Source organism: Nitritalea sp., assembly GCF_054166705.1.
Window position 1 is genome coordinate 1 of the sequence record NZ_JBSZCV010000017.1, and the last position, 55,798, is coordinate 55,798.

The window sequence follows — 55,798 nt, forward strand, 5'->3', positions numbered from 1 at the left end:
AGAGTCGTGATAATGATTTCATTTTTGTTTTCCAAGCCAACTAATCCCCTTTCCCCGCCTTCTTCAATTGCCTAATTTCTCTTCTGCTCCAGCTTCTCCAAATATCATCCTCCGATACGGCAAAGCCCATGTCATCCGGCATCCTGACCTCCCGCTCTACCTGCTTGATTTCGGTGACGAGTGTTCTATATCCTGAATCTAAAGTATAAGATATTTCTAAAATTAAACCAGGTAAACCTGTATATCGATTAGGACCAAGCGGCGCCTCAATTTCTGGTGTGAACCAAGCAATGATGTCTCCACTATCCTGGTCTGTAAATCCAAACTCATTAGGTAAAATAGCCTTTTGACAAGAATACCCTAAAATTTCTTTTGTTTCTTTGGTTAGCTGCCAAGGTAAGGGTTCGGGGTTTTGAGGGGTGTGAATGCGCGTACCATCCTCTAATGTTCTGATGATATGTCGAGAATCGTCAGCTTTGAAAAAAATAGAGTAGTAGTTATGGGATAACTCAGCTTGAAATCCTTGAGGTGTCACCCAAGTTCGCGCTTCTATCGGACATAAATACTCGGAGATATTGTCGGAGATGAAGAGATATACCTCATTTTGTAGATTTAAATGAGGAGCTCCCGTCGTATACGTAACCTGTAACGTTTTCTGTGCCTGCACGAAGGAAATCAAGAAGCAAAGCACGGTAGTGAGTAGTGTTTTCATCCTATTTACTCTTTTTGTAGAAATGAATTTTAAACTACCACCCTGAATGGGGGTAATAGAGGTTTTGATTAGGTAGGTTTACTTACCTTTTTTTATTCAAGGATTGCTGTGCTGCTGTTAATCCACCTAAACTAGCATTCACCTGAGCTACCTATTAGGTAACCGCAAAAGATTCCGGACTCCTTTCCAGTAATTTCACATCTGCGAGACTAGCTAATGAAAATGAAGCAGCCTGAACGCGAGATAGGCTTTATACTGGAACGAGCACCAGCGAAAACAAAGATATTTTCACATAATATTATTGTTTAGATAATATATAGAATTTTTAATCCTATTTATTGACCAAATGATTATGCTTTAAAATTAAAAAATAAAACAAACGAAACAATACTTCGAGCAAAAAAAACAGGTCACTACGTGACCTGTTTACCTTTAGAAGGAAGATGTCTAGGATTAGATTCCCATGTCTCTAGCTACCATTTCCGCTAAATCGTACACCTGAACAGAATCTTCTTTTTCCTTATTTTTAATGCCATCCGTCATCATCGTCAAACAAAATGGGCATCCCACGGCCACCGCTGAAGCGCCTGTCTGAAGTGCCTCTTCTGTTCGCTCGATATTAATGTCCTTTTTACCAGGCTCCGGCTCCTTAAACATTTGGGCACCACCCGCACCACAGCAAAGCCCTTTCGTGCGGCAGCGCTTCATTTCTACTAGCTCTACATCCAGTGCCTTTATTACCTCGCGAGGTGCTTCGTACACATCATTCGCACGCCCGAGGTAGCAACTGTCATGAAAGGTAATTTTTTTGCCTTTAAAACTACCACCGCCCTTTAGCACGACACGGCCCTCCTGAATTAACTGCTGCAAAAACTGCGAGTGATGGATGACCTCATAGTTTCCGCCGAGCTCGGGATATTCATTTTTAATCGTGTTAAAGCAGTGGGGACAAGCCGTCACCACCTTTTTAATATTGTACCCGTTAAGCACCTGAATATTAGCTACCGCCTGCATCTGAAAGAGAAACTCATTTCCGGCACGGCGGGCAGGATCTCCGGTGCAGGTCTCCTCGTTTCCGAGTACAGCAAAATTTACCCCTACCTTATTCAAAATCTTTACGAAGGCCTGCGTTACAGCTTTGTAGCGATCATCAAAGGATCCCGCACAGCCCACCCAAAAAAGCACTTCAGGTTCATGTCCATTAGCGGCCATCTCGGCCATAGTAGGTACTTTATACGTTGTCATTATTTTCCGGCTTAAATCTAAATTATTTTTCCATTTGTTCTTCCTTCACCTTATCGGCCCAGTTAAAGCGATCTGTAGGAGCGAATTTCCATGGTGAAAAAGAGGTCTCCATATTTTGGAAAACCGCATTCCACTGCGCTGGGGTGCCCGACTCCTCCATAGCCACATAACGACGCAGCTGCAGTATAATCGATAAGGGGTCTATGTTGACAGGACAAGCTTCTGTACAGGCGTTACAGGTGGTGCAAGCATTGATCTCTTCTTTCGTGATATAATCACCCAGCAGTGATTTACCATCTTCTAGACCTTTACCGCCGGCGTCCAAACTTTTCCCTACTTCTTCCGCACGATCACGTACATCCATCATAATCTTGCGTGGCGAAAGTTTTTTCCCTGTCAAATTCGCCGGGCATTCTGCTGTACAGCGCCCACACTCGGTACAACTATACGCATTCATCACGTTTACCCAGGAAAGGTCATTGACATCTTTGGCGCCAAAGCGCCCTATCTCCGCAGGGGCAGACTCGCTAGCACCTCCCTCCGGCTGAATGCCGAGCATCATATTGACTTCATTCGTCACCTCTGGCATATTTCCAATCTCTCCCTTCGGCTTCAAGTTAGAATACCAAGTGTTCGGAAATGCCAAGAAAATGTGTAAGTGCTTGGAATAGGTTACATAAATGGCAAAACCCAGGATTCCCACAATGTGGAACCACCAAGCGAAACGCTCCGTGAAGAGAAGCGCACTATCCGACATGCCTTGGAAAAGCGGTTGAATCAAGCCACTAAAGAACAATCCATCTAGAAGCACATATTTCTCCACACCCCGCTCTGCCAGAATCTGATCGGTAGCATTCATGGTAAGAATCGCAAACATCAAGATGATTTCGATGATCAAAATTAAATTGGCATCCAGAGCTGGCCAGCCTTTAAGCTCCCCCATTCGAAAGCGCTTGATGTGCATCACATTTCTTCGAACCAGAAATGCTACACAAGAAACCAGTACAGCGATCGCTAGAAATTCGAACATGTTCATGGCCACAGTGTAAAGCCCACCCAGTACCGGCGCAAAGACCCTGTGTGCTCCTGAAAGACCGTCGATAATAAATTCCAGCACCTCTAAGTTGATGATGATGAATGCGACATAAATGAGTAAGTGAAGAAAGGCTGGAATAAAGCGCTTAAACATCTTCTTTTGACCTAAGGCCACCAGCAGCATCGTCTTCCAGCGTTCTTCCGGTTGGTCATTCCGCTGCTCGCGCTTGCCTAAAAAGATGTTCCTACGTAAGAAGGAGACCCTCTTGTATAAAACCACCCCTGCGATGGCAAAAATGACCAAAAAAGCAATTTGAGGTAACACACTCATACTGTTTGATTTATTGTTTATTGATGTTTTTTTTGATAATTATTTTGTTCAGAGTATTTGCAAGTATCGATCTTATGCCTACCTTTGCATCACAATAACGGTCAAACGGTGATGTAGCTCAGTTGGTAGAGCATCGGACTGAAAATCCGTGAGTCGGTGGTTCGAGTCCACTCATCACCACATAAAGCCCTCTCAGAGGGCTTTTTCTTTTATACACCCGGGATACCTTTTGGGCTTCGTACATGAACGGCATCTTAGCCTCCGCACGCATGATGCTACGCCACGCGAATGGACAACGGGTATACACTTTCCTTTTTTTCTTGTCCTCCTGGCAGGCAGTTATTTCTTTGGTGCTCTGATTCATAGTGGATGGCTTACACACATTTAACAAGATGCAAAATACAAAATAGTAGGCATGCATACTATTTATCTTATTAATTTAAAATCGGTCTAAGTTGTTTGGATTTTACCGCACCTTCTCTTATTCCTCTTTAAATATCTTTATTTTTTACCGAATAGGCATAAAAAAAGGCCGTACTTTCTGAAAGAAAAGCACGGCCCCTGCTGTTTGTCAAGGATCAACTACTAAACCGAAGGATTCTCGCTCTAGTAGCGTATTACACAAAGTACTTTAAGTTGACCACCTCTTTCTCACTCAAGAAACGATAATCTCCTCTTTTGATATCTTTTTTCGTTAGTCCGGCATACATGACCCGATCCAGCGCTGTTACCTCATACCCAAAATGGGCAAAGATACGACGTACGATACGGTTTCTGCCGATATGAATTTCCAAGCCTAGAATGCGGCGATCTTTAGAAAGCACCTGCATATCATCGACTTGCACGGCACCATCTTCCAGTTCAAAACCCGCTAAAATCGTCTCCTCATCATTTCGCGTTAGTGGCTTATCTAAGGTCACCTGATAGATTTTTTTAATTTTATTACTTGGATGGGACAGTTTCGCTGCCAGCTCACCATCATTCGTAAAGAGCAGCAGGCCCGTGGTGTTCCGATCTAAACGACCTACAGGAAACATGCGCTCTTTTCCCGCATTTTTTACCAGGTTCATGACTGTTTTACGCTCCAGTGGATCTTCTGTGGTCGTGATAAAGTCTTTTGGCTTGTTTAGAAGCACATAGACGGGCTTCTCCGGATAGATACGCTTCCCTTTAAAAGTTACCACATCCGTAGCAGCTACCTGAGCCCCTAAGGCGGTCACCACCTCACCATTTACTTTCACTTCTCCTTCAGCGATCAGCGTATCCGCCTCCCTTCGCGAGCAAATACCCGCATTGGCAATAAATTTATTTAGACGCAGCAAAGCTTTAGGCGTCTTGTTGCGTTTCTCTTCGATTCTGGAGAAATCGTAAGTAGGACGCTCCTGCTCTTCTGTGGCTCTGGCTTTCCCTTTAAATTCTTTAAACGGCTTTCTCTTTCCTTTTCCTTCTTTGGCTTCGCCAAAAACCGGACGCTCCTGTTTGTCTCTACCAACATAAGCACGAGGACTAGTTTCCTTTTCGGCACCTTGGACCACTCCCTTTTGGCCTGCCTTTCCCGCGCGCTCGCCTTTGGATTTAAACCCTTGTGGACCTTTGCCAAAACGCTCTTGGTCCCGCACTTCAGATTTTTTATACTGCTGAACAGCTTTTGCGACATCGGTCTCTTCGATTTGGCCTGTGGCCAACATGCGCTTCACCTTCGCTGCAAAGTCCCCTTCCTGGGCGGGCTTCCCTGAATACAGTCCCCCTTTTCCTTTAGCGGCATAGCGCTGAGCACTTGACGTATTCGACTTGGTGGGCTTAGACGACGTTCTACGCTCGCCAGAAGCACCTTTGAACGAATTACTTTTGTTGTTCTTATTGTTGTTTTTCATAATCGTTGCAACATCCCTGCTGTAAAAGAATAAACCCCGAGCATAGCGCTACGGGGCTGCAAATATACAACAAATAATCTGTTAATGTGAAGAAATAAATTAAAGTGCATCAGCACGTTAGGACTGAGACTTGTAGAAGTCTTCTACTGCAGCCCTGACAGAGCCTTTGGCTAGGAGCAGTTGTTTTGCCTCTGCTTCAGCAAGGCCCGTGGACTCCATAATCATACGCGTACCCCGAAGCACCAGCTTTTCATTGGAAAGCTGCATATCCACCATTTTATTCCCTTTCACTCTTCCTAGTTTGATCATGACACTTGTGGAGATCATGTTTAGCAAAAGCTTTTGGGCTGTGCCCGCCTTCATACGGGTACTTCCTGTGACAAACTCAGGACCTACGATCGCTGCGATCGGGTGCTCAGAGACAGCCGCGAGTGGAGTGTCGGCATTACATGTGATGCAGGCGGTGAGAAGTCCTTTTTCGCGGGCGGTGCGGATGGCTCCGATCACGTAAGGGGTAGTTCCTGAGGCGGCAATGCCGATGATACTGTCCTGAGGATGGAAGCCATGCTGCTGGATATCGAGCCAGCCCTGTTCTTCATCGTCTTCGGCATTTTCGACGGCCTTTCGGATGGCTTGATCACCCCCAGCGATCAGCCCGATTACCCGATCATCAGGCACTCCATAGGTGGGTGGACATTCGGAGGCATCCAATATCCCGAGCCGACCACTCGTTCCAGCACCGATGTAGAAGAGCCGACCTCCTGCCTGCATCCGAGGGATAAGAGCTAGAATAAATTGTTCGGCATTCGGAATTACCTTGGCCACCGCTTCGGGCACTTTGCGGTCTTCTTCATTCATGTGGCGGAGTAGATCTCCGACCTCCATAAGTTCGAGGTTATCGTATAAAGAGGGGCTTTCAGTCGTTTTCATCGGCAGAATGATATAGGGTGAGACCAGCGATAGGGGTTTCCAGAATCGTCGCCACCGGCATATGGTACCGCGCAGCCACACGACGCAGGATATCACTATTGTAAAAAGCAATAGACCCTACAAAGCTAACAGTTTTCTCCGTATAATTCTCGTATTTGACAATGTGCTTTTCGAAGAATTTTACAAAAGCCTGTTCTATTAATAAAAAACAATAGGGATCTGACTTATTTTCCGTTATAAATTCACAGAAGCTCGCAAGGTATTTACCTGGGAAAGGCGCTTGATAGACATTTTGAATAATCGTGGCATAATCTAGGGCCTGCTTTTTTAGGAGCTTTTCACGCACGCGGGCTGGCATTTCATCATGGATAAAGTCGAGGATAAACTGCTTGCCGATGGCAGAACCGCTACCTTCGTCGCCTAAAATAAAGCCTGGAGCAGGACGTTTTGCGATAATTTGTACGCCATCATAGTCACAACTGTTACTTCCGGTACCTAATATACAGGAAATGCCAGCTTTTCGACCTAGTGTGGCCCTTGCTGCGGCCATCATATCATGCTGGACGTCGATGACAGCACTTGGAAAGACCTCTCGCAGACAGTGCGCCACGCGCAATTTATTTTCGGGAAGTGTACAACCCGCACCGTAGAAAAAAACCTTTTGTGTATGTTTGCCTAAGTCTTGAAGAAACCCCTGTGCGAGGGCCTCCCGAATCTCTGCATCTTTTTGATAGTTCGGATTAAAACCTGGGCTTCGAAACTGTGAAATTTTCCCTTTATCGATGACTCTCCAGTCTGTTTTACTGGCACCGCTATCTGCTAGTACGATCATTTTTTAAGCGTTCCTATAACTTGAAATTTTAAAAAAACCTGCTCTGTATGGGGCGCTTGTGCCAGCTCCTCTGTCAGATCTTGACCGGCCCAGTGTTCATAATGTTTACCGTTTTTCCAAAGCCTAGAGCTGGTAACATCGTATATTTTACCTGCATAGGCGACCCAAACCTCTGGTTTATCTTGACCATTTCGTAGGGCCAGCTGACTTTTTGTGTATTCTTTACCCATTTTTAAGCTGTGCTTGAATCCAGCGATCTGGAATTTCACCTGATAAAGCCAGCGCATAGTCTTCCCGTGTACAGGGGATAATACTTGCCCGTTTGTGCCGCAAGGGGAAAAACCCATCGAGCTGGGCGGGAGGAATTTCCATCCACCACTTGTTCGTCCGCTTACTTTTATAAAAGGTAAGCACACCCTCTTTTGTATCCAAGGAAACCGTGTACTTCATGTAATCTACAGAATCGAATGATAAGTTGCGCTCACGCTCATAAAAACCATCGATAAAATACCAGAGCATAACAGCAGCTACTTGAGCAGTGCGGTTATGCGCATCGTCATAATAGGGCTGATAGCCATACAAGCCAAAGGAAGAAAGCTTTTCACTATTGCCCGCAAATCGAGCCAGCTGACAGGCCTCCGTAGCCGAAAGACCAAAAGCCTGTGCATCGTTTACTCCAGGCGCATCGGCAGCCTGAATGGCACAAAGGTCAAAGGAGACCAGGTCCGTTTGCCGCATCAGCGGCTCCACCTCACTAATATCAGCACGCAACTCTCCTAGTCGTAAAAGATCAAAGTTCAGTTTCTCTATCGCCAGCAGCAGATCCGGGTCATTTAAATAGCGCTGATAAGCAATATGCGCAGAAGAGAACAAGAAATTAGGCTCATGCAGAATAATCTGTTGCGTATGTGCTGCGCAGGGGGCTCCTGAGAGTTCCTCCATGTCCACTTTAGCATCCACAGTTAAGAGAGAAACCATCTTATTCATCCCCTCATAAGCCCTGTACTGCCCGATGTCTAGGTCATGGCTTCCGCCAAAAAAAATGGGTAACAATTGCCTTTCCAGACAACGCTGTCCTACTTCTGCTATGCGTGCATAGGTCTCTTCTAAGGTTTCTCCAGGGATAAGATCGCCTAAATCGGCTACTTTGATACGAGCATCATGCTTCATTAAGCGGTAGAGCTTTTCACGAATCTCATAGCTACCACGCTCCATACTTTGCCTGTCGTGGACACCACGTGCCTCTGTTAACCCAATGAGCACGATATCAATATGCGACAGATCAGGAAAAAAGCCTGTATGCGCATAAATATGGGCATAAAATGACCGAGGATGATAATTTACTTGTGCGAGTTCTTCCGAGATAGGATAGAAAAAATTTTCCAAGGGCTAGGGGATTAAGACTTTTCCAAAAATACGGATTTTTTTTTGGCTTGAAAAGCAGAAAACCCCGACAAGCGGGGTTTCCTTACAGGGTAGCTGGTGTCTTTTAGCCACCGAAATCATCAAAACGGATATTCTCGTCAGGAATGCCTAAGTCTTCAAGCATTTTAAGGACTGCTGAGTTCATCAATGGGGGTCCACAGAGATAAAACTCGATTTCATCTGGATCAGGATGATCCTTTAGATAATTATCATATAACACCTGATGGATAAATCCTACATAACCATCACCTTCTTTATCCTCTAATGAAGTTTTTAATTTCCAGTTATCCTCTGGGAATGGCTCAGAAAGACCGATATGGAAGGAGAAGTTCGGGAAATCTTTCTCGATATCTCGGAAATGAGGTACATAGAAGAGCTCTTTTTTCGAACGTCCCCCATACCAGTAGGAAACTTTTCGATCCGACTTTTCTGTATGGAAAAGATGGAAGATGTGCGAACGAAGTGGCGCCATACCTGCACCCCCTCCGATATAAATCATTTCTCTTTGGGTAGGATTGATATGGAATTCACCATATGGTCCTGAGATCGTCACTTTGTCACCGCTTTTCTGTGCGAAAACATAAGAGGAACAGATCCCTGGATTTACATCCATCCATTTATTATTCGCTCTATCCCACGGTGGCGTAGCGATACGAATGGTCAGCATGACGATGTTACCTTCTGCTGGGTGGTTCGCCATGGAGTAAGCGCGGAAAATTTCCTCGTCATTTTTCATGACAAGGTCCCACATGCCGAACTTGTCCCATTCCGATTTATACACATCTGGCTTATGACCTAACTCAGGATGAGGCGTAATGTCGATATCTTTAAAGTTTACCGTCACTGGCGGAACGTCCACCTGAATATATCCTCCTGGCTCGAAATCTAGGGTCTCGCCTTCAGGTAGTTTAACTTTGAATTCTTTAATGAACGTAGAAACGTTATAGTTGGAAACTACTTCGCATTCCCACTTCTTGATACCGAAAATCTCTTCCGGAATACGAATACGCATGTCTTGCTTTACTTTTACTTGGCAAGAAAGGCGCACTTTCTCTTGTTTTTCAGCACGTGACAGGTGACCTTCTTCCGTAGGCAGTACTTCACCACCTCCATCTTCGATCACACATTTACACATGGCACAAGTTCCACCGCCTCCACAGGCGGAAGGAAGGAATATCTTTTTATTCGACAGGGTGTTTAACAAGGTCGTTCCGGCGGAAGCCACAATAGGGTTTTTTTCATCCCCATTAATGATAATCTTCACATCTCCAGAGTTCACAAGTTTCGACTGGGCGAACAATAAGATAAACACGAGTAGCAAGATAATGAAAGTAAATGCTACAATCGATGTAATAATTACAGAACCCATTTAACTATGATTTACATTTATTTACGGTACGCGGTATGCTATTCCCTACAAATATATTATATAAAAGAAGAAAAAGCAGGCTTTTTACTGAAGAATTCTTCTTTCTTTCTTCCGAAGAACACGCCAAAGAAGCGTTTAGTTCTTTAGTAATTGAAGGAGTGTACTAATTCTGCTTTTCAACTGTCTTCTATCGATTATGAAATCCAAAAATCCGTGTTCTAGTACGAATTCGGAACTTTGAAAGCCTTTTGGCAAGTCTTTACCTATCGTTTCCCGGATCACACGGGGACCTGCGAAACCAATTAATGCCCCTGGTTCTGCGATATTAAAATCACCTAACATGGCATAGGAGGCCGTAACTCCACCTGTAGTCGGATCGGTAAGTAATGAAATATACGGGATACCTGCCTCATCGAGACGGGCCAGCTTGGCGGAAGTCTTGGCCATCTGCATCAAGCTAAAGCCAGCCTCCATCATACGTGCTCCACCGGACTTAGAAATCATCATAAAAGGAATTTGATGAGCTAAAGCATAATCGATAGCACGTGCGATCTTCTCCCCTACGACAGATCCCATAGATCCACCGATAAAGTTAAAGTCCATACAGGCCACGACTAAGTCATGCCCATCACACTTGCCTACAGCGGCACGCACTGCATCGTTAAGTTCTGCCTTTTTAATCGAACTCTCTATCCGAGCAGTATATGGCTTCGTATCCACAAAATTAAGCGGGTCTGCTGAGCGCATATCCGCGTCTAACTCTTCAAATTTATTATGGTCGAATAGAATCGCGAAGTATTCTTTAGAGCCAATTTTGACATGGTAATCATCATCTGGACATACATACGCATTATTTTTTAATTCACGCGTATGAATGATATTCCCCTTCGGTGTCTTAAACCAAAGCCCATCCGGGGTGTCCTTTTTCTCCTCTGTGGAGGTCTTGATACCTTTGTCTGTACGTTTAAACCAAGCCATATTAACTTTTTTGGTGAAGAAAACATATTCAGGAAATGCAAATTTAGCCGCTTTCTCCATTAAATAAAATGAAAAGGCTATCTTACTATGCTTTACACGCATCTCCACCCGATAAGTTATGTCGATCCGTCGACAGCAAATTAGCGCATTTAAACCCTATCCCTAAACCGAATGCGCCTGATTCAGCGTTAAAACACAACATTAAACCCTGTATACCATGCAACTTATTTATCTGTTACTCGCTTCCGCAGTGCTTTTATTTTTCGCGTACCGCTTTTACGGAAAATACGTGTTCGCTAAGTTCAACTTACACGATCGGGAGCCTGCACCCGCGCACACCTTTAAAGATGGGGTGGATTATGTCCCAAGTAAACCTGGTGTTGTACTCGGACATCATTTTGCATCGATCGCTGGAGCAGGACCCATCGTCGGGCCTATTATCGCAGTAACTTTTGGCTGGATTCCTGCCGTCCTCTGGATTCTGCTGGGAGGTATTTTTTTCGGAGCCGTCCACGACTTGGGGAGCATCGCCGCCTCACTCAAGCATCAGGGCAAGTCCATAGGCGTCATTATAGAAAAAAATATCGGTCTTCAGGGCAAAAGACTGTTTATCCTTTTTTCCTTTTCCACACTCATTTTGGTCATCGCCGTTTTCGCTGACATCATCGCTAAAACCTTCGTGAATAATCCTGGTGTAGCCTCTGCATCCGCCCTTTTCATCGTGCTAGCGATGGTATTTGGACAGTTCAACCGCTTTTTCGGGGATACAAAAATGGGCTTCGCCTTGCTCACGATCATAGGTGTGAGCATCATGTATTACTTTGTATATCTTGGTATGCAGCTACCGTTAGCACTGTCCTATGACTTTTGGATCTACCTGCTCATGGCCTATGCTTTTTTTGCTTCAGTGGCACCGGTTTCCTTTCTGTTACAGCCCAGGGATTACTTGAATAGCTTTTTACTCTATGGGCTAATGTTAGCCGCTGTGGCAGGTATTCTGGTGGCGAACCCTACCATTACCATGGACAATGAAGTTCATATAAGTAGCGATAGTCTCGGCTACATATTCCCTGTCTTATTTGTCACCGTAGCCTGTGGTGCCATTAGTGGCTTTCATAGCTTGGTAGCTTCTGGGACTACCTCCAAGCAACTCGATAAGCCTAGTGATGCCAAGATTGTGGGTTTCGGCGGAATGCTTATTGAATCGTTTCTCGCAATTATTGCCGTAGGCTCCGTCTTGATTTTAAGTCGAGGTGAATACATCGAGCGGCTTAGCGCGGAAGGGCCGGTCCCCCTATTTGCTTCTGGCCTGGGCCAAATGATTAGTAGCCTCGGTCTCGAAGAAAGTTTTGCTACAGCCTTCGTCGCCCTCACCGTATCCGCCTTTGCGATGACCACCCTTGACACCTGTACCCGGCTCGCACGCTTTACCGTTCAGGAATATTTCGATAATGTACCTGAAAAACGTTTACGTGCCACAGGCCAAAACCGCTTTATCGCCACTGGATTTGTAGTAGTAGTCTCCATGCTCCTACTTACTTCGGGAGAATTCAGCACCTTATGGCCTATATTTGGTTCTGCGAACCAATTGCTCGCCGCATTGGCCCTCTTGGCAGTAGCTGTCTGGCTGATACGTCAAAAAGTAAAGGCGCACTTTGTTACCCTCCCCATGTTTTTTATGTTCGGAGTCACACTCAGCTCGCTCGCCCTATTTGCGATAAATAATTTTAAAAAAGAAGTTTATATCCTGTCGGCTATTGCTGCTGTCTTATTTGTTATGGCTCTTGCCCTCATTCTCCTTGCGCGGCAGCGCTTAAAAAGGGAAATCGCCTTAGAAAAGGAGGAGAAGTTATCGATCTGATGCTTTCCTGAATGCTTTTACCCCCTGCAGGAGACTAAAAAAAGAGGTACAAAACCCCAAAAAGGGCGGCGCCAAAGAGTGCCATGCCACCATAAACACGCAGGACCTTTAGGCGGTTAAAGCGATCCATAAACCATAGGACCAAAACAGGCCGAATAAATCCTACTAGCATATTTAAACAGCCCCAAAAGACAATAAAGAGTGCAAGGCCCTTGAGTAAATTCATCATCTATAGTTCCATTAACGAAAGAAAAGGCTGTCGACAAATCCGACAGCCTTTTTACTTCTATGATTTGCGCGGAAGCGCATACTACTTTACTTCTTACGCTTGATCTCCTGCATGGTATATCCTTCGATCGTATCGTCGATTTGAATATTATTATAATTCTTAATCGAGATACCGCATTCGTAGCCTGCTTTCACCTCAGCCACATCGTCTTTAAAGCGTTTCAGCTGATCGATATCACCATCGTGAATAACGATACCGTCACGAATCACGCGGATTTTGTTTTTACGTGTGATGAAACCATCGGTCACATAACAACCTGCCACGGTGCCGATTTTGGAAATTTTAAATACCTCGCGTACTTGGATATTACCCGTGATGACTTCTTCAAACTCCGGTTCCAACATGCCCTCGATGGCATCTTTTATTTGATTGATGGCATCATAGATAATGGAATAGTGACGGATTTCGATTTCTTCCTGCTCTGCAAGACGCTTTGCATTCGTAGAAGGTCGTACTTGGAAGCCGAGGATAATCGCATCAGAAGCGGAGGCGAGGAGCACATCAGATTCTGAGATTTGGCCCACACCTTTATGAATGATGTTGACACTTACCTCATCCTTACTTAATTTCAATAAAGAATCAGAAAGCGCCTCTACAGAGCCATCCACATCTCCTTTGATGATGATGTTTAACTCTTTAAAGCTACCGATAGCGAGACGGCGGCCGATTTCATCGAGCGTAATATGCTTCTTGGTACGCATGCTTTGCTCACGCAGAATCTGCTCACGAGAATTCGCGATTTCACGCGCTTCACGCTCATTATCGTAGACTTTAAAGGTGTCACCTGCCTGTGGAGCTCCGCTTAGACCTAGCACCTGAACGGGAGTGGACGGGCCAGCTTCTTTTAGCTTTTTCCCCGTATGATCGAACATCGCTTTCACGCGTCCGTAATGCTGTCCCGCTAAAATGACGTCTTGGACGCGCAGTGTTCCTGCCTGTACCATTACCGTAGCTACATATCCACGTCCTTTATCTAAGGAAGCTTCTACGACTGTTCCCACAGCATTTTTATCTGGATTAGCGGTCAGTTCTAATATTTCAGCTTCAAGAAGTACTTTCTCCAGTAATTCTTCCACACCAGCACCTGTTTTCGCCGAGATATCCTGAGACTGGTATTTACCGCCCCACTCTTCGACGAGTAAGTTCATGTTCGCAAGTGCTTCTTTTATCTTGTGTGGATTCGCATTAGGCTTATCTACCTTATTAATCGCAAAGATCATCGGTACTCCAGCCACCTGTGCGTGATTGATGGCCTCTTTCGTTTGCGGCATAATATCATCATCAGCAGCGATCACGATAATCGCCACATCGGTGATTTTAGCGCCACGTGCACGCATGGCCGTAAAGGCTTCGTGTCCAGGAGTATCTAGGAAAGCAATTTTATTTCCTTGCGCGGTTTTTACATCATATGCACCGATATGCTGAGTAATACCACCAGCCTCATCGGCCGTTACTTTAGATCGACGGATGTAATCCAGCAAGGAAGTCTTTCCGTGATCCACGTGTCCCATGATCGTGACGATAGGAGCGCGCGGAATTAAATCTTCTTCAGCATCTACATCTTCGATAATTTCTTCCTCTTCATCTGCCTTGGTGAAAGAAACTTCATACCCGAATTCATCGGCGATAACGGTGATGGCTTCTGCGTCTAAACGCTGATTAATGGACACGAACATGCCCAAGCTCATGCATGTAGAGATAATTTCGTTAACAGAAACATCCAAGAGTGAGGCCAGATCATTCGCTGAGATAAACTCGGTCACACGGAGTAATTTTGTTTCTTCCATGCCCGAATCGGAATCCCGACGGCTATCTTGGCGCTTATCTCTGCGGTTTTTACCTTTACCGCCACCGGATTTTCCGCCTCCTTGGAGACGTGCCAGTGTTTGTTTGATTTGATCTTGGATTTCCTTTTGTGTAGGCTCGGCTTTAACGGTGCGTTTGTCACCGCCACGTGGCTGATTACCTCCTCGTGGGTTTCGATTACCAGCAGGTCGATTATTTCCTGGCCCGCCCTGATTCGGACGGTTACCCCCTTGCCCCTGCGGACGAGGTCCCGTTTGATTTCCGGTAGCTCCAGGGGTACCGGGTGCACCTGGTTTATCAATGCGCTTACGCGGACGCTTTTTCTTATTGCCTCTTTCGTCCGAGCTGGCCACCGGTTTATTTCCGCCGCCTTTTTTCTTCGGACGCTCCACGGGAAGTTCGATTTTACCGAGGACCGTAAGTCCTTTTAGTGATTCTGCCTTCGCTGATATCACTTGTCCTTCTTGCGTATCGGATGCTTTGGCGTCTTCTTTCGGAGCAGGCACCTGCGCGGCGGCTTCTTTCTTGGGAGCCGGAGCGGTGGGCTCCTTGCCTTTCTCCTGCGCCTTTGGAGAAGTGTTGTCTTGTGCTTTTATCACCTTTTTACTATCGGCTGCCGGAGCAGACTCTTTATGGATTGCTGTTGATTTGGAGTCAGGCGTAGCTGCCGACACCGTAGTTTCTTTGGGTGGTTTAGATTCAGCGCGTGTAGAAGGATTCACTTCCGGCTGAGTGGGAGCAGCAGGAGGTGTAACAGGAGGTTTTTCTGCCTGCGGCTTCACAGCCTGAGGAGCTTTACTCTCAGCCGCTTTCGCTGGCTGTGGTGCTTCTTTCGGTTCTGGTGCTTTTTCGGCAGCTGGTTTCGGCGCAGGGGTTCCCTTACTACCTAGATCAATTTTACCTAACACCTTTATCCCCTGAAGTTTTGGCGCTTCCGCCTTCACTTTATCTTCCGCCTTCACTTCGGGCTTTTCAGCTGGCTTCGCTGCTGCCTGCGGTTTCGGCTCAGGTTTCTTATGCTCTGTTTTTTTCACTTCTTTCGCATCAGAAGCAGCTTCGATCGTGAAGTTTTCATGATGCCTTTTGCCTATAGAAAGATGGGAAGCTTCTTCCTTCTCTTTCGCAGAGGACTTGAATTCTTTTGCAAGCAGACTATACTGCTCACCACTAATTTTTGAGTTAGGGTTCAGCTCCACCTCATAGCCCTTTTTCCCTAGTGTCTCCACTATGGTGGCTAAGCCCACATTTAATTTTCGGGCGGCCTGACCTAATCTCATCATTTTTTCTTCTGACATACGCTAAAACCTCTTTCTAATTCTTTAGCAAATATAAGCGGTATAATCGTTAAAATTGTTATTATCGTTATAAGCCTTTTGCTACTGTTCAAACTCTTGTTTTAAAATTCTGAAGATCTCGACGATAGTTTCTTCTTCTAGTTCAGTCCTTCTAACCAGATCTTCTACGCTTAGACTCAGTACTGACTTAGCAGTATCTAGCCCTGTTTTCTTTAATTCTTCTATAATCCAAGCATCGATTTCATCGGAAAACTCCAATAAATCGACGTCTTCGTCATCCTCATACTCAGGGGTATCGCGAAATACATCGATCTCCATTCCTACCAAGCGGCTAGCCAAGCGGATGTTATATCCTCCTTTTCCGATAGCCAAAGATACTTGATCTGGTTTAAGAAATACTGAAATACGCATGTTTTCCTTGTCTAAAGTAATGGAAGTTACCTTAGCAGGGCTCAAGGCGCGGGCTACATAGAGTTCTAAATTCTCTGTGAAGTTGATCACATCGATATTCTCATTCTGCAATTCACGTACTACCGCATGGATACGACTTCCCTTCATTCCTACACAGGCTCCTACTGGATCGATGCGGTCATCATAGGATTCTACCGCCACTTTAGCTCGTTCACCTGGCTCTCGGACGACTTTTTTAATCGTAATGAGGCCGTCATAAATTTCTGGAACCTCATTTTCAAATAAGCGCTCTAGGAAAATCGGACTCGTACGAGAAAGGATAATCTTCGGATTTCCATTAATCATTTCCACCTTATGCACGATCGCTCGAATCATGTCTCCTTTGCGGAAGCGATCCTTCGGTATCTGCTCGCCCTTAGGCAAAGACAGCTCGTTGTTCTCAGCATCTACCAAAATAAGTTCTCTACCTAAAATCTGATAAAGCTCGGCTGTTATGATCTCGCCTACTAACTCCTCGTAATGCGCATATAAGTTATCCTTTTCTAAATCACGCACCTTCTGAATGAGCGTCTGCCGCGCCATCTGTACCGATCTTCTGCCGAATGATTCCAGCTCTATCTTTTCGTACACTTCCTCCCCGATTTCGAAATCAGGTTCGATGGCACGCGCTTCCGTAAGCGATATTTTATCGAAATCCCAGATATCCTCTGAATCATCGTCTACAATCTCTCGAATACGAAGGATTTCTAAGTCCCCCTTATCTGCATTTATCGTTACATCAAAATTCTCGTCTGTCTCATATTTCCTACGGATCATGGCTCTAAAAACATCCTCTAAAATACGGATCATCGTAGGTCTGTCCACATTTTTCTTGCCAGCAAATTCGGCAAAGGAGTCGATAAGTTCTTTTGCGTTCATGTAATTATTTGAAAGAGACTAACACAATTGATTTTTTTATTTCTTCGAAAGGTAAAACGATAGACTTTTCTTCCGCCTTTTTACCTTTTACTTTTTCTTTTACAAGCAGCTGTATTCCGCCCTCTTGGACTTCGGTCAGTTTACCTTCCAGCGCCAAGCCTGTCGTGATATTTACCTGCAGCTGTCTACCAATATTTTTTGTATACTGACGCGGGGTTTGTAGTGGAAAGTCCACACCTGGAGAGCTGCATTCGAGCACATAAGCATCCTCAAAAACAGCCTGCTCCTCTAATTCAGCACCCACTGCACGACTTACTGCCGCACAAACATCTATTTCTAATCCATGATCGGCATCGATCAAGACCTCTACTCGCATTCTCCCAGAAACTGGCTTTATGCGCACATCTACTAAGTAGTAGCGCTCATCCGGTAGATGCCGCTGCACCAGATCGGATACCACTTGCACTTTATCCATCATTCGAATCGATATAATGAAAGAGGGGACTTCTGTCCCCTCTACTGTTTTCTGATTTAACTAACCGCTACAAAGGTAAATAAAAAATATCAATATAAAAAAAGCGGAAACCAAGTGAAATAAAAGGCCTTTCAGGCATCTTCTTTGCTCCCAGCAGAAACAGGCGCTGCCCAGACCACTTTAAGACAGCCGATGAATAAGCCGAAGCCTGTACCTAAAAGGTCTGCCGGCCAACCGTTAACAGCACAAAAAAAATGTAGAGGAAAACACATATAATCAGATCAAAGTAATAATTTTGTAATCCGCTTGCCTCAACCTTAAGGCACCTGAACGTTCTCACCCTTTTCTTTTACGCCGGAATAACTGTCCGAAATTTGGGAAAAACAGCTCAAAATCATTTATACACGCTTACATACACTTCACGCTACATATGGGATTATTTGATTTTTTTTCTAGCGATATCGCGATCGACTTAGGAACTGCGAATACATTAATTATTCATAAAGAAAAAATAGTCGTGGATGAACCGTCCATTATCGCGATAGATCGTAGCAACAATAAAGTGCTTGCTATCGGAAAGGATGCGATGAACATGCATGAAAAAACGCATAAAAACATAGAAACCATCCGCCCGCTAAAAGACGGGGTGATCGCCGATTTCTATGCCGCCGAACAAATGATCCGAGGCCTTATCAAGATGATCCCTGGACATGGCTCCAGCTTTTTTCCGAAATCCCATCGCATGGTCATCTGCATTCCTTCTGGCATCACGGAGGTAGAAAAGCGTGCCGTACGCGATAGCGCCGAACATGCTGGCGCTAAAGAAGTCTACATGATTTATGAGCCCATAGCAGCTGCCATCGGGATCGGGATCGATATCGAAAAGCCGCTCGGCTCCATGATCGTGGATATCGGAGGCGGTACCACGGAAATCGCACTCATCGCGCTATCAGGTATCGTGGCAGATCAGTCCATCCGCGTGGCCGGAGATTCCTTCACGAAGGATATTCTCGACTACATGCGTCGTCAGCATAACCTGCTCATCGGAGAGCGCTCGGCCGAAAAAGTGAAAATCGCCATCGGATCCGCACTTACAGAGCTAGACGATGCACCCGAGGATTATGAAATCCGCGGGCGCGACCTCATGACCGGTATTCCTAAAGTCATCAAAGTCTCCTACTCTGAAGTGGCCTTTGCACTCGATAAGTCTGTCTCCAAAATCGAGGATGCCGTCCTGCGCGCTCTGGAAATCGCCCCACCAGAACTTTCCGCAGACATTTATGATAACGGCATTCACCTTACCGGAGGAGGAGCCCTGCTCAAAGGTCTCGACAAAAGACTCCACCAAAAAACAAAACTACCCATCCACATCGCCGAAGATCCGCTGCGCGCAGTGGTTAGAGGTACTGGAACAGCCCTTAAAAATCTGAACAGCTTTAAGTCTGTTTTGATGACCTAAATACGCATGCGAAAAATATTTCTGTTTCTCTATAAAACACGTGCCTTCCTACTTTTCGTTTTCCTTCAGGTGATCGCCCTGTCGCTGCTGTTCTCTAAACAGCCGCAGCAGGGTAGCACAGCCTTAAATAGCGCAAATAAGTGGGTAGGCGGAATTCTAGATACACAGAACACGATCCGAGAGTATTTTGCACTTCGCCAAATTAATGCGGGCCTTCTAGAAAAAAACACGAAACTGCTCCGTGAACTGGCCCTGTACCAGCAGGGCGTAGATAGCGTCTACATACCGCTGGACAGTATACAGCAGGAATACGCCTACTTCGGAGCCAAAATCATTCGAAACAGCATCCACCTGAACCGCAACTATTTCACTTTAAATAAAGGAAGTAAGGACGGGATTCAAGAAGGTATGGGGGTTTTTAATGAAGAAGGTGCCATCGGCAGAATTCGCTCCGTTAGCACAAATTATGCAGTAGGTTTCTCTATCCTGCATACAGAAACCAAGCTTTCCGCCGTTATAGCCTCTAGTGGAGTGCTCGGTTCTGTCAACTGGGACGGACAAAACCCGAAACAAGCGAAATTAGACTTTGTGCCCCGGCACGTAGAGGTAGAAGTCGGTGACCGAATCCTCACCTCGGGCTTTAACACCATTTTTCCACCCGGAATACCGGTAGGAAAAGTGAGTAAGGTGGAAACGGCCTCCGGTAATAGCAACTACCTCGATATCACTATCGACTTGGAAGTTAATTTTTCCAGCCTTAATTATGTCTACGTAGTGAACCATACCAACAAGGAAGAATTAAACGAATTACACGAAGCTGCCCAAATCGACGATGCCTTTTAACTCATTTTTACGTGAAATCGGTCATGGACTTCTCTTCCTAGTAGTGCAGGTTATTTTCCTGAAGCAGCTAGTCCTGTTCGGTTATGCCTTCCTGCTGCTATACCCCCTTTTTATCTTACTTCTTCCCATCCGGCGTAAATCACTTTCTTTACTGCTTATCTCCTTCCTGTATGGTTTACTGCTCGATGCTTTTTATGATACAGGAGGCATGCATACAGCAGCGCTACTCACTTTAGCGCTTGCGCGCAATCTTTGGCTGGAAGCCTTAACCCCGACCGGAGGATATGCCGATATAGAAAGGCCTCATGCCCTAAATATGGGAGTAGGCTGGTTTATCCTCTATGCTACACCGCTTCTGCTGCTACATCACCTGATCTTCTTCGGTTTAGATAGTCTTGGACTCGGAAACTGGGGACTGATGGCACTTAAAACCGGAAGTAGTCTGCTCCTGGCGCTAGGGGCTAGCCTAGTGGTGCAGCTGCTGTTTTACTCAAAAAAACGTGCGCTTTAAGCTACTATGAACGACCGACGCCCCCTCATATTAGCCAGTATCATCCTTAGCATCGCCCTGGTGCTGGTTTTTCGCCTATTTTACCTACAAATCATCGACGATAGCTTCTCGAAACGCGCAGAACGAAATGCGATTCAACGTATCGTAGACCACCCCTATCGTGGGCTGGTGTATGACCGCAACAATGAGCTGCTGGTCTATAACAACCCTGTATTCGACTTGATGCTCATCCCGAAAGAGTTTCACGTAAAGGATACTGCACGCTTTTTACAGCTCTTCGATCTAGAAAAGGAAACACTTCAGGAGGCCTATGCCAAAGCGCGCGCTTACTCCTGGGTGAAGCCCTCTCCGCTTAAAAAACAACTTTCCACAGAGGAATTTGCACGCATTCAGGATTACCTCATCGACTATCCTGGCTTGATGATTTTAACCCGCTCCGTTCGGGCCTACCCGCGACCCGTAGGCGCCTCGGCTCTTGGCTACATCGGTGAAATTTCTGGGCCACAGCTGGAGCGGGATAGCAGCCGCTACTACAGACAAGGAGATTATCTGGGCCTAAGTGGATTAGAACGCTATTATGAACATACACTTCGTGGCGAAAAAGGGGTAAAATACACCATGGTAAATGTCCGCGGAATCGAAAAAGGCGCTTATAAAAATGGAGAACTGGACACAGCGTCCGTAGCAGGGAAAAATTTAACCTCCAGCATCGATGTAGAGCTTCAGGCTTACGGCGAGTTCCTCATGCAAGGGAAAAGAGGCTCAATCGTAGCCATAGAGCCGAAAACAGGAGAGGTGCTCACCATGATTAGCGCCCCAAGCTATGATCCGAATGCCCTCACAGGCGCACAGTTCGGCACAAATTACCTGCAGCTCAGCCGCGACGAAAGTAAACCGCTCTTCAACCGGCCTATTATGGCCACCTACCCCCCTGGATCCATCTTTAAAGTGGTGCAGACCCTCATCGGCATGCAGATGGGCGTCATTAATCCGAATGCAACCTATGCCTGCAACCGCTCCCTGGTCGCCTGCCACGCCCACCCGAATCCTGTAAATGCCTTCGGAGCCATTCGCTATTCCTGTAATCCTTACTATCACCAGACCTTCCGGATTATGATCAATCAGGAGCTCTCTAAAAATACGTTTAAGGATACCGCGCTAGGCCTGGACATCTGGCGAGAAGCAGCGATGAAATTTGGCCTGGGCCAAACCTTAGGTATCGATCTCTATAACGAAAAAGGAGGACAAATCCCTACCTCTGGCTACTACGATAAGGTCTATGGGGAGGCTCGCTGGCGTTACTCGACCATCTACTCCCTAAGCATCGGACAAGGAGAAATCCTCGTCACCCCCCTTCAAATGGCAAACCTGGCAGCTATCTTCGCGAATAAAGGCTATTTCTATACCCCACACCTGGTAAAAGCAGTAGATGGAGACCCGGAAGCTATCCCCGCCCAATTTCGGGAGAAGCGCTTCGTCGGCATCGATGAAAAACACTTCGATCTCGTTCAGGATGCCATGGCTGCCGCCATCTATGGAACAGCAGGCCGTGCGGCGATTCCCGATATCGAAATTGCTGGAAAAACAGGTACGGCCCAAAACCGCCAAGGGGAAGATCATTCCGTCTTTATCGCCTTCGCACCGAAAGATGACCCGAAAATCGCTATCGCGGTGTATGTTGAAAATGCTGGCTGGGGAGGCCGTGCAGCAGCGAGTACCGCCAGCCTCCTAATCGAAAAATACCTGCGCGGACACATCACACGCCCGAATTTAGAGGAATATGTCCTCAGAGGCGACTTTAACCTGTAATGCCATGAGAAGAGACGGCCTTATCTTACAAAAACTCGACTGGATTACCGTGCTGATCTATCTCGCACTTATTACCATCGGCTGGTTTAACATCTACGCCGCTGTGTATGATGAACAGGTTCCTAAAAGCATTTTCGACTTGTCCATCAACTCAGGGCAGCAGCTTGTGCGCATCGGCATCGCCGTCATCCTCGTCCTGCTCATCATGGTGGCCGACTACAGGCTGTTTGAGAACCTCGCCTGGCCCCTGTTTTTTATTTTTCTCGTGCTGCTAGCTGTCACGCCCTTTATCGGGAAAGAAGTAAATGGCCAAACCCTAACGATCGGCTTCGGCTCGCTGCGAATTCAGCCCTCAGAGTTCGCTAAATTCACTACTGCACTGGTGCTGGCCAAGGTCATGGAACTACCAAGCTTCGACCTTAGCAAGCGCAAGCATCAGCTGCAAGTCATCGGCGTTATCCTGCTGCCCATCACCCTGATCATGCTGCAACCCGACACAGGTACCGCGATGGTATACTTCGCCTTCTTTATCATGTTTTATCGAGAGGGTATGCCCGCTAATCTGTATGTCTTTACCTTTGCCCTCATCGCCCTCAGCTTACTGGCCCTGGGTATCGAAAATAACCTCTTCCTCGTCGGGGGGATTATCGCCTTCACCCTGCTGCTGTACTTCCTGGGAAAAAAAACTTGGCAGCGCGGCCTGGCGCTTTCCCTTCTCTGCATCGGCTCCATCGCCTATGCCTATTCCCTCGATTATGTGGTCGAAAAACTACCCCAGCACCAGCAAAATCGCATCATGGTGCTCTTTAATCCCGACCTGGACCCCCTCGGTGTAGGCTGGAACGTCACCCAGTCGAAAATCGCCATCGGATCGGGTGGCCTCTGGGGAAAAGGCTACCTCCAAGGCACTCAGACCAAGTTCGACTTCGTGCCAGAACAGCATACAGACTTTATCTTTTGCACCCTGGGCGAAGAGTTCGGCTGGGTGGGAAGTACGCTTATCATCGCGCTCTTCTGTACCCTGCTTCTGCGGCTCATCTTTTTGGCGGAACGCCAAAAAAACCGCTTCTCCCGCGTCTATGGCTACTGTGTCATCTCCATTTTTCTCTTCCACTTCGTCATAAATATCGCCATGACCATCGGCCTCTTTCCTGTGGTAGGCATCCCGCTGCCTTTCATTAGCTATGGAGGTTCCTCCCTATGGGCATTTACTATCCTCCTCTTTATCTTCCTCAAGCTGGACACTACACGCATCCAAGTCCTTAGTCGGGTATAAACGTTTCTTTGACAAAATACTTCCCGCTCTATCTGGCTGCAGAGGCGCAAAAAAAACCCTCCACTTGGCAGCGCATAAGGCTATTCAGTGGAGGGTCGTAGCAGGCAATACTGCCGGGATCGCTATTCCTTACTCTTTATACAGCTGATTAAACAGCAGCTTAAAGGTGCCATGGGACTGTGCACGATAGGTAATTTCAGGCCCGAAAGCATAAAAGCTGCCCTTGCCCATGGGTGCACGAAAAGCCGTCACACCATCCTTGAGGTAATTTTGGCCCCAGGCCCATCCACTCCGCAGCGGCGCCTCCGTATCGAACCAGCCGAGCACCTCGAGGCCGTCCAGTTTCGCCTCCGGCGCAAAACGGAAAACGGGGCTATTATTAAAAAGTACATCTACCTCTTGACCTAAGCCATAAGTAGCCGGATGAGCGGAAGCCACGCGCATCCGCAGCACGGATCCGGGCACAAAGTACTTTTCACCCGATAAAGGGATTTCCCTGCCATCACGGGCTCTTTCTGTCAGCGCATTTCGCACCGGCAGCTCTAAATGGTAGGCCAGACTCGTCGCCGCCCCAATCGTAATCAGTCGACCGCCGGCTTCTGCAAAACGCTTCAGCTGGGGGACAGACTCCTCCAAGGTGAAATTCCCAATCATGTGCTGGTAGGCTTCCGGGATCTTGGTCTTATCGATATTTCGGCTGAAACTGCTTCCTCCCTGTCCAGGAATACCGGGGCCCACGAAGAGTATGGTTTCATACTTGCGGTTTAAGTTACCCTTATTGATCTCATCGGCGAAGATAAGTTGAAACTCAAAATCATACTGCTCCAGCATCCAGCGCACCCAACCGCTCGGCATGGAGCCGCCATAGTAATCGTATAGCGCGATTTTAGAGGGACGAATTTCTTTTAAGCCATCAGGACGTTTTTTCGCTTCTTGAATTCGTAGGCCGAGGTCCTGGTGGATTTCTTGGACTTTGGCGCCAGCCGTCGCCTCCACATAGAAAGCGCCCGCAGGAAGGCCTTCCACAGCTTTTTCCGCGCGGAAAACGCGCTGGCCGGCTGCCAACAGTCGATTCGCTAAAATGAAGGCATCGTTCTGACGGGCATCGATTAAGTAGCCCTGTGTGGCGCTGCCCAAAGTACCTGCCTGAACACGTTCTAAAGCGCCATAGGGCAGTGTCTGAAAGGGCCCTGAGACGGGCATTAAGTAGCGGTCCACCTCTACCCCCATCTGGTACGCAAGGGTCCAGCCCGCTGCATCATAAGGACGTACGGGAGGGCCACCTGGGTAGAGGAAATCATTCGGATAATCCTGCGGCTCGAACATATCCAAAACATGCGGACGGAAAGCCTGATCGGTCTGCACCACATAAGAGCCTGCCGGATAAGATGTTCCGCCTACAGAAAAGGGGGCAGTCGCCTTTTCGATGCGAATACCTGTTTTCACGAGGGCATTTATAAAGTGTACTAAGCGCCCCGGATCTTCTTGGTCCGCTCGAAGCACAAAGGCCCGCGGGTCCCTGTTGTCAGGCGTCTCGAATACCTCCTTAAAATAACGGTCGGGTACGATTCCCCGGTTTCGGCCATTGGGATTATCCTTTGCATATGCTTCCTTAATGGCTTCCGCCTTAGAAGGGTAAGGCGTCCAGTAGTCTTGGCTGCCGCGGCGGATCGATCCACTTCCCATATGGTACATATTCATCAGCACATGGTCGCGATTTCGGGCGGCATAATCTAAAACTGCGAAGTTCATCGAAACGGAATAGTCGATCGACTGCTGAAAATGCCAGGTTTCTTGGGGCATCACAGGAAAAGGGGTATTGCCATCTGGGACGAGACGGTCGGGTACCACAGGAATACTTTCCGGGTTAGGGCCACCGATAATTTCCGTGAGAATCCCGATAATATTATGGTAATGAGTGGTGGTACGTAGGCCTCCATTATACCAGGTGGAGAAGGTGGAGCCTTTCATCCGTGTAAAGCCTGGCTTATTTTCAGCATTAAGCCTGTTATACATGGCAGCGCCCACCGCATCGATGCCCGTAACCATCATCGGATCAAACACATGATTAAAGGGGTCGCGGTAGGGAGGGCCTGCTAGCACTGAGCCCACCGGCCCACGCTGGTGATGATTATACATGATCTGAGGAATCCAATCCACGAAAAGTAGGCGGCCCATGTTCTGAGATTCAATCATGTTCTGGATGTAAAAGTCTCGGTTGTTATCATGTCCGATGTACTTTTGATACAGCACGGGAAGGTTGCCCAAGCTGCGCTTCTCTGGTTCAGCCTCGCGCATGTACCATTCCCCGATTTTATCGTGCCCATCTGGATTCGCATGAACGAATAAGATCACCACCTCTTCTAAAATACGCTGGGTTTCCTTATCCTGACGTGTCAGCATCTGGTAGATCGTTTCGGTCAGCTGATGGATACCCACCGTCTCCGTAGAGTGGAGCCCACCGTCGATCCACACGATCGCCTTGCCTTCGTCGGCCAGCTCGCGGGCGGCCTCCACCGAAAGATTTTCAGCGCGTGCTAGCTGCACAGAGATCTCGCGGTAGCGCTCTAATTTGCGGTGATTTTCTTCTGAGGTGACGATCATCATGTACTGCGTCCGCCCCTCTTCCGTCTGGCCGATAGCCTCCAGGCGTGCTAAGGGCGATGCCTCTGCCAGCCGCTGGAAATAGGCCGCTGTCTGTTTGTAGGTAGACAAATGATAATCTTGACCCATACCGAAGCCAAAATGCTCTTCAGGGCTGGGGAGCTGCGCGTGAGCCTGCGTGGAAAGCCAAGAAAAGGCAATAAACAGGCTACAAACACGAAAAATGGATTGTAAAGTCATACAGTAGAATCTTAGTAGCGAATAGTACGTAGTCGGGAAAGATACCAAGCCCTCCTACCTTAAAAAAGAAAAATAGGCTAAACAGCCCTAGAGGTATGTAAGTGGTCGAGGGGATTGGGCTAGGCCCAAAAAAAACACCCAGACCTTTCGAGGTGCTGGGTGTATCCTACTCTTTCGCCATCCCTTACGGGTAAAAGCGGCGAAACAGTAAAAGCATAAATTCATCTACCTCATCAGAAGGAATCGGCCAATCATACAGTGGAATATAGTCTCTATTAAGCATGCAGACTGCATCCACCCACTCCTCCTGCCGATCCAGAGCGTGTAGGGCCGCATTTAACGCTTGCCCGTCACCTTTAAACAAGCTGCCCACGAACATGTAGCGCTGATTTACCCCGATAGAGGCCGAAAGCCCCCCAGGAGAAATGGGTTTCACTACCCCGGAAAGCTGCTGCCCACAGGCTTCCCAAGCTTGCGCGGGGTCTATCGGGTCCAAATAACTGCGTAAGGGCAGGGAAGCAGCCGGTGTCTCCGCCTCGCCAGCGACGCTCTCTTCCTGAAGGGCCTCTACCGTGCTCACTACCTTCTCCACTTCGGGCTCCGAATCCGCAGGCGCTGGTGAAGAGGTCTCCTGGTGCTCTGCCTCACTGCTGCTTTGGCCCTCAGCCATAAAAAACTCTCGCTGAAGCGCCTCTACATCGATGGGCTCCACTTGATCCAGCGCCACCACCAGGCTATCGAGCGGAGTCAATTCCTCCTGTAGGCGCTCATAATTCGCGCGGATCGCCGCAGAAATCGCTTCCCGTGTCTGCGGAATGGCCGCTCGATCCACCACCCCGGCTATAAGCTCCTGATGCCACTTAAAATACTTTAAATTTTTCCTCAGAAAGGGATTCACCTCCTCATCTTCCAGCTCACTGAGCTCGCTGAGGTAAAAACGTAAGGGATCCGCCGCCAGGAAAAGGGTCAGCATCACCGCCTTCCGCACGAGGGGCTCGAAGTGCTCGCGGTCCACCTTAATGGCCCGGGAGAGAACGTTTACAAATTCCTTTAACGCCTGATCCACCTGATTATTCCGATAATCGAAATAGGGATTATCTTTCAGCTGCTCGAGCTCCTCTTCCCACTGCTCGAAAAGGCTCTTCAAAATAAAAAAATTCACCTGGCTGCTGGGCGAAAATGTTACGATGTCAGGGCCGGTGATGTATTTTTTTTGAACAAAAAACCGGTCGGAAACTGTTTTGGCAAAACGGGTGGCGTAACCCTCCAGATAGCTATGCTCCATTATCTCTAGTCTTATAAGTGTTAAAGGTATTAAAATCTCTACTGAATGCCCAAGTTACGAATAGAAAATCTTTACGATACCCTGCTCGAAACCAGCCAGCCGGGACAGACGGTTCTTAGCCTGATACACGGTGCAGGTATCGACTGGATGCATGCCTGCGGCAAAAAAGGTCGCTGCACCTCCTGCAAAATGATCGTTACTTCAGGCCTACAAAACCTGAGCCCATTAAGCCCGCGCGAAGAATTTTTTCGCCAGCAAGGCCGATTATCCGAGAAGGAAAGGTTAACTTGCCAAGCTCAACTGATGGAGGGTGAAGTCGTCTGCCGAGTGGCCGAAGTGAATAAATTCCCTCACATGGATTATAGTTTTTAACACAGCATGTTCATCGAAACTTCCTTAGGAAAAGGAGCTGGGAAAGAGAAAAAAGGACACATCGAGGTCATTTGTGGTTCCATGTTTTCCGGCAAAACAGAGGAGCTTATCCGTAGACTAAACCGTGCCCTGATCGCCAGGCAGCAGGTGGAAATCTTTAAGCCTGCGCTGGACACACGCTACCATGCCTATGATGTGGTCTCGCATAATGAAACAGCTATCCGCTCCACGCCCATCCAGTTTGCACAGGATATTTTGCTGCTGGCCGGCAGCTGTGACGTGGTCGGTATCGATGAGGTGCAGTTTTTGGACGCGGGCATCGTCGAGGTGGCGATCCGGCTGGCTAATCAGGGCAAGCGGGTCATCATGGCGGGCCTAGACATGGATTTCGAAGGAAGACCTTTCGAGCCGATGCCGCAGCTGCTGGCCGTGGCGGAGTATGTGACGAAGGTACATGCCATCTGCATGAAATGTGGGGACCTGGCCAGCTACTCCTACCGCCTAAATGAGGCGAAGGAAAAGGTCGTTTTGGGAGAAAAAGACAGCTATGAGGCACGGTGTAGAAAATGCTTTTATGAGGGATTTACCCCTTAACATCCTCCTGATCGGAATTTTAGGACTGCTCTTCGCTTCTCCCCGAGACAGTCAGGCCCAGAGCCAACTCCCTGCCGCGGGCTGGCGCTATCATCTGGCCTATTTAGAAGGGGCTCAGCTAACCGGCGATCAGCAGCGTGTTTTCGTCCAGGGGCCACACAGCCTGTTGCTTACGTTTCCGAGAGAAGACCGATGGAAAACCTTTACCAAGCAGGACGCCTTGCGCGATCAGCGCCTAAGCCGAAGTGTCTATGCCCCTGCCCAAGAGCTGCTGGTTCTGGCCTACCCAGATAGCCGCTTGCACCTTTTAGGGCAGCAGCAGGAGCGCATCCTAGGGGCACTCGCGAACGCCAGCCCCCGCCCAGAAATCCAGAGCCTGAATTTGGCACAAGACGCTCCTTTCGCCTTGGTGGGGCTGTCAAAAGGGCTCGCCGTGATCGATCTAGACCGCTTACTGCTCAGCGAAACTTTCTTGAACATCGGTCCCGCAGGTAGCGCCCTGCCCATCCAGCATGCCAGCCTCCGGGAGGGCCGCTACCTACTCACCCACCCGGAAAGCCTTTTACTGGGAAATAGCGCCCAAAATCTGCGCGACTTTCGCTCCTGGACGCGCCTCGACCCTCCGCCGGGAGAACGCTTTCTTCGCGCAGAGCTTCAAGCGGAGGCACACATCATCGCCCTAATGGAAGGGGGATCTCTCTATCATAAAAGGCCTGACAGCCCCTGGGAAGCCCTTTTTTTTCCAGAGCCTCTCGCGGACATGCGGCGGGTGGAGGATCAGCTCTATCTCCGCAGCGCACAGGCCATTTACCTGCTCAGTGAATCCACTCTAGCGTTCGAAGAGGTAGCGCGTTCACAGGAACCATTACGGGATTTTTGGCCCCTGGGCCAAAGGGAACTCGTGCTGCTTTTACCGAATCGCCTCGAATTTCAAGGAGTCCCACTTTCTCTTCCAGAGGGCATCAGCACGAACAGGACGAAAGCCTTTCATGCCAGGGGAGCTACTTTTATGAGTGAAGAGCGCGCAGGGGACGATATTCTACTGGCTGGAAAATGGAGCCCTCTGCAGAGGGAATCCTCCTCTTTTCCTGACCTTATCGGTGTGGCCGCGAGCGGCAAAGAGTGGCTAGCAGGCAGTGCGGAAGGGGTTTTGGTTTTAGATATCGAGCCGGAAAAGGAAGCAATCCAAAGCCGACGCTTCGCAGACTCCGATAACGCACGAGTGGCAGCCATACCCGCGGAGCTCGGCTGGCCCGTTTTTCAAGAACTGGATAACCCAGTGCACCTTCAGCTACTTGCGGTGGGAGAAAATCGGCTGCGCAACCTCCAGATTCCAGGACTCGCTCCGCTGCTTCGAACAGCCCTTCAGACAGAGGCAGGCCCTTGGTTTTTCTTAGAAGCGGCAGGGGCAACCTTTACACGTCTTCGCATCTACTTTCCGGAGACAGGCCAGAACCTCTTGGTGAGTGGTGGCAATTTAGGCATTGGCTTGCTGATGGACTTCTGCTTGGATGAAGAAGGGACCCTTTGGCTGTTAGGCCAAAACGGTATTCGTGCTTTAGAGCGGGCATTTACACTCCGTGTGACCGATACGCCGAACTGGCAAAGCCCCAGCCTTCAGGGTCGCGCCATTTTAGAAGGCAATCTGCTGAGCAGTATACGGGCCTTACCGGACGGAAGCCTATGGGTAGCAACCCAGGATGCGGGATTATTTGCTTTCGAGCCCCGCTTCGGTGGGCTACGACAGCAGTGGCGACAGGAGGACAGCCCACTCATCTCCAATGACCTACGACGTCTCAGCTACGAGCCCGTTTCTGGGGAGCTTTTTATTCAGGGGGAAGGGCATCTGAGCAGTTTTAACACACCGTTTACGGGCTCGTTTTCTCCGATGGAAAACATCCTGGTGTATCCAAACCCTATTCGGCCTGCAGCGGGAGAGCAGCTGACCATAGAGGGGCTAGAAAACGGCAGCCAGGTTCTGGTGAGCACCTTATCGGGTCGGGTGCTTTTTCGTACAGAGGTGCGCGGGGGGCGTGTTGTGTGGCCACCTCGAGACAGCACGGGAGAGGCTTTACAGGTGGGGGTGTACCTGATCTTTGCGCGGAGCGCGACGGGTACAGAGCGTTTAATAGGAAGATTTACGGTCAATTAACATGCTGATCACTACACCAGGCATCGTGCTGAGCTACATCAACTATGGGGATACCAGCCTTATCGTGCGTATTTTCACGGAAAAACTCGGGCTGAAGGCCTACATCGTAAATGGTGTCCGAGCGAAAAAGGCGCGGGTGACGCTGGCGCACTTTCAGCCGATGACGCTGTTGGACCTGGTGGTCTACGACAAAGAGGGGCGCGACCTGCATCGCTGTAAGGAGATTAGCCTGCACTACCCCTATCGCCTACTGCCCTTCGATCCGGTGGCCAGCGGTCTGCTGATGTTTAGTGCGGAACTACTCGGTCGGATTTTAGTGGAAGCAGATCCACATGCAGCACTCTTTCAGCGCGCACGGCAGCAGCTGATCGGCATGGATCAGGGATTGGTACCTACGACCGTCTTTCCGCTGAGGATGCTGCTGGACTGCTGTCAGGAAATCGGTTTTCTACCTGAAAATTTAGAGGAGCTGCTCGCGGAACTAGGAGAAGACAGATATGCCTTCGGACTGAATAGCGCCGCCCATGAAGCTTTTAACGGCCTTTTAGCCTATCCGGAGGACGTGGATCCTGTGCAGTTCCCCCTTCTTTCCAGTTCACTACGTCGCCTATTTTTCGACCTGCTAATCCAGTACATCGACCGGCATTTAGAAGATAGCCGTCCTTGGAAGAGCCCCGCGATCTTGCGGCACATTTGGGCCTGAGGCCCAAAGCACACGGGATATCCAAGAGCCCCTGCTAAGAAAGGGTTGAAATAAACTTTATTTTCATTAAATAAAGAACCTTACGGGCTTAAATGAGTTTAAAACTTGTATAAGTCAAGAACTTAGTCTATTATTGCAAAGTATAAGTTATAAAGGCTTTCTCCCCGGAAGCTATCGAACTGAATATCTTTTTCATTCAGCTACCTATACTTTCAACATCATCATTATCAACATCATCACACCATCAATTAATCGCATAAGTTTTTTATGTATAACATTGAAGAATTAAGGATCAGATTGCTATCTGAGCTAAAAGAAATCGCAGAAGAGCTGGGCGTTAAGAATAAGTCGCTCAAAAAAGAAGACCTGATTTATGCGATTTTAGATCAGCAGGCCATCACCCCAGAGCAGGCACTTCCAAAGAAAAAACCTGCCGCTGCTGAATTAAAAGAAGAGGAAGCGGAGGTGCTCACAGATGCGGCACCGGCTCCTGCGGCAGAGGTCCAGGCACCAAAAGCGGAGGAAGAAATCGAAAAGCGCCCACGCCCGAAACGAGAGTCCAAGTTTAAGCGTCAAAATTTTTCTGAAGAAGATTTAAAAGAAGCTACGGAGGCCAAGACGCCCGCACGAGAGCCTCGTCGGGAAGAAAGAAAAGAAGAGTCTAAGCCACAGGTGGCAGCAGCTCCCAAAGCAGACCCACGACCCGCGGCTGAAGATAAAAAGTCTACTGCGCCGGCAGAACGCCCTGAGCAAGAGAAACCGCGTTTTATCCGCCCACGAAAAAAGGTAGTAGAAGAATCGGAAATAGCAGCAGCGACAGAACCTGAGAAACCTCGCGCTCGTGAGGAAGAAGTAGAGCTACCCAAGCGAAAAAACTTCCGCGAGCATGCAGAAGCGAAAGCTTCGGAAGAGGCTCCACAGCAGGAAAATAAGCCAACACCCAAGAAAAAGAGTTTCGTGTCGCCAAAGGAATTTGACGGCATCATCCATAATGAAGGGGTTCTCGAAATCATGTCTGAGGGTTACGGGTTCTTACGCTCTCTAGACTTCAATTACCTCGCATCTCCTGATGACATTTACGTATCTCCATCGCAGATAAAACTTTTTGGACTGAAAACAGGAGATCATATAAAGGGAAGCATCCGCCCACCGAAGGAAGGAGAAAAATATTTCGCTCTCTTAAAAGTCACGACGGTAAACGGTAAAACGACGGATGAAATTCGTGATCGTGTCCCTTTCGAATACCTGACGCCACTTTTCCCTCAGGAAAGGTTAAATCTTACCACTCGCCCGGATAATTATTCGAATCGTATTTTAGACTTGTTCGCTCCGATAGGAAAAGGACAGCGTGGGATGATCGTGGCACAGCCGAAGACAGGGAAGACGGTGCTGCTCAAGCAGATCGCTAACGCCATCTCTGAAAATCACCCGGAGGTGCACCTGATGATTTTACTTATCGATGAGCGTCCGGAGGAAGTGACAGATATGGCACGTTCGGTAAAGGCAGAAGTGATCTCTTCCACTTTCGATGAGCAGGCGGACCGTCACGTGAAGGTGGCATCTATCGTTTTAGAAAAAGCCAAGCGCATGGTAGAGTGTGGACATGACGTAGTGATCTTATTAGACTCTATCACCCGACTGGCTCGTGCCTATAACACGGTGGTACCTTCTTCAGGAAAAATCCTTTCGGGAGGTGTGGACGCAAACGCCCTACATAAGCCGAAGCGCTTCTTTGGCGCAGCCCGTAATGTAGAAAATGGAGGCTCCCTAACCATTATCGCCACAGCGCTGGTAGAGACGGGTTCTAAAATGGATGAGGTAATCTTCGAAGAATTCAAAGGCACTGGAAATATGGAGTTAGCGCTGGATAGAAAGCTGGCCAACAAGCGCGTTTATCCTGCTATCGATGTTCCTTCTTCCGGCACACGTCGCGAAGATCTCTTAATGGAGAAAGAAGAGCTGCAGCGCATCTGGATATTGCGTAAGCACATGGCGGACATGACCTCTGCCGAGGCGATGGAGCTACTACTAAATAAAATGCGTGGCACGAAAGACAATGCTGAATTCCTCGTCAGCATGAATGGATAAGTGACGACATGCTCACCACAGAGGGCTTAAACTTCATGTTTAAGCCCTTTTTTATTCTATTTTTCACTTTTAGAAATGTCGATATCATAAAATAATCTTTTCGTTTTCACTTTTCTGAGCTAATAAAGTTGTTAAGCTGTGGTTTGACAAAATAAAAACTCCCAACGTGCTGACACTCTTGCAAAAAATTGTACTTTTGTAAGACACCGAACCACAGTATCCTTTTATGAGGGAGTTTTCTTCTTATCAGTCTTGGCCTCAGGCTATTATTATTACCAGTAAGCAGCTTGATGTGCATGTACTTTCAGAAAAGGCAGTGTCTTTTTTACAGACGATACTCCAGACAGAGCCTTCTGAAGACTCCCAGGAACTGTATAATTTTCTCCACAGGCTGACGGAAAAAACAAACAAGGAAGGCCGAGAAGGGGTACCTCTACATCACGTGGCACATCGTGAAGGCGTTTCGCCCCTTCATTTTCAGTTTATAAAATCTTCCTTTTATACCCAAAAGGGGGAGTTAGCCTACCTCTTCCACTTTTCACCAGCGGTGGAAGGAGCCGCTTCCGCGGCAAAGGTCAAGCACCGACTTGAAATCGCCTGCGATGTCAGTAACCAGGGAGTTTGGGAATGGAATGGGATCTCTAAAAAACTTATTTGGGATAAAAATATGTTTCGCCTGTTCGGCTACGAAGAAAATGAAATTAAGCCGAGCTACGAATTTTTTCTGGACGCGGTGCATCCAGAAGACCGCTCCTTCGTACTCGAATCAGTAAATAAAGCTTATGAAGGTGAAATAGCCTACGATATCGACTTTCGCATACGAAAAAAATGCGGCACCTATATCACCATTAAGGGATACGGTCGCCTGGCTTATGAAGAGAATGAACCGATTTTAGTAGGTGTCAACTATGACATTTCTAAAGAAAAGGCGCTACTCCAACAGGTAAATAGAATGAATGCGCGCTTAAACTCTTTCCTTCAAGTAGAAAAAGTCTTCGTAGTGCGTACGGACATGATCGGAAATTATACCTTCGTGAACGATAGCTACCGAAAGCGATTTCATACTTCCAGCTCGCCTGTCGGGGTGGGGAGTAACTCTATGGACAATGTGCTACCCGAAGACCATGAAAAGGTATTCAGAGTCGTACAAGATTGTATGCGGCAGCCGGGCAAGTCCTTTCAAGTAACAACCCGAAAATATGCGGCAGATCGGACTGTCTGCGAACTTATTTGGGAATTCGTCTGCATCCAAGACCCCGAAGAGGGCAGCTTCGAAATTCAATGCACAGGATTGGATATCACGAAGTCGGCTCAGATGGATAAGCTACTGCAACAGAAAACGCAGGAGCTATCGCAGCTCTTTGCGCTTTTAGACCGCTCTATCTGCTTTATTTTAACCGACACTTCAGGGAAAATCTTATCCGCAAACCCTTATTTCCAATCCTTAAGTCAACTTCCTGAAGCGGCCTTAATCGACCGTTCCCTAGCAGACCTCTTTACGAAACCAGATGGAAAATCACTTTCTGACCTTTCTACTTTACTTCACGAAGGACAATGGCAGGGAGAATTTTACCTTAAACGCGAAAAGACAGAAGATTTATTCTTCTTAGCCACTGCCATAGAAACTACAAGTCCGGAAAATGGCCTCCGCAGCATCATGTGGATTTTACATAACCACACCGACAAGCGAAGAGCAGAGACACGATTAAAAGAGTACGCCGAAGCACTTAAAGAAAAGAACCAGGCACTTCTACGGTTCGCAAATATCATCTCGCATCATATTCGTTCCCAGGCGGCGAACTTAGAACTTATTCTCGATGCCATGCTGGACGCACCAGAAGAAAAGGATACCTATCTTGGATTTTTACGAGACACCTCCATTAAGTTAAATAACACCATCTCGAAACTTAACGAACTGCTCAGCATAAATGCGAACGCTAATAAGCTCCAGCCCATACACTTAAAAAAAATATGGGACTCTGTACAGCAGCACTTCGACAGCGAACTACGCGCTATCGGCGCCACATTATCCATCAGTGAAACGAGTTTCTCGCATCTCGTCATAGGGGATACCGACAGCCTGATGAGTATTTTTACCGAACTGGTTAAAAATTCGATCGCGTTCCGAGAGTTGGCCCGCCCTTTACATATCGAGATAGATGTGATAAAAGAAGAACGTCACCTCTGCATTCAGTTGAAAGACAATGGCACTGGCTTAGACACAGAAAAATCAAAAAACAAACTTTTTACCATGTACCAGACCTTTCACACGAACAGTCAGGATGGCTTCGGCCTGTATATGGTAAAAGCGCTGGTGGAGAGTCTAAAAGGAAAAATAGTACTTCTAGGCCGCCCAGGAGAAGGCCTTGACGCCCGCCTCTACTTTCCACTGCGTAAGCTATAGGAGGCGGAGACTACAGCCTAACTTACACCACCAAATCTTTGCTGACAAGTACCTGCCCCCCTCTTAGACTTGAAGACCTACTTACCGTGCCAACTCATGCCAGCTTTTATGCACGATCTTCCACTCACCCTCTATTTTCAGCAGTGTAAGAAGATCATAATAGTATATTTCGGGCCAAAATAATTCTGCACGCGCTAAGGCCATTTTGCCATGTAGCTCCACCCCAGAAACTCGATTCTCATAGGCCTCCAGATTTTCCCGCTTTGGCGCGGAGGCCACTCCATCCGCCCACGTTTCGAATGGGGTAACCGTATACGTGTCACCCCGAAAACCGATCAAGCGCGCATCTGGACTGAATGCCTGCTCCAGCTTGCCCCGATCACGCTCCATCAAGCCTTCAAAATAACGTTTTACCGTCCGCTCCACCTCTTGGATATCCTCCTGCTCAAAGACAGCAGGCCCCTCCTGCGCCCTCCCCTGAAACCCTACCAGCAAAGCACTAAAAAACAGCAGCTTGCAGAACTGTATACTTAGATTTTTCATCTCTATTTTCTACATTTTAGCACCTAATTAAGGGGAGAATCTCATCTTTCTCCCCCCTTTAATTCATTTTCTCACCTTAAACGGTACCCCCATCTGATCGAAGGTAAAGGCATAGATATCTGCCAGCTCCGCGATGGTTTTAGCCGTAGGCTTCCCCGCACCATGCCCCGCATTCGTCTCGACACGAATGAGCACAGGCGCTGTTCCCTGATGTTTCTCTTGCAGCGTAGCTGCAAATTTAAAGCTATGTGCTGGCACCACACGATCATCATGGTCGGCAGTAGTCACTAAAGTGGCTGGATACTCCTTACCTGTAACCAACTGATGAAGAGGAGAATAGCCCTTTAGATACCGAAACATCTCTTCGCTATCTTCCACCGTCCCATAATCATAGGCCCAGCCAGCACCTGCCGTAAAAGTATGATAACGCAGCATGTCTAATACCCCCACAGCTGGTAGTGCCACCTGCATGAGATCCGGCCGCTGGGTCATCACCGCGCCTACCAGTAAGCCACCATTACTCCCGCCTCGCAGTGCTAGTCGTTCTGGCCGTGTATAGCCTTCCTCGATAAGATACTCCGCCGCAGCGATGAAATCATCAAAAACGTTTTGCTTCTTTAATTTCGTGCCCGCTAAGTGCCAGTTGTCCCCATACTCACCACCTCCACGTATATTTGGAACAGCATAAACGCCACCATTTGCGAGCCATGCTGTAATCCCTACGCTAAAACTCGGGGTCAGGCTGACGCCAAAGCCTCCATAGCCATACAGCATCGTAGGATTGTTGCCGTCTAGCGGCAAGCCCTTCTTATGGGTGATCACCATCGGGATTTTAGTCCCGTCTTTTGAGGTATAGAAGACCTGCTTGCTTTCGTAAAACTTCGCATCAAAGGCCACCTCCGGCATAAAATGCAGCGTACGCTCGCCTGTTGCTGGATCATAGGCGAAAACAGTAGGCGGCTGTACATAATTGGTATACGTAAAGTAAACCTGTTCTGCGTCTTCTTTTGCACTAAAACCACTAGCAGTCCCCACTCCAGGAAGCTCGATCACCCGCTCGATAGTACCGCTATAACTTACCTGCTCCACGTATGATAAAGCATCTTTAAGATACTGCGCGAAAAATTTACCCGCTCCCATGCTTACAGAAAGAACCTCGGGGCGCTCAGGAATAATATCTTGCCAGGAGGCCTTCCCTTTGTCGCGAAGCGAAACCCTTACCAGTCGATTATTCGGTGCCTTGTGATTGGTTAACAGGTAAAGATAGCCGTCCTTATGCATCAGCACACTGTGCGACTCATCGATCTCCTCCACAAGGGTACGCACCACGGGATTAGGCTCTTCAAAATCCATATAGTAAAGCGCATTTCCTGTCGTCGTATTCGCGGCACTAATCACTAGCATGCGCTCATCCTCCGTCATGTAGGCATTCACATAGCGACGGGGATTTTCCGCACGCCCGAAAATCAGCGCGTCAGCGGCAGTGTCTGTGCCGAGCCGGTGATAGAATAACTGATGATTATCGGTTTTCGCGCTGAGCTTACTTCCATCGGGCATACTGTAGCGGCTGTAAAAGAACCCCTCATTCCCCTTCCATGCGATCCCGGTGAACTTAGCGTCCCGAATCACATCCGGCAGCAGCTCCTGGGTCTCCGTATCCATTACATAAATATCTCTCCAGTCGGAGCCCGCCACAGAAACAGCATAAGCCATCAGGCTTCCATCTGCCGTAAACGCAATGCTGCCCAGCGAGGTGCTGCCATCCTCCGATAAGGTGTTCGGGTCCAAAAAGACCTCCTCAGTCCCGCCTGACACAGGCTTACGGTATAAGACAGACTGGTTTTGCAAACCATCATTTTTAAAAAAATACAAGTAGTCCCCATGACGGCTCGGCGCCGTCTTTTTCTCGTAATTCCATACCTGCTCCAGATAGCGCTGGATTTCCTTCCGGTCGGAAAGCTGCTCTAAAAACCCAAAGGTAAGCGCATTTTGGGCTTCCACCCATTCCTTTGTTTCCTCCGAATAATCATCTTCCAGCCAGCGATAGGGGTCATACACCACCGTGCCGTAGTAGGTATCCTGCACATCCACCCGCTTAGTTTTCGGATATTCTAACTCCACATTTTTTCTCATCCCATCTGAATCACATGCCACCAGCAGCCACCCAGCCGCCAGACTGCACCACAGCACTCCTTTCATTTTTTCACTTTTCTGATCTATTTATTTTATTCTTAAGGCCTCTCTATCAGTCGGAAACCTGTATAGGGAACAAGAACATCAGGGATTTTAATTCCTTCAGTCGTCTGATTATTTTCTAACAGCGCTGCCACGATTCGCGGCAGTGCCAGCGCACTTCCGTTTAGGGTGTGCGCTAGCGCAATAGTATTCTCCGAATCCCTGTAGCGCAGCTTTAACCTGTTCGCTTGGTAAGTCTCAAAATTAGAGACCGAGCTCACCTCCAGCCAGCGCTCTTGCGCAGCAGAATACACCTCCATGTCATAGGTAAGTGCAGAGGTAAAGCCCATATCTCCGCCACATAAGCGCAGCACACGGTAGGGCAGCTCCAACTGCTGCAGCAGCCCCTGCACATGTGCAGACATCTGCTCCAGGGCAGCATAAGAGTCCTCCGGCGCACAAATTTGTACGATTTCCACCTTGTCAAACTGATGCAAGCGATTCAGGCCCCGCACATGTGCTCCCCAGCTACCCGCCTCCCGACGAAAACAAGGCGTGTAGCCCGCCTGCCGTATCGGAAGCTGCCCTTTTTCTAGGATTACATCTCGAAAAATATTCGTTATCGGCACCTCAGCCGTCGGAATAAGGTAAAGCTGATCTGCCGTGGCCTCGTACATCTGTCCTTCCTTATCAGGTAGCTGCCCCGTACCGTAACCCGAGGCCTCATTCACTAAAATAGGCACCTGAAGCTCCCCATAACCTGCCTCAGCAGCTTGATCGAGAAAAAAATTAATTAAAGCCCGCTGCAGACGTGCCCCTTTGCCTTTATAAACCGGAAATCCAGCACCAGTGATCTTCGTCCCCAGTTCAAAATCTATGATATCATAGGTCTTTATCAGCTCCCAGTGTGCCACCTTGTCATCCCCTAGATCAGGCAAGTCCCCATGTCGGTACACCTCCTCATTTTGCTCCGCACTTTTTCCGGCAGGAACGCTTGAGTGAGGCACATTCGGTAATGTATATAATAAGGCTGTAAGCGCTTGCTCTGCTGACGCAAAGGCCTCTTCCAACTCTTTCACCTGCTGCTTAATTTCACCCATCCGAGCCTTTAACTTCTCCGCCTCCTCACGCTGCCCTGACTGCATGAGCTGACCGATCTGCCTGGAACTGGCTTTAGCCTCCGACTGGAGAGCATCGCGCTGCACCTGTGTCTCCCGACGCTGCTTATCGAGCGCCAACACACGTTCTAAGGTGGCGGCGGCATCGGGAAAATGACGCTTTTCTAAGCCGGCTAACACTGCCTGAAAGTCCTCACGGATCGTGGCTACTACTAACATAAATCTCTTCGCTTTTTTCTTTAGAAATGAAAAACAAAGATAAGCATGTTTACTAAAAAATCTTGCCTTATTCTACCACAATACGCTTCGTGACGGAACCAAAAGCCCCCTCCACCACCTGTCCGTCCGCGTCGATCAAAGCAATCTGGAGCACATGCTCCCCCGATGGAATACCCGAAATACGTACCGGACTTAACTCGTCCGCGATGTAAGTACACGTCTCGTCTAAGGAAATTTTTACCCGCAGCCCTTCCTCGCCTACTTGCCCATTAAGCACCAGAAAATCTACCGTCACCTCTGATTCAGCCGCAAACCGCATCCCCTCATGGGGCAAGTTGACCGCTAAAAAAGGGGCATCCGCTTCTGGAAAAGGCCTGCTCTCCCCTACTGTAAAATCTCGAAACACGTAATTCCCATACTCTTTCAGTGCTAAACCTTCCGCATCCACCAGGTAACCCACCGCGCGGTAGGTCCCCGTGCGCAGGTCCTGACCGAAAAGAGGCATGCGGTGGCCCACCGGGTCTCCCCCATTTAAAATGAGCTGCAGCTGAAACCCACTTAAGCCCTCACCGAATGGGAAATTCTTGATATTAAACTCGAAAGGAACGCGCCCCGGCGCAAAGTTTTGCTCCTCCAGCGGACTAAAAAGCTCTACGATAGCATCCGGATACTCCGCCTCCTCCTCGTAATAGTAAAAATTCACCAAGGCTGCCTCCTGCGTCTCTTCAGGTGTAAACACATAACTTTCCTCACGCTTTCTCTCCTTTTTCTTAAAATCACAAGAAGTAGAAAACACTAAAAGCCCAAGCAGAAATAGCAAAGTGTTTTTCATGTGCCATCGATTTAGCTGTAATATATCGCTTTTAACGCATTTCGAAAAGAAGACGAAAAAAAAAGTGGCAAACATTCTCCTTAAGAAGAAGTTGAACACCTGATACAGGTGCACAAGAATATGCTGAAAAAGTCTTAAATTGCGCGTCTATATATCACGTTATTATGGCAGAAATTCTTTACGACGAAATCCCATCCTTGGATTTAGCAGACTTCACCTCAGGAGATGCCGCGAAAAAGGCAGCCTTCGTGGCCGCACTTGGTCAAGCCTACAACAATATCGGCTTCGTAGCGATAAAAAACCATGGACTCAACCAAGAGCTCCAAGACAAGTTGTACAGCGCTATTAAAAAATTCTTCGCGCTAGATGATGAGGTGAAAATGCAGTACGAACATCCTGAAATCGGCTACCAGCGTGGCTACACAGGAAAGGGGAAGGAGCATGCCAAAGGCAGAAATACAGGGGATCTGAAAGAGTTTTTCCACGTAGGACAAGAGCTCGACCGCATCCCCGATAGCGACCCGATTAAAAGTGAGTACCCAGCAAATGTATTCCCCGCAGAACTGCCGGAATTTAAGGAGATCGCCCTGGAAACTTTCCACACCCTGGAGGCAGCGGGTAAGCAGATGCTACGCGCTATCGCCCTTTACTTAGCGCTTCCGGAAGACTACTTCGAAGATAAGGTAGCCTACGGTAATTCCATTCTGCGCCAAATCCACTATTTCCCGATCGAAAACCCCGACGAGGTACCTGCTGATGCCGTACGCGCTGCCGAACATGGAGACATCAACCTCATCACCCTCCTCATGGGCGCAAGTGCTGATGGACTTCAAGTACTTCGAAAAGACAATAAATGGATCCCGATCACAGCACTTCCGGACCAAATCGTCGTGAATGTAGGAGACATGCTCGAACGTCTAACAAATAAAAAACTAAAATCCACGATCCACCGGGTGGTAAATCCCCCACGCGATCAGATGAACAGCAGCCGTTTCTCGATTCCTTTCTTTATGCACCCACGTTCAGAAATGGACCTCACCTGTCTAGAAAGCTGTGTGGACGCACAAAACCCAAAACAGTTCGAAGACGCTACCGCAGGTGAATTCCTCGAAGAGCGTTTACGCGAACTGGGGTTGCGCAAGTAAATGACGGCACGTCAGCTACAGTACTACCGCTATTTAAGGGATGTTTTGACACTCTCCGTGACCGCCTTCGGTGGACCGCAGGCTTTCCTAGCCATGGCCGTCGACCTACTCGTCAATAAGCGCAAGTATCTGAAAGAAAAAGAGCTCTGGGAGTTGTACGCACTGTGCCAGCTTCTCCCGGGGCCTACTTCTACCCAACTGATCTCTGCCATCGGCTTTCGCTTCGGAGGTCCCTCACTCGCCTATCTGGCACTCATCACTTGGATCCTTCCTGCCAGCATTCTGATGATCAGTGCCGCCTATCTGATCGACTTTTTACAGGCCAATACCCCCGGAGCCCTTAATTTCGCTCGCTTTATCCAACCTATGGCCATCGGCTTCATCCTCTACGCAGGCCAAAAAACTATTTTTAAACTGGTAAACACCACACTTGGCGCCGTCCTAATGATGTTTTCTGCTTTCCTCTCCTTCTTTTATAACTCCCCCTTTGTCTTCCCAGCACTGCTACTAGCGGGAGGCATCATCACTTCACTTAACTACAAAAAACAGCCTCAAGAAGAAGGCGATAAAAAGCTCCATATCCAGTGGGCCAACTTTTACCTTTGGGGAGGAGTACTTCTGGGTGCGGCTCTACTCGGCGCGCTGACACGTAATCCCTTTATCCTCTTATTCGAAAACTTTTACCGAAACGGCAGCCTGATCTTTGGCGGAGGCCAAGTCCTCGTCCCCTACCTCTTCACCGAATTCGTAGAATTTAAAGCCTACCTGAGCTCCGAAGAATTTCTCACCGGCTATGCCATCTCCCAAGGAATGCCAGGCCCCACCTTCAGCATCAGTGCCTACGTGGGTGCCCTTTCAGGCAGAGAGTATGGACTAAGTGGCCTTATCCTCGGTGGCCTCGTCGCCTCGGCCGGCATCTTCCTCCCCGGCACCTTTCTCATCTTTTTCGTCATTCGCTTCTGGGATCAGTTGAAAAAATACCGCCCCGTGCGCGCCGCCCTGGAAGGGATAAACGCCGTCAGCAGCGGGATGCTTATCGCCGCAGCCTTCCTGCTCTTTGCCCCCATGGAGGCAAATGCCCTCAACCTCCTAGCCATCATCGCCAGCTACTGCCTGCTGCAGTTCACGAAATTAAACTCTCCCTCCATCATCGCGATAGGCATTCTAGCAGGCCTACTTTTCTGAAGGAATTGTGTAAATTTGCTTCCGCTTAGGCCTTCGGCAAATGAAATGATGAAAAAAAACCTGCTCCTTATCCTCCTACTTTTTGGTCTATCCCCTTTTCTTCGGGCCGAAAACTATCGGATCAGCCTACTCACCTGCGACCCAGGGGAGGAGCTGTACTCCGCTTTTGGCCATAGCGCCATCCGCATCGTAGAAGAATCCTCCGGCAGAGACCTGGTCTATAATTACGGTACTTTCGACTTTAACACGCCCTTTTTTTATGTGAAATTTGCACAGCGCACACTGGACTACATGCTCAGCCTCACCACCTACGAACGCTTCATGGCCGAATACCAATACTTTCGCCGCAGTGTACGCGAACAGGTCCTAGACCTAAACCCGGATCAGACCCGTGCGCTGCTGGCTGCCTTGGAACTGAATTATCGACCCGACAACCGCTACTACCGGTATGACTTTTTTTATGATAATTGCGCCACGCGCATCCGCGATATCGTAGAGGAAGTACTGGGCAAGCAGTTGATTTGGGCGAAGCCCCCAGAGGATAAGCCACAAACCTTCCGCCAGCTCATCGACGAATACGTCGAAGAAAGAATGCCCTGGGCGGATTTTGGTATCGACCTGGCTCTGGGCAGCGTGATCGACGCCCAAGCGAGTGCCTATGAAAAACAGTTTTTACCTGACTACATGGAAAGGGCCTTCTCCCATGCCCGCATCGAAGGCGATGGGCCCACCCGCCCTCTGGTGAAAAGCAGTAGCATCCTGCTGGACTTCGAACGTCCCGCTCCTAGCTTCAGCCCACTGAACCCCTATCTTCTCGGCTGGATCTTCGGGATCGGCATGATCTTGCTCACCTACGTGGGCTTTAAAAAACAAAAACTCTATTTTCAAGCGGACGTGGTCTACTGGAGCCTCTTGGGGCTGTGCGGACTCGTCATCTTAGCGCTCTGGTTCCTAACCTATCACTCCCAGACCAAGTGGAACTGGAACCTGTTCTGGACCTTTCCAGGGCATCTGCTGCTACTCCCACTCCTATTTAAAAAACAGTTGGACCGCCTGTGGAGACGCTACTTTCTGACTGTCCTCATCCTGGCCGATATCGCCATTATCTGGTGGATTTTCGGCTGGCAAAGCTTCCATCCCGCGATTATCCCGCTAGTCTTGGTGCTGATTTTACGCAGTAATTTCTTGTATTACAACTGGGAAAAGTTTCGGGCGCTGCAGAGCAGCAAAAGGAGTTCATAAAGTCTAAACCATTTACCGGTCTTTCGGCGTTATCACTCTTTAGGGAAAGGTGTATGGAATTTAAAATTCAATCCGATTATAAGCCTACGGGCGATCAACCCAAGGCAATCAAAGCATTAGCGCAGGGCGTACGTAATGGCGATCCCGCCCAGGTGCTGCTCGGGGTGACAGGCTCAGGCAAAACATTTACCGTGGCCAATCTCATCCAAGAGGTACAGCGTCCGACGCTGGTGCTCAGCCATAACAAAACGCTGGCGGCACAGCTGTATGGGGAGTTTAAGCAGTTTTTCCCCGAAAATGCAGTAGAATATTTTATTTCTTACTACGACTATTACCAGCCGGAAGCCTTCATTCCGACGAGCAATACCTATATCGAAAAAGACCTTTCGATTAACGAAGAGATCGAGAAATTGCGCCTCAGCGCTACCTCGGCCCTGCTTACCGGCCGCAGAGACGTCATCGTAGTGGCTTCTGTGTCCTGCATCTACGGTATCGGTAACCCGGATGAGTTCGGTAAAAATGTCATCCGCATCCAGCAGGGAGACCGCATTCCCCGCAACCAGCTCCTGTATAAGCTGGTGGATATTCTGTATAGCCGGACGAACCAAGAGCTCACTCATGGAACCTTCCGTGTGAAGGGCGATACGGTAGATATCTTTGTCGCGTATGCGGATTTCGGGTACCGGATCTATTTTTGGGGGGATGAAATCGAAGCCATCCAGCGCATCGACCCCGCCACCGGAAAAAAACAATCCGATGAAAAAATCATCAGCATCTTCCCGGCGAATCTATTTGTCACCGGCAGAGATACCATCGATGTGGCTGTAAATGAAATTCAGGATGACCTCATGGCGCAGGTGTCCTTTTTCGAAAAAGACATGAAGCTCATCGAGGCCAAGCGGCTGCGCGAACGGACGGAGTTTGACTTGGAAATGATCCGCGAACTGGGCTACTGCAGTGGCGTGGAAAACTATTCACGGTATTTCGACCGCAGAAATCCCGGGGATCGTCCCTTCTGTCTGCTCGATTACTTCCCAGACGATTACCTGCTGGTCATCGACGAGAGCCATGTGACCGTGCCACAGGTGCGCGCCATGTGGGGGGGAGACCGCGCCCGAAAAGTCAACCTGGTGGATTACGGCTTCCGCCTGCCCTCCGCATTGGATAACAGGCCCCTGAAGTTCGACGAATTCGAAGGACTTACGAATCAGGTCATCTACGTGTCGGCCACGCCGGCAGATTATGAGCTGGCAAAAACGGAAGGCGTGGTAGTAGAACAGCTTATCCGCCCGACAGGGCTACTGGATCCCATCATCGAAGTGCGGCCCAGTGCCCATCAGATCGATGATCTTCTCGAGGAGATCGATCAGACGATCCAAAGCGGCGATCGCGTGCTGGTCACTACACTGACGAAGCGGATGGCCGAGGAGCTTCAGAAGTTCCTCGAACGTGCAGGGGTGAAAAGCCGCTACATCCATTCCGAAGTGAAACCCCTGGACCGCGTGGAGATCTTGCGCGAGCTGCGGCTCGGTATCTTCGACGTTCTGGTGGGTGTTAACTTACTCCGCGAGGGGCTAGATCTTCCCGAAGTTTCCCTGGTCGCGATCATGGATGCCGATAAGGAAGGTTTCCTCCGAAATGAGCGCTCACTGGTGCAGACCATTGGCCGGGCGGCCCGAAATGAAAACGGTCGCGTCATCATGTATGCCGATAAGATCACCGAGTCCATGCGCGTGGCCATCGATGAAACCAATCGCCGCCGAAGCGTGCAGCAGGCCTACAACGAGGAGCATGGAATCACTCCGCTGACGGTACGCAAGAGCAAGGAAAAAATCATGGGCCAGACCAAAGTGGCCGACAGCAAACGGGGCACCAAGGTCTATGCGGACGAAGTAAGTGCGAAAAAGACCGCCGCCGACCCGGTGGTACAGTACCTCTCGAAGGAGAAGCTGGAAAAACTCATCGGGCAGACGCAAAAGCTCATGGAAAAGGCTGCCAAGGAACTCAACTTCATGGAAGCGGCACGCCTGCGCGACGAATGGCAGGGCTATAAGGACCGCCTACAGGAGCTCGAACGCGGTACCGCCACCACGGGAAAAAGCTAAGCTAGGGCGCTTTCCCTTTTGGATTAAACGCTTCACAACCCGTTTCACTTCACATTATGCAACTATCTGACGTACATCGCCTAGCGGCCAGGGGAGAGGGGCTTCATATCGAGTTCAAAAAAAAAGCCACGCACCCGGAAAAAATCGTTCGCGAACTGGTGGCCCTCGCCAATACAGAAGGAGGCCACCTGCTTATCGGCGTGGACGATGATGGCACGGTGAGCGGGCAGCGCTTCATCGAGGAGGAAATCTTCGTCATGGAAAATGCCATCGAGAAGTATATCCGGCCAGCGCTGGGCTATGAACTCAGCCTGTTTAAACTCAACGAAAAGAAAGGAGTGGCCGTCTTTTATGTGGCTTGTTCCCCGCACCGCCCCCACCTGGTGAAAGAAGGAGCGCAGCGCCAAGCCTACGTGCGGGTGGCTGACAGGAGTATCAAGGCCAGTCGCGAAATGTGGGAGATCCTAAAACGCATCGATCGCCCCGATGCCGCCCCGTTCACCTATGGGGAAAAAGAAATGAAATTGATGCAGCTCCTCCAAGAAAAGGAACAAATCACGCTCCAAGAGTATGCCCGTGCAGCCGAACTGCCTATTTTTTTGGCCTCCCGGACTTTGGTCCGCTTGGTACTCGCGAATGTGCTGGAAATTCTTCCCCGAGAGGAGCAGCAGGACCTATTCCAGATGAAAGCGACCTGATACCGCGCCTGAATTTTGGCCCTGGGGCCAAAAGCAATGCACGCAACAAGGGGGAAAGCTGCTTAGAAAAAGTCCTTCCAGACCTGTTTCGTGGTTCCGGGCTACTCACAGCCAGGCCAGCGGGAGTGCTCCATAGCGGCCCCCTCGAAAGAGATAGCCCCAGTTGCCCTGCAGTCCGCCTGTATGCAGGACCAGCAGCTCCCTGTCGGCTGTGAACCGCCCTGCAAGTATCGCCTTTTCGATTGAAAAAAGGACTTTGCCCGTGTACACGGGGTCTAAAACGATGCCATTAACTTGATAAAAGTCCCGAATAAACTGTACCAGTGGAGCACTAAAGCGTCCATAGCCGCCCTCGTGCACCTCCGAAGGCCACACGGACCAAGTAGCCCTCGGCGCAGGAAAATCCACTAACAGCTCCTGCACACTGTCTGCCATAAAATCGCCTTTCAGCACCGGCAGTACATGTACATGTTGGCTAGGCTGAGCCCCTATGATGAGTCCTGCGGCTGTCCCTCCTGTGCCTGCAGCAGTAAAAATTTCCTGCACATCGGCAGGAATATAGCGTCCCACCTCCGCCATGCCGCGCACAGCAAGAGGGCCGGTCCCTCCTTCGGGGATAAAATAGGCGCTACCGAACTGCTGCTCGAGCATCGCTAAAAAGGCCTGCTCTTCTTTTTGGCGATAGGCCCCGCGGGGGACAAAGTGCAACTTCATGCCGCAGCGCTCCGCCCAGTAAAGTGTCGGATTTCGTGGCCGCTTATCACGCAGCTCCTCTCCGCGAATAATGCCGATAGACTGCATCCCCATCTGGCGCGCGGCAGCCGCCGTGGCCACGAGATGATTCGAAAAAGCCCCACCGAACGTTAGCAACTGCCCGAAGCCACGCTGCTGCGCTTCCCGCAAAGCATAAAAGAGCTTAAAATACTTGTTGCCAGAAATCAAGGGGTGCACCTGATCCAGACGAAGCATGCGCAGCCGAGGAAAACCGCCCCGCGGTACAGCTCTTAATGGAAAAGTGAGCGTGGTAAGTGGAAGAGCATCGGGAAACTGCATAGAAAAGAGAATTTAAACGCCTAAAGATCCGAAACTTTTTAGAAAGCACCGTACTTTTGTACCATGAGCATGTTCGAAGACGAGGAAGAAGACGAAGCCCTTCAGGGCGGTGATGCGCGCTCCCTCTACCAGCACCACGAAATTCATGTGGACAAAGGCCAGCAGCCGACCCGCATCGACCGGTTTCTGACCGATAAAGTAGCAAATGCCACCCGAAATAAGGTGCAGCAGGCTATCGACAGCGGTCAGGTGCTGGTGAACGGGCAGCCGACGAAGGCGAACTATAAAATCAAACCAGAAGATCATATTCAGGTCCTGCTGGAGGAGCCACCGCGCGATAGCACCGTTTACCCCGAAGCCATTCCTCTCGATATCGTGTTTGAAGACGATACACTTTTAGTGGTAAATAAACCCGCAGGTATGGTGGTCCACCCCGCCCATGGCAACTGGTCCGGGACCCTGGTGAACGCACTCGTGCATCACTTTCAGCAGCTGCCCACACTTCCGGGAAACACGGGCAGACCGGGACTCGTACACCGCATCGATAAGGACACCTCCGGCCTGCTCGTCATAGCGAAAACGGAGGATGCGATGACAAGCCTGGCTCGGCAGTTTTTCGATCATAGCATCGAACGTGAGTATTATGCCTTAGTTTGGGGCGAGCCCCAAAGCGAAACAGGTACCATAGATGCCGCCATCGGCAGAAGTGCAAAAGACCGTAAGATGATGGAAGCCTTTCCGGATAATAGCCAAGGGAAACCGGCTAGAACCCACTGGAAAGTCCTACAAAACCTACGTTATGTGAGTTTAATCGCTTGTAGGCTGGAAACGGGCAGAACACATCAGATTCGTGCGCACATGAAGTTTCTCGGGCATCCTCTCTTTAATGATGCCATGTACGGGGGAGATAAAATCCGGAAGGGCACCACCTTCTCCCAGTATCAGTCCTTTATAAAAAACTGCTTCCAACTCCTTCCACGTCAGGCGCTGCATGCCCGCTCGCTAGGTTTCGTGCATCCTGTGACCCAGGAAAAGCTGTATTTCGAATGCCCACTCCCCGAAGATTTCCAGCAAGTCCTCGATAAATGGGTCCACTACGTGCAGTATAACGATAAATAGCGCGTTAAAAGTGGCAAAAAACTGCAAAGTGAGCAAAAACTAAAACAATAGGATAATAAATTGGTAGTTTGGTCTCTCCATATTAATAAGTTGTTAAGTACATGGCCCAAAAATTAACATATAGCTATATTTCGCCAGAATTATCGAAAAATCACTAACAGAAAACTGACTAGGCCCTATCGAGTTTATTGAAAAATTACCTTTCGCAATCGTTACCAAAAATCACTTTATCATTTAAAAGCCCTTAAAATAAATTTTATGTAATTATTAGGCTTTTTTCTTTCGATATTTTCAAGAGTCAACTTTCTGCCGTATATTTGTAATGTTGTTAGACAGTAATGTTTGACAGTAGTGATCTGGAGATCCACTGGTGAGGGTTCGATTCCTTCCACTACACAGGTTATTTTGGGTTTATTGTTAATTGACTAAAGCTATGAAAATTCTTTTCATAGCTTTTTTATTTTTTCTCCCTCCATAGTCTTGCGCCTTCCTCGATTTTTACTGCTTGTCTTCCTATTTTTGACCTAAACCGAGCTGAAAACTTGGCATTTCCTTTGTACTTTTTAAAAAGCTAACGTTAGGACTCCAATTCCGTTAAAATTTGGATATCGGCGAGGCTTAAAAACCAAGAACCACAGTAAAGCTCAAAAATTCCTTGTATTTTAGTAGAAGCCTAAACCACATCCGTGCAGAAACCCATCTACAAAAGAAAAGCCTTTCGCCTCCTTGCGTTACTTATAGGCCTATTCCTCGCGCTCCACGTCGTGCTGTACTTCAGCGCGGACTGGTTGCTGCGTGGCTATCTGCAGCGGAAAGTAACCGAACTTTCGGAGGGAAAGTATGCCCTGGAATTCGATCGCTTCTACATCTCCTTTTTAGAGCGTGGTGTCGGCTTCCGAGAGCTGGAAATCAAGCCCCTCCTTAGTAAAGAAGAGATGAAAGCCCTCGAAAGTGACCTCCCCCTCTTCCGCGTTTCCTTAAAGCATATCAGTCTGAAAGGGCTTTTCTATCAGTTTTTGTCCAAGGAATTCAGGATCGGGACCCTACGCGTGGAAAGTCCTGAGCTGGACTTCGCCCTAAATGATTTTAAGGAAGATTTACTAGACGGCTTGGAGGAAGATGCAGCATCGGCCTCCTCGGAGAGCCCACTGCAGCTTTTGGAGCAGGAGCTCCAAAAAACATTTCTTCGCAGCGTTCTCGAGGAAATACGTATCGTCAACCTCTATATCCAAGACGGGGATCTACTACTTGAAAACTTCATCGCCCAGCGAAGCATGAAGGCGGAGAAGACGAATATTTACCTAAAGAACATGCGTCTACTCCAAGAAAGAGATCCCGCCACGCCCTTAAACGCTGAAGGCTTCGAAATCGAGCTCTCGCGCTTCGAACTGCTACTGGCAGACTCAGTCCACACGATCTTTGCTGATAATGTCAACATCTCTTCGCTAGAGTCCTTTATTCGGGCGAAAGCCCTTCGGGTCCGTCCGAATTTTGAAAAAGAAAGTAAAACTTATCTGGCATTGGGCTTTAACCAGCTCTCGATCACCGAAGCAGACATTAATAGGGTTTTCTATACGAGTGAAGTGATCATCGGAGATCTGCTTTTACATCAGCCTGAAGTGCATGTCTACAGCGCGTCAGGTAGCAGCGGGTCCTCCACGGCATCGCTGGAAGAAGCTCCTGTAGACGCTGACAACTTGTACCCACTGGTAGAAGGTATTTTGAAAGAAATTCGCATTGAGAAACTCCGCATCCAGGAAGGCACTTTTAGCCAGGCGCTGGTAGAGGAGCGAGAGCGCAAGAGGGTGGAAATAAATCGTCTGGATTTACAGATGGATGCCGTCTACATCGGACCAGAAAGTAACACCTTGGATCAGTTTTTCTTTGCAGCGGAAGCTGCCATGGAGCTCTACGACGTCACTATCCGCTTAAACGATCGTCTTCACGATATTCGAGCTGAGTTCGCGCGCTTGGATTCTAAGGAAGATATCGTGCGCGTGGAGAAATTCACGATCAGGCCAAACCCAGGCAGCGGTGGAGACAGTGACAGCACCCTGCTGGCCGTGAATCTGCCTGAATTCTCTGTTGAAAAAGCGAATCTTAAAAAAGTCTATAACGAAGGCATCTTCGATGTACAGAAACTGCTAATCGTCAAACCGGAGTTTGACATAAAAGACCTTAGCAGAAAGCAAGAAAGCAGTAGTGGCTTGGATCTGCGGGAGTTGACCAAGGACTTTTTGCAAGCGATTTATATCGAAGAATTCGAAATACAGGAAGGAGCTCTAACCGTCGATAACCGCTCGCTGCAAGAACAAGACAGCCTTTCTTTCGGGCGGTTCAACTTGAGGCTGGAGGCTTTTCAACTGGATGAGGAGACGGAGAATAGCCCCGATGCGGGTATTTTTTATGCCCAACACCTGGCGCTGGAGTTGTCCGATTACGCGCTTAAATTAGCGGATAATGTGCATCTGTTTCGTGCGGACCACCTGCGTTTAGATACCAAAACGAAAGAGGTTTCTATCGATAACTTCCGTATATCAGCCCTAGACTCTGCCAATTTACAGGAAACACTGCGTGATCAGAAGAAAACAACAGGATTAGCCATTCATGTTCCGCAGTTTAAGGCCTATGGGGCAGATCTGAAGCGTGCCTATTTTAACAAAGAGCTGCTCATCCAGAAAATAGAGGTACCTGCGCCGGAAATCGCTATTACCAAGTTCTTTGCCGCTCAGGCGGAGGAAACAGACAGTAGTGAGCTGCCTGTAGACGAAGAAAAAGCAGATATCGTAGCGCTACTCAGCAGTTACTTTAACCGTGTGGCCGTTCGCGAGCTACTCATTTCTTCCGGCTCGCTTTCTTTCGAAAATAAAGTTGGGGAAAACATGAAAACCTTTTCCGAGGACAAGGTAAACATTCGCATTCAGGGTTTCGAAGTGCGCCCAGACACGGACAGCAAGGAACTCAGCAATTTATTTTCCGAAGAGGTGGACATTCGCTTGAACGAATATGTATTCGACTTGGCAGATGGGCGCTATGCCATCACCGTAGATGCCATTAATTTTAATAGTCAGCGAGAGGAGATTACTAGCCAAAATGTGCGGCTGCGGCCAAACACGTCCTTCAAAAGTAATTTTAAAATATCGGCTGTGGCGCCTTCCTTGTCTTTTACGGGAGTGGACCTCGAGTCTTTCTTATTCGATAGTGAGCTGCTCCTGAATAAGATCAAGCTTTCGGACGCTACGGTCACCTTACTTTTTAACAACGACGTAGACGGAGAAAAAGAGTCGAACAACGATTCTGGTGAGCGTCGAGACAGAAACCTACCCAAGGCACTTACCACCATTCGCATCGACACGGTAATGGCGGAGCGTGCACGCATAGAAGTAGACCTTATCGAAGAGGGAGTACGTAAACAGATCATTAACACAGCGGTATTCTTTCAGATAGATGGCTTTAAACTGGATCCAGACCGATTAGAGCAAGGGCAAATAGCAAATTTCTTCGACGATATACAGCTTACAGTGGATGCTTTTCGCTTGGATTTGGCCGATGAAATGCATCAAGTGACCTTCGAATCGGTTTCTTTTGACACTCGGTACGAGGGAGTTCTGATGAAAAACCTAGAAATCACGCCTAAGCATGACCAGCCAAAACCTGGGCAGCCGCTTATCGAAGGGGCGATCCAAAGTCTGCTCGTCAAAACGAATCAACTGAAAGAGCTACAGCGAAGCAAACGACTTGAACTGAAAGAAGTCAGCCTTTTCAAGCCCACCCTTGCACTGCGCCTGGACCCAGAAAACCCCATGGTAATCGAAAAAAACCTCTTTGGTATCGAGCGTACGAATAAAAATGAGGACGAGAAGGCCCCCTTTCTAGAGGTAGTCCATATCGATCGTCTGCGTGTAGAAGAGGCTGACTTTGACTTGCAGCGGCAGTCAGGAAATTCGACGGGACAAAATCTCCGCTCGCTGAACCTGTCCCTGGATGACCTGACTTTTGACTTACGCAAACAGGCTGAGCGAGTCTCGCTGCATACTTTAATCAACAAAAATTTCGACATTACGCTTTCAGACTACCGTTTTAATCTGCCAGACAGCTTAAATCAGGTCCGCCTAGGCTACCTTACCTTCTCGAACGAACGCATCATGCTGGAAGACATCTCGCTGGTGCCGCGTTATGGGCCCTTTGCCTATACCCGTAAAAAAGGGCATCAGGTAGATGTAATGGAACTTCACATACCCCGGATGACCCTGCACGAACCGGACTTGGAGACCTCTCTTTCCGAAGGAGGTCTATTCGGCCGATTCCTGCAAGTAGAGGAAGTGGATTTTCGGATTTTTAAGGATAAACGTGCCCCAGAGCTAGAAAAAGTGAAAGAGATGCCGCAGGCGCTTATGCGTCAAATGCCCTTTTTAGTGCGAATAGACAGCATCGCATTAGAAAACGCACTGATCAGTTACACAGAATTTCCAAAAAATGGCCTTGTGCCGGGCACAATCACCTTTCAGCGGCTAGATGCTACTCTTGGGCCTATACACATGGGAGACACTGAGGACTTCCCTTTCCTATTGGAGAAAACGAACTTACAGGCACAGGCGTATCTGAATGGGCAAGCGAAGATCCGCCTCGAAGGACTTATGCGCTATGAAGCACCCTACCCGATGACCCTGCATGCCCGGGCAGACTCCTTCGATCTGGCTACTATCAACTCTATTCTGGAACCGAATGCCTTTGCGCGGGTGCGCAAAGGTAGCTTTAATGGGGCCAGCTGGAAATTTACTGCCGATCAGTTCGATGCGCGCGGCAGCATGAAACTGTACTACAAAAATCTGAATTTAGCCCTGCTCGATGAGCGCACCTTAGAAGAAGCACGTGGCAGAAAAGGGGTGCTGACCTTTGTGATTAACGTCCTTGCGGTACGTAGTAATAATCCCCGGAAAATTTTCGGCAATACCGTTAGTGCACGCATCTACGCAGAAAATCCCACAGACAAGTTTATTTTTAACTACTGGTGGCGAGCCACTCTCTCAGGCGTAAAGGGAAGTTTGGGGCTCGGCCAGCCGAAAATTCCAAAACGAAAAGAAGAGGAACCGACCACAGATCCGGAGCGCATACCTAAAAAAGAGGAGGACTAAGCATCAGCCTAGCAAACTTAATCGCTATCGAAAGCCTTCATGTACCCATATCCTCAGCTTTATAGTCCGACAGTGTTGGATGCAGTCCCATTCGGCCAAATAAGCAAGAAGCCAAACCCTTGGGTTAGGCGATCAGAACGAGGTAAACCACCACCCAAGTGACGCTTACTTTAAACATATTTACGCTCGTAGAACCTGCTTCGTATAGTCCAAACCATCCAAAGTAAAGCTTAGGAAAAAAATTCATGCAAAATCAAAATTTTTTCACAGAATACTTGCAAAAAAAAAAATAATTTAGCTTTGAATCATACAATAATCTTTGTTCAATTCAATCAAAATTCTATGAAAGCAAAAGTAGTTACTTTATCGCTGATCACATTATTTTGTGTCGGCACGTTCAGCGCATTAGATGCAGCTGAAAAAAAATGGTCAAGTATGAAAATGACACCCGTATACGATAAAGTATCGGGGTTTAAAATGAGTATAATGGGTGCGAATATCGATGCTTCTAAGCAAGAAAATCTCGTTGGATATGCTTATAACTGTAAATTATCAGTAGGAAAGTGTGAGACAGATGATCAAAAATTTGTACCGGTAAAATGAAAATAAGCCAGTATTTTGCATCATTAATATGCATATGTTTGACCCAGATTCACGTCTCCTGCAATGGGCAGGAGGCGTCCTCATTTACAGGAAATGAATCAACCGATGTTGTAAAAATTATCGTTCGATCAAAGGATATACAAGAGTCATTTACAGTGACACCCGAAAAAGTATCAGAACACTTTGTCGTTCCACTAGAAACGACTGACGCGAGCTTAATCGGTAAACTTGATAAAGCCATCAGACATGAGGATAAAATTTTCGTGCTTGATAGTGATTTAGCGAAAACAGTTTTCTGTTTTGACCTTGATGGAAAATTTCTGTTTAAGCTAGGCCGCTTAGGCAAGGGGCCCGGAGAGTATCGCGAATTGAGAGATATCGTCCTATACCCAAGTACCAATGAAATAGGAGTTTTGGATGGCGATAAGATTATCTGGTACAATACCGGAGACGGTTCTTTTACAGGCGCAGCGACTGAATTGAAAAACATTATGTTAGAC

The 55,798-nt window shown here is 48.3% G+C and carries 43 protein-coding genes and 1 tRNA gene; 22 read left to right on the forward strand and 22 right to left on the reverse strand.

What is annotated here, in order from left to right:
• Positions 1-40: 40 nt before the first annotated feature.
• From ACXIT9_RS12620 to ACXIT9_RS12630, 3 genes are all read right to left on the reverse strand, one after another.
• On the reverse strand, positions 41-712 hold the full coding sequence (locus ACXIT9_RS12620; protein WP_458056600.1) for a GLPGLI family protein: 672 nt from the start codon (positions 710-712) through the stop codon (positions 41-43).
• 453 nt (positions 713-1,165) lie between these two features.
• The gene (locus ACXIT9_RS12625; RefSeq protein WP_458056601.1) at positions 1,166-1,957 is read right to left on the reverse strand and encodes a (Fe-S)-binding protein; all 792 of its coding nucleotides are present in this window, start codon (positions 1,955-1,957) and stop codon (positions 1,166-1,168) included.
• Between the two features lie 22 nt (positions 1,958-1,979).
• Positions 1,980-3,323 (reverse strand): 4Fe-4S dicluster domain-containing protein, encoded by a 1,344-nt coding sequence (locus ACXIT9_RS12630; protein WP_458056602.1) that lies wholly within the window; start codon positions 3,321-3,323, stop codon positions 1,980-1,982.
• Positions 3,324-3,430: 107 nt separating this feature from the next.
• Between ACXIT9_RS12630 and ACXIT9_RS12635 the strand changes: the two genes are divergently transcribed.
• Positions 3,431-3,503: transfer RNA gene (locus ACXIT9_RS12635), tRNA-Phe, on the forward strand.
• Between the two features lie 437 nt (positions 3,504-3,940).
• On the opposite strand, the gene ACXIT9_RS12640 is transcribed toward ACXIT9_RS12635, so the two are convergent.
• The 7 genes from ACXIT9_RS12640 to accD form a co-directional block, all read right to left on the reverse strand.
• Positions 3,941-5,197 carry a pseudouridine synthase gene (locus ACXIT9_RS12640; RefSeq protein ID WP_458056603.1) on the reverse strand — a complete coding sequence of 419 codons (1,257 nt, stop codon included), beginning with the start codon at positions 5,195-5,197 and terminating at the stop codon, positions 3,941-3,943.
• 117 nt (positions 5,198-5,314) lie between these two features.
• On the reverse strand, positions 5,315-6,127 hold the full coding sequence (murQ, locus tag ACXIT9_RS12645) for an N-acetylmuramic acid 6-phosphate etherase (protein ID WP_458056604.1): 813 nt from the start codon (positions 6,125-6,127) through the stop codon (positions 5,315-5,317).
• Entirely contained in the window at positions 6,114-6,959 is an 846-nt protein-coding gene (locus ACXIT9_RS12650) for an N-acetylglucosamine kinase (RefSeq protein WP_458056605.1), read from the reverse strand. Before ACXIT9_RS12650 ends, murQ begins: the two co-directional genes overlap by 14 nt.
• On the reverse strand, positions 6,956-7,189 hold the full coding sequence (locus ACXIT9_RS12655; RefSeq protein ID WP_458056606.1) for a cytochrome b5 domain-containing protein: 234 nt from the start codon (positions 7,187-7,189) through the stop codon (positions 6,956-6,958). The genes ACXIT9_RS12650 and ACXIT9_RS12655 overlap by 4 nt, the downstream gene beginning before the upstream one ends.
• Entirely contained in the window at positions 7,182-8,345 is a 1,164-nt protein-coding gene (locus ACXIT9_RS12660; protein WP_458056607.1) for a formimidoylglutamase, read from the reverse strand. Before ACXIT9_RS12660 ends, ACXIT9_RS12655 begins: the two co-directional genes overlap by 8 nt.
• 103 nt (positions 8,346-8,448) lie before the next feature.
• Positions 8,449-9,753 carry an NADH:ubiquinone reductase (Na(+)-transporting) subunit F gene (gene nqrF / locus ACXIT9_RS12665; RefSeq protein WP_458056608.1) on the reverse strand — a complete coding sequence of 435 codons (1,305 nt, stop codon included), beginning with the start codon at positions 9,751-9,753 and terminating at the stop codon, positions 8,449-8,451.
• Between the two features lie 135 nt (positions 9,754-9,888).
• The gene (gene accD, locus ACXIT9_RS12670; RefSeq protein WP_458056609.1) at positions 9,889-10,731 is read right to left on the reverse strand and encodes an acetyl-CoA carboxylase, carboxyltransferase subunit beta; all 843 of its coding nucleotides are present in this window, start codon (positions 10,729-10,731) and stop codon (positions 9,889-9,891) included.
• 217 nt (positions 10,732-10,948) lie between these two features.
• Here accD and ACXIT9_RS12675 point away from each other — a divergent pair, with 217 nt between their 5' ends.
• Positions 10,949-12,592 (forward strand): carbon starvation CstA family protein, encoded by a 1,644-nt coding sequence (locus tag ACXIT9_RS12675; RefSeq protein ID WP_458056610.1) that lies wholly within the window; start codon positions 10,949-10,951, stop codon positions 12,590-12,592.
• Between the two features lie 34 nt (positions 12,593-12,626).
• Here the strand turns inward: ACXIT9_RS12675 and ACXIT9_RS12680 are convergent, their stop codons facing one another.
• From ACXIT9_RS12680 to ACXIT9_RS12695, 4 genes are all read right to left on the reverse strand, one after another.
• Entirely contained in the window at positions 12,627-12,821 is a 195-nt protein-coding gene (locus ACXIT9_RS12680) for a hypothetical protein (protein WP_458056611.1), read from the reverse strand.
• An 86-nt stretch (positions 12,822-12,907) separates the two neighbouring features.
• Entirely contained in the window at positions 12,908-15,982 is a 3,075-nt protein-coding gene (infB, locus tag ACXIT9_RS12685; protein ID WP_458056612.1) for a translation initiation factor IF-2, read from the reverse strand.
• An 81-nt stretch (positions 15,983-16,063) separates the two neighbouring features.
• Entirely contained in the window at positions 16,064-17,311 is a 1,248-nt protein-coding gene (gene nusA, locus ACXIT9_RS12690; RefSeq protein WP_458056613.1) for a transcription termination factor NusA, read from the reverse strand.
• 4 nt (positions 17,312-17,315) lie between these two features.
• A complete protein-coding gene (locus ACXIT9_RS12695) occupies positions 17,316-17,789 on the reverse strand; it encodes a ribosome maturation factor RimP (RefSeq protein ID WP_458056614.1) in 474 nt (157 codons plus the stop codon).
• A 427-nt stretch (positions 17,790-18,216) separates the two neighbouring features.
• On the opposite strand from ACXIT9_RS12695, the gene ACXIT9_RS12700 reads away from it, so the two are divergent.
• The 5 genes from ACXIT9_RS12700 to rodA are packed head-to-tail and all read left to right on the forward strand — an operon-like array spanning position 18,217 to position 23,684.
• A complete protein-coding gene (locus tag ACXIT9_RS12700) occupies positions 18,217-19,245 on the forward strand; it encodes a rod shape-determining protein (protein ID WP_458056615.1) in 1,029 nt (342 codons plus the stop codon).
• A gap of 6 nt (positions 19,246-19,251) precedes the next feature.
• Positions 19,252-20,088: a rod shape-determining protein MreC gene (gene mreC / locus ACXIT9_RS12705; RefSeq protein ID WP_458056616.1), complete on the forward strand. Its 837-nt coding sequence runs from the start codon at positions 19,252-19,254 to the stop codon at positions 20,086-20,088.
• Entirely contained in the window at positions 20,078-20,599 is a 522-nt protein-coding gene (locus ACXIT9_RS12710; RefSeq protein ID WP_458056617.1) for a rod shape-determining protein MreD, read from the forward strand. The genes mreC and ACXIT9_RS12710 overlap by 11 nt, the downstream gene beginning before the upstream one ends.
• Positions 20,600-20,605: 6 nt before the next feature.
• Entirely contained in the window at positions 20,606-22,408 is a 1,803-nt protein-coding gene (gene mrdA / locus ACXIT9_RS12715; RefSeq protein ID WP_458056618.1) for a penicillin-binding protein 2, read from the forward strand.
• A gap of 4 nt (positions 22,409-22,412) precedes the next feature.
• Complete coding sequence (gene rodA / locus ACXIT9_RS12720; protein WP_458056619.1) at positions 22,413-23,684, forward strand: rod shape-determining protein RodA; 1,272 nt, start codon at positions 22,413-22,415, stop codon at positions 23,682-23,684.
• 129 nt (positions 23,685-23,813) lie between these two features.
• Here rodA and ACXIT9_RS12725 read toward each other — a convergent pair whose 3' ends face one another.
• Together ACXIT9_RS12725 and ACXIT9_RS12730 are read right to left on the reverse strand one after the other, a co-directional pair.
• Complete coding sequence (locus ACXIT9_RS12725) at positions 23,814-26,528, reverse strand: M14 family metallopeptidase (protein ID WP_458056620.1); 2,715 nt, start codon at positions 26,526-26,528, stop codon at positions 23,814-23,816.
• 184 nt (positions 26,529-26,712) lie between these two features.
• Positions 26,713-27,813: a hypothetical protein gene (locus ACXIT9_RS12730; RefSeq protein WP_458056621.1), complete on the reverse strand. Its 1,101-nt coding sequence runs from the start codon at positions 27,811-27,813 to the stop codon at positions 26,713-26,715.
• Positions 27,814-27,858: 45 nt separating this feature from the next.
• Here ACXIT9_RS12730 and ACXIT9_RS12735 point away from each other — a divergent pair, with 45 nt between their 5' ends.
• The 6 genes from ACXIT9_RS12735 to ACXIT9_RS12760 all read left to right on the forward strand — a co-directional run bounded on the left by ACXIT9_RS12735 (position 27,859) and on the right by ACXIT9_RS12760 (position 36,126).
• Positions 27,859-28,185 (forward strand): 2Fe-2S iron-sulfur cluster binding domain-containing protein, encoded by a 327-nt coding sequence (locus ACXIT9_RS12735; RefSeq protein ID WP_458056622.1) that lies wholly within the window; start codon positions 27,859-27,861, stop codon positions 28,183-28,185.
• A 6-nt stretch (positions 28,186-28,191) separates the two neighbouring features.
• Positions 28,192-28,779: a thymidine kinase gene (locus tag ACXIT9_RS12740; RefSeq protein ID WP_458056623.1), complete on the forward strand. Its 588-nt coding sequence runs from the start codon at positions 28,192-28,194 to the stop codon at positions 28,777-28,779.
• Entirely contained in the window at positions 28,760-30,931 is a 2,172-nt protein-coding gene (locus ACXIT9_RS12745; protein ID WP_458056624.1) for a PorZ beta-propeller-like domain-containing protein, read from the forward strand. Before ACXIT9_RS12740 ends, ACXIT9_RS12745 begins: the two co-directional genes overlap by 20 nt.
• Position 30,932: 1 nt before the next feature.
• A complete protein-coding gene (gene recO / locus ACXIT9_RS12750) occupies positions 30,933-31,634 on the forward strand; it encodes a DNA repair protein RecO (RefSeq protein WP_458056625.1) in 702 nt (233 codons plus the stop codon).
• Between the two features lie 267 nt (positions 31,635-31,901).
• The gene (rho, locus tag ACXIT9_RS12755; protein WP_458056626.1) at positions 31,902-33,722 is read left to right on the forward strand and encodes a transcription termination factor Rho; all 1,821 of its coding nucleotides are present in this window, start codon (positions 31,902-31,904) and stop codon (positions 33,720-33,722) included.
• A 226-nt stretch (positions 33,723-33,948) separates the two neighbouring features.
• Positions 33,949-36,126 carry a PAS domain-containing protein gene (locus tag ACXIT9_RS12760; protein WP_458056627.1) on the forward strand — a complete coding sequence of 726 codons (2,178 nt, stop codon included), beginning with the start codon at positions 33,949-33,951 and terminating at the stop codon, positions 36,124-36,126.
• Positions 36,127-36,207: 81 nt separating this feature from the next.
• Here ACXIT9_RS12760 and ACXIT9_RS12765 read toward each other — a convergent pair whose 3' ends face one another.
• From ACXIT9_RS12765 to ACXIT9_RS12780, 4 genes are all read right to left on the reverse strand, one after another.
• Complete coding sequence (locus tag ACXIT9_RS12765; RefSeq protein ID WP_458056628.1) at positions 36,208-36,669, reverse strand: nuclear transport factor 2 family protein; 462 nt, start codon at positions 36,667-36,669, stop codon at positions 36,208-36,210.
• A 63-nt stretch (positions 36,670-36,732) separates the two neighbouring features.
• Positions 36,733-38,868, reverse strand: coding sequence for a prolyl oligopeptidase family serine peptidase (locus ACXIT9_RS12770; RefSeq protein ID WP_458056629.1), 2,136 nt, complete (start codon positions 38,866-38,868; stop codon positions 36,733-36,735).
• Between the two features lie 32 nt (positions 38,869-38,900).
• The gene (gene serS / locus ACXIT9_RS12775; RefSeq protein WP_458056630.1) at positions 38,901-40,181 is read right to left on the reverse strand and encodes a serine--tRNA ligase; all 1,281 of its coding nucleotides are present in this window, start codon (positions 40,179-40,181) and stop codon (positions 38,901-38,903) included.
• 67 nt (positions 40,182-40,248) lie between these two features.
• Positions 40,249-41,013, reverse strand: coding sequence for a hypothetical protein (locus ACXIT9_RS12780; RefSeq protein ID WP_458056631.1), 765 nt, complete (start codon positions 41,011-41,013; stop codon positions 40,249-40,251).
• A gap of 164 nt (positions 41,014-41,177) precedes the next feature.
• Between ACXIT9_RS12780 and ACXIT9_RS12785 the strand changes: the two genes are divergently transcribed.
• Genes ACXIT9_RS12785 through ACXIT9_RS12805 form a run of 5 tightly spaced genes read left to right on the forward strand, consistent with a single transcriptional unit; the run spans position 41,178 to position 47,388 of the window.
• A complete protein-coding gene (locus tag ACXIT9_RS12785) occupies positions 41,178-42,158 on the forward strand; it encodes an isopenicillin N synthase family dioxygenase (RefSeq protein WP_458056632.1) in 981 nt (326 codons plus the stop codon).
• Positions 42,159-43,343, forward strand: a complete 1,185-nt coding sequence (gene chrA, locus ACXIT9_RS12790; protein WP_458056633.1) for a chromate efflux transporter — start codon at positions 42,159-42,161, stop codon at positions 43,341-43,343.
• Between the two features lie 48 nt (positions 43,344-43,391).
• On the forward strand, positions 43,392-44,585 hold the full coding sequence (locus ACXIT9_RS12795) for an Lnb N-terminal periplasmic domain-containing protein (RefSeq protein ID WP_458056641.1): 1,194 nt from the start codon (positions 43,392-43,394) through the stop codon (positions 44,583-44,585).
• A 53-nt stretch (positions 44,586-44,638) separates the two neighbouring features.
• Positions 44,639-46,690, forward strand: coding sequence for an excinuclease ABC subunit UvrB (uvrB, locus tag ACXIT9_RS12800; protein WP_458056634.1), 2,052 nt, complete (start codon positions 44,639-44,641; stop codon positions 46,688-46,690).
• 56 nt (positions 46,691-46,746) lie between these two features.
• The gene (locus ACXIT9_RS12805) at positions 46,747-47,388 is read left to right on the forward strand and encodes an AlbA family DNA-binding domain-containing protein (protein WP_458056635.1); all 642 of its coding nucleotides are present in this window, start codon (positions 46,747-46,749) and stop codon (positions 47,386-47,388) included.
• A gap of 105 nt (positions 47,389-47,493) precedes the next feature.
• Here the strand turns inward: ACXIT9_RS12805 and ACXIT9_RS12810 are convergent, their stop codons facing one another.
• The gene (locus ACXIT9_RS12810) at positions 47,494-48,441 is read right to left on the reverse strand and encodes a 1-aminocyclopropane-1-carboxylate deaminase/D-cysteine desulfhydrase (RefSeq protein WP_458056636.1); all 948 of its coding nucleotides are present in this window, start codon (positions 48,439-48,441) and stop codon (positions 47,494-47,496) included.
• A 69-nt stretch (positions 48,442-48,510) separates the two neighbouring features.
• Between ACXIT9_RS12810 and ACXIT9_RS12815 the strand changes: the two genes are divergently transcribed.
• Both ACXIT9_RS12815 and ACXIT9_RS12820 read left to right on the forward strand, forming a co-directional pair.
• The gene (locus ACXIT9_RS12815; protein ID WP_458056642.1) at positions 48,511-49,560 is read left to right on the forward strand and encodes an RluA family pseudouridine synthase; all 1,050 of its coding nucleotides are present in this window, start codon (positions 48,511-48,513) and stop codon (positions 49,558-49,560) included.
• Positions 49,561-50,246: 686 nt separating this feature from the next.
• Positions 50,247-54,695, forward strand: a complete 4,449-nt coding sequence (locus ACXIT9_RS12820) for a hypothetical protein (protein WP_458056637.1) — start codon at positions 50,247-50,249, stop codon at positions 54,693-54,695.
• 124 nt (positions 54,696-54,819) lie between these two features.
• Here the strand turns inward: ACXIT9_RS12820 and ACXIT9_RS12825 are convergent, their stop codons facing one another.
• Positions 54,820-54,942, reverse strand: a complete 123-nt coding sequence (locus ACXIT9_RS12825; RefSeq protein WP_458056638.1) for a hypothetical protein — start codon at positions 54,940-54,942, stop codon at positions 54,820-54,822.
• A gap of 95 nt (positions 54,943-55,037) precedes the next feature.
• Here ACXIT9_RS12825 and ACXIT9_RS12830 point away from each other — a divergent pair, with 95 nt between their 5' ends.
• Together ACXIT9_RS12830 and ACXIT9_RS12835 are read left to right on the forward strand one after the other, a co-directional pair.
• Positions 55,038-55,298, forward strand: coding sequence for a hypothetical protein (locus tag ACXIT9_RS12830; RefSeq protein WP_458056639.1), 261 nt, complete (start codon positions 55,038-55,040; stop codon positions 55,296-55,298).
• On the forward strand, positions 55,295-55,798 hold a 504-nt coding region (locus ACXIT9_RS12835), incomplete at its 3' end, for a 6-bladed beta-propeller (protein WP_458056640.1). The genes ACXIT9_RS12830 and ACXIT9_RS12835, both read left to right, overlap by 4 nt.

Bases quoted from the DNA above. Each gene is read 5' to 3' on its own strand.
- ACXIT9_RS12680 (WP_458056611.1), bottom strand. From the start codon at position 12,821: ATGATGAATTTACTCAAGGGCCTTGCACTCTTTATTGTCTTTTGGGGC.
- ACXIT9_RS12785 (WP_458056632.1), top strand. From the start codon at position 41,178: ATGGCAGAAATTCTTTACGACGAAATCCCATCCTTGGATTTAGCAGAC.
- ACXIT9_RS12625 (WP_458056601.1), bottom strand. From the start codon at position 1,957: ATGACAACGTATAAAGTACCTACTATGGCCGAGATGGCCGCTAATGGA.
- accD (WP_458056609.1), bottom strand. From the start codon at position 10,731: ATGGCTTGGTTTAAACGTACAGACAAAGGTATCAAGACCTCCACAGAG.
- murQ (WP_458056604.1), bottom strand. From the start codon at position 6,127: ATGAAAACGACTGAAAGCCCCTCTTTATACGATAACCTCGAACTTATG.
- ACXIT9_RS12780 (WP_458056631.1), bottom strand. From the start codon at position 41,013: ATGAAAAACACTTTGCTATTTCTGCTTGGGCTTTTAGTGTTTTCTACT.
- ACXIT9_RS12745 (WP_458056624.1), top strand. From the start codon at position 28,760: ATGAGGGATTTACCCCTTAACATCCTCCTGATCGGAATTTTAGGACTG.
- ACXIT9_RS12655 (WP_458056606.1), bottom strand. From the start codon at position 7,189: ATGGGTAAAGAATACACAAAAAGTCAGCTGGCCCTACGAAATGGTCAA.
- nusA (WP_458056613.1), bottom strand. From the start codon at position 17,311: ATGAACGCAAAAGAACTTATCGACTCCTTTGCCGAATTTGCTGGCAAG.
- ACXIT9_RS12695 (WP_458056614.1), bottom strand. From the start codon at position 17,789: ATGATGGATAAAGTGCAAGTGGTATCCGATCTGGTGCAGCGGCATCTA.
- ACXIT9_RS12760 (WP_458056627.1), top strand. From the start codon at position 33,949: ATGAGGGAGTTTTCTTCTTATCAGTCTTGGCCTCAGGCTATTATTATT.
- ACXIT9_RS12640 (WP_458056603.1), bottom strand. From the start codon at position 5,197: ATGAAAAACAACAATAAGAACAACAAAAGTAATTCGTTCAAAGGTGCT.
- infB (WP_458056612.1), bottom strand. From the start codon at position 15,982: ATGTCAGAAGAAAAAATGATGAGATTAGGTCAGGCCGCCCGAAAATTA.
- chrA (WP_458056633.1), top strand. From the start codon at position 42,159: ATGACGGCACGTCAGCTACAGTACTACCGCTATTTAAGGGATGTTTTG.
- ACXIT9_RS12795 (WP_458056641.1), top strand. From the start codon at position 43,392: ATGAAAAAAAACCTGCTCCTTATCCTCCTACTTTTTGGTCTATCCCCT.
- ACXIT9_RS12825 (WP_458056638.1), bottom strand. From the start codon at position 54,942: ATGAATTTTTTTCCTAAGCTTTACTTTGGATGGTTTGGACTATACGAA.
- ACXIT9_RS12830 (WP_458056639.1), top strand. From the start codon at position 55,038: ATGAAAGCAAAAGTAGTTACTTTATCGCTGATCACATTATTTTGTGTC.
- ACXIT9_RS12730 (WP_458056621.1), bottom strand. From the start codon at position 27,813: ATGGAGCATAGCTATCTGGAGGGTTACGCCACCCGTTTTGCCAAAACA.
- mrdA (WP_458056618.1), top strand. From the start codon at position 20,606: ATGAACGACCGACGCCCCCTCATATTAGCCAGTATCATCCTTAGCATC.
- ACXIT9_RS12700 (WP_458056615.1), top strand. From the start codon at position 18,217: ATGGGATTATTTGATTTTTTTTCTAGCGATATCGCGATCGACTTAGGA.
- ACXIT9_RS12810 (WP_458056636.1), bottom strand. From the start codon at position 48,441: ATGCAGTTTCCCGATGCTCTTCCACTTACCACGCTCACTTTTCCATTA.
- ACXIT9_RS12735 (WP_458056622.1), top strand. From the start codon at position 27,859: ATGCCCAAGTTACGAATAGAAAATCTTTACGATACCCTGCTCGAAACC.
- ACXIT9_RS12710 (WP_458056617.1), top strand. From the start codon at position 20,078: ATGCCTTTTAACTCATTTTTACGTGAAATCGGTCATGGACTTCTCTTC.
- ACXIT9_RS12620 (WP_458056600.1), bottom strand. From the start codon at position 712: ATGAAAACACTACTCACTACCGTGCTTTGCTTCTTGATTTCCTTCGTG.
- ACXIT9_RS12650 (WP_458056605.1), bottom strand. From the start codon at position 6,959: ATGATCGTACTAGCAGATAGCGGTGCCAGTAAAACAGACTGGAGAGTC.
- nqrF (WP_458056608.1), bottom strand. From the start codon at position 9,753: ATGGGTTCTGTAATTATTACATCGATTGTAGCATTTACTTTCATTATC.
- ACXIT9_RS12770 (WP_458056629.1), bottom strand. From the start codon at position 38,868: ATGAAAGGAGTGCTGTGGTGCAGTCTGGCGGCTGGGTGGCTGCTGGTG.
- rho (WP_458056626.1), top strand. From the start codon at position 31,902: ATGTATAACATTGAAGAATTAAGGATCAGATTGCTATCTGAGCTAAAA.
- ACXIT9_RS12765 (WP_458056628.1), bottom strand. From the start codon at position 36,669: ATGAAAAATCTAAGTATACAGTTCTGCAAGCTGCTGTTTTTTAGTGCT.
- ACXIT9_RS12675 (WP_458056610.1), top strand. From the start codon at position 10,949: ATGCAACTTATTTATCTGTTACTCGCTTCCGCAGTGCTTTTATTTTTC.
- mreC (WP_458056616.1), top strand. From the start codon at position 19,252: ATGCGAAAAATATTTCTGTTTCTCTATAAAACACGTGCCTTCCTACTT.
- uvrB (WP_458056634.1), top strand. From the start codon at position 44,639: ATGGAATTTAAAATTCAATCCGATTATAAGCCTACGGGCGATCAACCC.
- ACXIT9_RS12725 (WP_458056620.1), bottom strand. From the start codon at position 26,528: ATGACTTTACAATCCATTTTTCGTGTTTGTAGCCTGTTTATTGCCTTT.
- recO (WP_458056625.1), top strand. From the start codon at position 30,933: ATGCTGATCACTACACCAGGCATCGTGCTGAGCTACATCAACTATGGG.
- ACXIT9_RS12805 (WP_458056635.1), top strand. From the start codon at position 46,747: ATGCAACTATCTGACGTACATCGCCTAGCGGCCAGGGGAGAGGGGCTT.
- rodA (WP_458056619.1), top strand. From the start codon at position 22,413: ATGAGAAGAGACGGCCTTATCTTACAAAAACTCGACTGGATTACCGTG.
- ACXIT9_RS12740 (WP_458056623.1), top strand. From the start codon at position 28,192: ATGTTCATCGAAACTTCCTTAGGAAAAGGAGCTGGGAAAGAGAAAAAA.
- ACXIT9_RS12630 (WP_458056602.1), bottom strand. From the start codon at position 3,323: ATGAGTGTGTTACCTCAAATTGCTTTTTTGGTCATTTTTGCCATCGCA.
- serS (WP_458056630.1), bottom strand. From the start codon at position 40,181: ATGTTAGTAGTAGCCACGATCCGTGAGGACTTTCAGGCAGTGTTAGCC.
- ACXIT9_RS12815 (WP_458056642.1), top strand. From the start codon at position 48,511: ATGTTCGAAGACGAGGAAGAAGACGAAGCCCTTCAGGGCGGTGATGCG.